Raw genomic sequence first — 55,292 nt, 5'->3', positions numbered from 1 at the left:
TGAACACATATTAGGGGTATTTGGTTTGCATTCTATTCGGCTTGAAATTTCTGGAATCCAATCAATTATAGCTCTAAAAAACAGTTGACTAATCGTAAGAAAGACACCCAAGAGCTATCAAAGATTTTAATTCGCCTGTTCAACCTCCTACAGCAAAACGGGAGAAAATCTCATCGATATGAGAAGAAAACAGTCTTTGATATATTAGGTGTCATTTACAATTGTACCATGTTTGATAATCAAGCGGCTTAAATCAAAAAATTGAAACCCATTAGGGTTTATTTCGTATGCAAATCTTTAAATTCCCTACACGTAGCTTTTAAAAAAAAGAAACAACCTCTATTATAATTAACGTTTTATGGTCTTAGCTTGATAGCGATGGGGTAGTGCCATATCCCTATCAAGTTAAAGTTTTGATGTCCCCGCAATGATAAAAATTGTGAATATTTATATGAAAGATTAGAGCTCTCCTTCTTGTAGGAGGGCTCTAATCTTTGTTTAAAAACTATAGCATATACATGGGCAGACTCAATATGTGAACTTTGTCCGGATTCAATTTAGAATATAAAAAAGGAGAACTTGCGTTAGAATACAAGCTCTCTTTAAAAGAAATAACGTAATTGAGATACTTATATATTAACAATTTTTTCTTCTAGTTCCATATTTCTTATGTTGAGAAATAAATGATAAGGGGCTTAATAAAACTAAAATGAATTATTGACATAATATTTCGACGATAATATAATAAATCTCGAATTCAAGATAACTTGTAAAGGATTGGTAATTATGAGTGTGATTAATGATGAGAGCTTATCTTTAAAGTTATTTGTTACATTATCAAGGGCAGCACAGGCAATTACTAAGCGTATTGAAGAGGATATAAAAAGTTATGGACTTAATCCAACTGAATTTGCAGTGCTTGAGCTACTATATAGTAAAGGCGATCAGCCTATACAAAAAATTGGAGGGAAAATATTACTTGCAAGTAGTAGTATCACGTATGTAGTGGATAAGTTGGAAAAGAAGAGGTTCTTAATACGAAAACCATGTCCAAAAGACCGCCGTGTCACGTATGCGTCAATTACTTCAGATGGTATTCAGTTAATGGATAGTATTTTTCCTCAGCATAAAGAGGCGATTCGGCATATATTTGGTGGTTTGGACTATATTGAGAAAAAAATGATAATCGAAAAGTTGAAAAAATTAGGGTATTATGCACTCGAACTATAAATTTTTAGAAATATATCTCGAATTAGTAATGTCCTAATTAAATCTAATTTAAATAAATAGGAGGAAAAATTAATAAATGGTAGTAAATTTATTATAATACAAAATGAATAAACCATGTAATTTCAATTGGTATAGCATGAAATAAAGTTGTTATGTTAACGTATACATATCGTCCTTTAAATTATAAATCTTTCATAAAGCGGAGAGTGGGTATCAAGAATGGAATTACGTCATTTAGAGTATTTTATTCAAGTTTGTAATAATAATAGTTTCACTAAAGCTGCGGAAGTTCTAGGTATTTCACAGCCGACTTTAAGTCAACAAATCCGTGTTTTAGAAGGGGAACTTGATACACCCTTGTTTCATCGAGTTGGAAGAGGTATCAAAATGACAGAAGCGGGTAAGCTGCTATTTGATAAAGGAAAATTTATCATGCAACAATTTGATGACGTGTATAATGAAATTTTTGAATTAAAGGGTGTAAAAAGAGGTGTGATTACTATAGGAGGTTTATTAGAGGATCTCACTTATTTAACACCTTATATTATGAAGTTTCAACAACATTATCCCAACATTGTAGTAAAGATTATAGAATCCGAAGTTGCTGTAAATCAAATCGTTGACAAAAATATTGATTTCGGGATTACACGTAGTGCTCAAATTCCAGACATATTAACAAGCACCCTTTTGTATAGTGAAGAGCTCGTCCTTGTAATTCCAAAAAATCATCCTTTGAATGAAAAATCATTTGTTTCTTTTCGAGAATTAGTAGGGCTGAGTAGAATAATGGTTTCATGTAGTTGTCGTGAATCTATTAAGATATATTGTGAGAGTTTAGGGTTATCTTTATCTGAAGCAAATATAGAAACAAAATCTTCTATTTCTCTATTGAGCCTTGTATACAATGGACATGGGGTTGCCATAATACCTCTTTCACTGGTTAACTTTGTTAATAATGATACTTTGAGCATAGTTCGTATTACTGATCCAACACCAAGCCAAGATATTAATCTTATTCACTTTGATGATAAATTTTTAAGTTTTGCAGCACGTATCTTTATGCAGAAGTTAAATGATTCGCAAAAAGTATCAGTGTAATAGAAATAATAATGATTCTAGTGTAACAATTGAAAAATTAAGATCTATATTAAAGTCAAAGGGCAGTGGATTTATATGTGTGGTGTAGTCGATCAAGAGGGGGATACCATTGACTTTTAATTAAGGAAAAAAGGACAGACTTTGCAAGGAGAGAAGGCTATCAAAAACAAGTTAAGTTAATCAATCAATTCTTCGGTCTTATCGCATAGTAACACATTCCATGTAGGGATATACAATGCTATTTCGAATCTACATACCCTTATTGCAGAAAGAAAACCACCGGCATTATACCGGTGGTTTTGACTTAGAAAGCAAAGCAAGTACAACCGATACCCCATGTAGTTCCATCTTTTCCTATTACGGTATGAGTGTGTTGATGGAGAGGGTTACTGCAACTATGTAACTTGTTATCATGGGAATCGTGGGAAAGTATAGTGTTGGCTAGGTTAGCACCACCATAACCATAAACGCCCGTCGGTGACCAATCAGGTGATGCTGGCGGCAATTCAGGTGATAAATTTTTAAATTCATCATTTCCATAAACAACCTGCCCACCCATAATGGTGAGTAATGATTCAAGGTTTTTGATTTCTTCTTCTGGCACAGTAAAGTAGTCAGCAGACAATACAGCAAGATCAGCAAACTGACCTACTGCCAGGGTTCCCTTTTTACCTTCATCATCAGAGAACCACGCACTTCCTTTTGAATATAATTCCAGGGCTACTTTTCTATCAAGTTTATTTTTTTCATCGTATATGGAAAGCCCACCAATGGTTTTTCCGGCAACCATCCAGTAAAGGGCAACCCAAGGGTTATAGCTGGAAACCCTAGTTGCATCACTACCGGCGCCAACAGGTATACCAAGGTCTAACATACGATAAATCGGAGGAGTACGCTTTGCAGCTTCCTTTCCGTATAAATCAACAAAGTATTCACCTTGAAAAGCCATGCGGTCTTGGATGGCAATACCGCCATTTAAAGCCTTAACACGTTCCATACTACGATCTGAGATTGTTTCTGCATGGTCAAACCACCATCGTAGACCATTAAAAGGAATTTCACTGTTAACTTCCTCAAATACATTTAAGAAACGTGTGATTGACTCATCATAAGTTGCATGTAAACGGAAGGGCCAACGGTTTTCCACCAATAGAGAAATTACTTTCTTTAAGTCAGCTTCCATCATCGTAGCTAGTTCAGGCCGTGGCATTTGAAATTTTTCAAAATCGGCTGCTGAGAATACTAACATCTCTCCGGCACCATTCATTTTATACTTATCACTTCCTTGACCTGGAGAAACAATTTTTGCCCATGAAGCAAAGTCTTCATATTCATGATTTGGATTTTGCGTAAATAGATTATAAGCAATACGCAAAGTTAATTGTTCCTTCTCGGCTAAATGTTCAACAACTTTGTAATCATCCGGATAATTTTGGAATCCACCACCTGCGTCAATAGCACTTGTAATACCTAATCTATTTAATTCGCGCATAAAATGGCGAGTTGAGTTAATCTGGTCGTCAAAATTAAGTACTGGTGCTTTACCCAAACTTGAATAAAGAATAGAAGCGTTAGGATTCGCAATTAAAAGGCCTGTTGGATTACCTCGTTTATCCCGCTCAATTAAGCAGCCTGGAGGGTCTGGTGTATCTTTCGTATATCCCAGTGCATGCAGCCCTGCACGATTTACAAGTGCTCTATCGTAAAGATGTAGCACAAAGACAGGAGTGTGTTCAGAAACGGCATTAATTTCTTCCAAAGTTGGCAACCGTCTCTCTTTAAATTGAAATTCAGACCAACCTCCAACTACTCTTACCCACTGAGGAGCAGGTGTACGCCTTGCCTGTTCTTTGAGCATTTCTAGAGCAATAAAAAGTGATGGCACGCCTTCCCAACGTAATTCCATATTATAATGTAGACCACCACGAATAACGTGTATATGAGAGTCATTCAGGCCTGGAATAGCTCTCTTTCTTTTAAGGTCTATTTTCTTTGTTTTTTCCGTGGCACTATTAAGAAGCTCATCTCCACCTACTGCAGTGACTAAACCATCAGTTATGGCGATAGCAGATACCTCAGGTTGAGAAGGGTCAAGGGTAGTAATTTTTCCGTTATATAAGATCATATCCGGTAAAGTCATGTTCACACCTCGTCTACTTTCTATTATTTTGTAACCATGGATGAAATAATTTACCGAAAATCGGCATGACTACCCATGATAGCAAGGACACTATACATACAGAAACAAAAAAAGCTGACATAATAGGATTCATATGTTTTATAATAGGTCCTATCAATTTAGGAACTAACATGCTAAGAGGCCATACACCCAAAAGGGTAACGATAGACATTTTCCATTTTGGCGGTGGAACTGGCGTTTTCGGAGTAACAAACCAATAAGCCAAACTGCTTTCAGTTTTGTAAGTTGGATTAGTGGCTTGAAATTGCTCGGCCGTTTTTAACAAATCCCGGCGAACATCTGATTCTTGCCAAGCACGTAGATGCTCATACGTATCAAAGCGAAAAATAACAGTATACTCTCTGGATTCGTTACTTGGGACTATTAGATTTACACCTAAATGTCCTGGGAATTTAGTAGCCGCAGCCTCAATTTCATGTCTCCATGTTTCAAACTGTTTTTCTTTACCCTGTTGAATTTCCCATGTAACAATCGTTGTTACTGGATTAGCAGCATCCATTGTGTTCTCTGTATGAGTCTCTTCGACAGCTACTCCTTCTAGTTTCATATTTTTCTGCTTGGAAGCGCGCCGTGAACCATAGTATATGCGTATTCTACACCTTGACCATAAGCGCCAGTGTGTTCTTTTACAATCTCCATTACAGCATCATAAGTGTCTTTGTGTGCCCAATCACGTTGGTATTCAAGTAAAACTTGAATTGCTGTCACTGGAATTGCACCAGCTTGTTCTACACGACGCATAGCAGCGTTATGTGCTGTCAAACTAGTACCACCTGAAGCATCATCAACTGCATACACCTCATAGCCAGCTTTAATTGCTTCAAGCACAGGGAATGCAAGGCAAACTTCAGTCCAAAGTGCTGCAAATATTAATTTCTTTCTACCTGTTGCTTTAACTGCTTCAACAAATTTTGGATCTTCCCAAGAATTCATTGAACTGCGTTCTATAATTTCATGGTTTGGGAATATGTCAAGAATTTGCGGCCAAAAATAACCAGAAAAGCTGCGTGTTTCAACTGTAGTAAGAATAGTAGGTACGTTAAAAGTTTTTGCTGATTTAGCAAGCAGCATAACGTTATTAATCAATGTTTGTCTATCAATACTTGCAACTCCAAAAGTCATTTGAGGCTGAAAATCAATCAAAATTAAGGCACTGTTCTCCGGATTTAACAATTCTAAATTACTCATAATAAAACGCTCCTTTTTTAATTGTTTAAAATCAATATTATTGAAAATAATGTTTTTTCTGTTAATTAAAAAGAGAGTGCTGATTTAATCAGCACTAAATGTATACTATCCATTTTTTAAAAAGTGATTTAAAGCTATTTCCTTGAAATACATTTATGCATTTTGTTTACTAAGATCTCGCTGTGCGCCCATATAGCTTCCAATTATATTTTGATAGCCTGGAAGATTGCTAGCAAGCAAATTGCCAAAACCTTCGACATCGTTGCGCCAATCGCGTTGTAATTCGCAAGCTACGCTAAACCAGTTCATAAGTTGCACACCACTATGTGCCATACGAGTATTTGCAGCATCTGCAACATGTTTATTGAAAGTACCTGAAGCATCAGTAACAGCAAATACTTCATATCCAGCTTTTATAGCGGAAAGTGCAGGGAAAGCAACACAAACGTCCGTAACTACGCCGGCGATGATAATTTGCTTTTTTCCAGTTTCTTCGATTGCTTTTACAAAATCATCATTATCCCATGCGTTAATTTGTCCAGGTCGAGCTATTTTTGGTGCATGAGGAAAGAGATCAACCAATTCTTGCATTAAAGGTCCGTTAGGTCCGTTTTCAAAACTTGTTGTTAAAATAACTGGTAAATCAAAAAACTTAGCAGTATGAGCAAGAGCTAAAACATTGTTCTTGAATTCATCAACACCATAGTCACGTACTAGTCCGGACATAAGACCAGTTTGATGATCTACTAAAAGCACGACAGCATCATCTTTGTTAATACGAGAATAGAGATCAGTCATTATGTATTCCTCCTAAAAATTAAGTAATCGAAGAAAGTTTAAATAGTCGAATACTATCATAAGTTTCTTCGTTTATAACTAAGCTGACCAATAATATTGGTTATAGCAGCATTCACAGAACATGAAGTGCTATACAAATTTATAGTATTTGAAAACTGATTCATTAATCAATTCTAAATTATCTATAATTTGTATAGGTCGTAACTATAGTTGTTTTCACTATAAAATAGATTGGTTTTACCTATACATCCTATAGATAGAACAATATTGATAGTCACCTATTTTTGTTATTACAATTGAATATGAGTAATGTTCAGTAATTATTTTATGATGAAAAAGGTATTAGAGGGGGGATTGTTCCAAACGGAGAAAAAATGCATTGGAACAATAGAGTTTCATACTTAGAGTTCACAACATAAACGTGCATGAATAGCTTATGAGATTCATCCGAATTATTGAAGAAAAGGATACATATTAAAGGAGGTAGGAGAATGGCAAAAATTACTGTAGGAACCGAAAATCAAGCACCAATTGAGATATATTATGAGGATCATGGTATAGGAAAACCAGTTGTACTCATTCATGGTTGGCCGTTAAGTGGTCGATCTTGGGAATATCAAGTTCCCGCTCTTGTTGAGGCTGGATACAGAGTTATAACATATGATCGTCGAGGCTTTGGAAAATCATCTCAGCCGTGGGAAGGGTATGAATATGATACCTTTACTTCTGATTTACATCAACTATTAGAACATTTAGAGCTTCAAAATGTCACACTTGTTGGTTTTTCTATGGGGGGAGGCGAAGTAGCCCGGTATATTGGGAAATATGGAACCCATAGAATAGAGAAGGCTGTATTTGCCGGAGCTGTACCACCATTCCTTTACAAGTCAGCAGATCATCCTGAGGGTGTATTAGATGATGTAGCAATTCAAGGATTTGAAAATGGAGTGAAAAGTGATCGCATAGCATTCCTTGATGAGTTTACGAAAGGTTTTTTTGCTGCTGGAGATCGAACTGACTTAGTTAGTGAACCATTTCGACTTTACAATAGGGATATCGCTGCGGGTGCATCACCTAAAGGAACATTAGATTGTATCGCTGCTTTCAGCAAAACAGACTTCAGAAGCGATTTAGCCAAGATTAATATACCTACCCTTGTCATTCATGGTGATTCAGATGCAACTGTACCATATGAATATAGTGGGAAATTAACACATGAAGCAATTCCTAATTCTAAAGTAGCATTAATAAAGGGTGGTCCACATGGGCTCAATGCAACGCATGCTAAAGAATTTAATGAAGCACTCCTATCATTTTTAAAGGACTGATTACAACTATATAATTGTTAATTGAGACATTATAAATAAGTTAAAATAAAGCTTTATAAAAGATGCTCTTGGATAAATCCAGGAGCATCTTTTTAAATATTGATATTGAGATGTTAGGTTAATAAATCGCCATTAGTTTTGGATTGAATATTCTTCTTAACAGCTAAAATGTATTGATTAGAGTTTTTTAGATTTCTTAGAAGTATTGTTATATTACTATCAAGATAATATTTCTTCCTCAAAACAAAGAAATATACATTTTTTTGAGGAAAAAATATCTTGTCAGAAAACAATAAAATCTTATTAATTTTTATAATTGGTAGAATTTTTATGGAAATAATTCTCTTAATATATTAAAATAACATCGTATTATGTCAGATTTTAATTAGGGGAGAGAAATTTTATGTTGAAAAAAATCATTCCAGTTGCTTTAGCATTAAGTACAGTTACTTTTACTAGTGTATTTGCTGCGCCTTCAATCCAAGCGAGTACAGAACCAAACCGCTACATAGATGTGCAAATGCTCGGTATTAACGATTTTCATGGGCAACTAGACACTGTAAAAAAAATTAACAATAAAGATGCAGGGGGAATTGAGTACTTAGGGGCTTATTTACGTGATCGTGAAAAACAAAATCCGAATACATTAAAGGTACATGCTGGCGATGTTGTTGGAGCAAGTACTCCTGTTTCAGCATTATTACAAGACGAACCTACGATTGAATTTCTAAATGATTTGAAATTCGATGTTGGAACTATAGGAAATCATGAATTTGATGAAGGTGTTGCGGAAATGAACCGCCTTATTTATGGTGGATATCATGAGAAAACAGGGAATTTTAAAGGAGCAAAATTCCCATATGTTGCTGCAAATTTCTATAATAAATCCACCGGTCGTTTATTTTTACCACCATTCACTATAAAAAAGGTACAAGGAGTTCCTGTTGGATTTATCGGAGTTGTAACAACGGATGTTCCTAACCTTGTTATGCCTACTATGCTAAAGAATGTGGAAATTACAGATGAAGTTGAAGCTATTAACAAATCCGTAAAGCAATTAAAAAAACTAGGCGTTAAATCTATCGTTGTTCTTGCACATAACGGAGGTACAACAGATGGGAACGGCGTAACAAATGGTGATATCGTCCGATTAGCAAATGAGACTGATCCAGAAGTCGATGTTATTTTTGGTGGGCATAGCCACACGTATGTAAATGGAACTGTTAATAATAAACTTGTCGTACAAGCAAATTCTTATGGTATGGCTTTTGCTGATGTTGATGTAAAGATTGACCGTAAGACACAAGATATTGTTGAGAAAAAAGCAGAAATTGTTACAACTTACCATGAAGGCATGGAGCCTGATAAAAAAATAAAGAAGAAGATGGAGAAATATCAAGCAAAAATCGCACCTCTTGTTAATGAAGTTGTAGGTAAGTCTATTGCTCCACTAGATCGCAAACTCAATACGGCTGGTGAATCTACTCTTGGAAATTTAGTTGCTGATGCCCAGCGTACAACAATGCAATCCCAAATTGCACTTATGAATCCTGGTGGTATTCGTAATGACTTAGATGCTGGTGATATTACATGGGGCGAGATATATGGTATTCAACCATTCGGAAATCAATTAATAAAAGTAAATTTAACAGGCCAAGACATTCGTGATATTTTAAATCAACAATGGCAAAAAGACATAACAAGAATGCTTCAAATTTCAGGGATCCAATACACTTGGGATGCGAACAAGCCTAATGGAGAAAAAGTAACAAGTATTCGCTTAACAAATGGAGAAGAAATTATTCCTTCGAAAACTTACAGCGTCGTTGCTAACGCATTTCTAGCTTCAGGTGGAGATGGATTTGTATCTTTTAAAAACGGTAAAGATGCTGAAACAGGACCAACTGATTTTGAAGCATTAGTAGATTATATAAAAAAATCAAAAGAACCAATTCAGTCTATTATTGATGGAAGAATTCAAAAAATAAATTAGGTTTTTATTAATCTCAAAAAAAAATAGATTACCTATACTTTTTATTGTACAGGTAATCTATTTTTTGTGGGTTTGAAATAAAGTCTTACTGTGGCCAATTAATAGTGACGGTGAATTTGGCCCCTATGGAACATTAAAATTGGATGATCCAAACAGTTATAACTACATTTTTGGACAGGTCAAAAAAGATCAATTTTTTATTGATTTACGTAAGGCGAACGGCGTGACAAAAACTTGGTTACACGAACAACATCCAATTTTCGCTGGAATAACTACCGAAGGGCCTGATATACCAAAAACTGTTGATATATCATTAGGTAAAGCGTTTGATATACTTGTTCAAATTCAAAAAGTGAGTCCATCTCAAGTACATCAATAAATTTAGAATAATATGCCTTAATGACAAATTTCATAGTGTTTCATATAACACAATGAAATTTGTTTTATATAGCAAGAAGAATAATCGCATTAGAAAAAATTAGCAGTTTAACCTGTTAAGAGTAAAACGAATCTTCAATATGTAAAGCGCAAAAACACTGAAGCGAAAAGCATCGGTGTTTTTTGCGCTTTCGGGCACAGATGCTACTTCAACCCTAGTGTACAAGTGATTTTGTATGTAAGGAATTTGTAAGGAATAGGTAAGAAAAAAGAGATTTTCATTGTGTAGGATAAAAATATAAGGAGTCGTGAGGGGGGGATAAGTACGGCCTATATATAACAATCAGTAACAAGAGTGTTTTGTGAAAATAATGAGTACAATGATTGCAAATGCATTGTTGCCTTTTCATCATTGGGAGAATGGATAGCTGTGTGGTTCGTATATGACACTGCTATCAACTATCTATACAATTTTAATAGAAGAGAGGAATTCTTTATGAAAACACGCAGTAAAATTACATGTGCAAGTCTAGCACTTTTAATAGCTGGAAGTTCCCTGTTATACATAACACCAACATCAATTGTAAAAGCAGAACCTACGCAAAATGTATCTAGTTCGTTACAAACAAGTACGAAAAGCGATCGTACTTCCGTTAAGAAAGCAATGCGAGATGAACTGCAACTTGGATACCCGGGAATACTCGCTCAAATTTCTAAGGGGGGTAAAACTTGGAGTTATAGTGCTGGGATAGCGGATTTGAGAACTAAGAAACCAATGAAAGCAGATTTTCGCTTTCGCATTGGCAGTGTGACGAAAACGTTCATTGCAACAGTTCTACTTCAATTATCTGGAGAGAACCGTTTGAATCTAGACGACTCAATTGAAAAATGGTTACCTGGTGTGATTCAAGGAAACGGATATGATGGTAACCAGATTACTATCCGGCAAATATTGAATCATACAAGTGGTATTGCTGACTATATAAATTCAAAAGACTTTGATATTACGGATATAAAAAAATCGTATACGGCTGAAGAATTTGTAAAGATGGGGATTTCACTTCCCCCAGACTTTGCCCCAGGAAAGGGTTGGTCTTATTCAAACACAGGATACGTATTACTGGGGATCCTTATTGAAAAAGTAACTGGCAACAGTTATGCCGAAGAGGTTGAAAATCGGATTATTGAACCGCTTGATTTGTCAAATACATTCCTACCTGGCAATTCAAGCGTGATTCCAGGGACTAAGCATGCCCGTGGCTATTTGCAACTAGACGGAGCGAGTGAGCTAAAAGACGTTACTTATATTAACCCAGGTAGCTCGGATGGAGATATGATTTCTACTGCTGACGACTTAAGCAAATTCTTCTCTTACTTACTAGGTGGCAAATTACTGAAGGAACAGCAGTTAAAACAAATGCTTACTACAGTTCCTACAAATAGAGAGGGAACCGGATATGGTCTTGGAATCCTTGAAATTAAGCTTCCGAACGGTGTCTCGGTATGGGGACACAGGGGGGCCGTTCCAGGGTTTTCCACTTTTGTTGGTGGAACACTTGGAGGTAAACATATACTCGCTATCAATTCGAACAGTTTAAACATTAATAACCCGGAATTTTTTAAAAACATTTTACTTGCTGAATTTAGCAAGTAGGAAAAACGGATAAATTTTGTCATTTGTAATTTCCATCGGAATGGATTACCGCTTGAAATGAGTATAGAGGGATTAAGTATCTAGAAACAATCAAGCCAATCATGAAGGATGGCTAAGTAAAAGGATTTGTTTATACATTGGCCAATTAAAAGAGCAACACATATAATGAGTGATTATGTATATAGTATTGCATTTGTGTTGGTATCGTCACGGATTGTAAATTTGTATAAGGTGCGAAGTCTAATTTAAGACTTCGCACTTTTGCTGTTTAACAGCTTTTATTACGAAGCTATTAACAATAGAAAAAGGAGAATGTAACTAGTTATGTGGATACTACTGTATGATTGGTGCAACAAATTGTGACTCTAACGTATTTGAAAGGTTTGATAAATTCACCGTTTATCGTCCTGACATTGATATTAAAAAGGCATTTAGTGGTACTGCAAGACATCTTGCTTTTGGATCAAGTATCTATAATTGTGTAGGAGCAGCATTTGCAAAATTAGAAATTGAAATAGATTCAACGATCAAAGATAATATTAGCGGAAAAAAATTGAGGGACATTAAAGATTTTGTGAAGAGGACTTCAAAAATGAAATAACATTGTAATAAGTTATATTTCTATTATTAATTGAAAGTTATTACCCTATAAATTCAGTCATTTATTATATAACTGAGTGCATAAAAAATGAACCGAACTCTATTAAATAATGTAAAAGCTAAAAGGTTTTCGCTTTGGGAACATCTCAAAATATTAAATTGATGGTAACTTTGTTGTAGCTCTTTAAACATACCTATATTAAAACCCAAATTTCTCAATTTAATGCTGAGAAATTTGGGTTTTAATATAGGAATCAATTTTTTAAAAAATTTTTAGAAATTTAAAGATAAAGTATTGTATACATGTAAGTATGATTAAAAATGAAAAGTTGTAAATGCTAAATTTAATTAAATATGCCTTACTCTCTTTAACATTGGCCTGAATGAATAGTTTATAGGAGATTACACTGGCTAAAGATGCGATAATTGTTCCAAGCCCTCCAATATTTACTCCTAGTAATAAAGCTTTCCAATCAGAAGTAAAGTTTGATAGAAGAATTGAAGTAGGAAAATTGCTAATCAATTGACTCAAAAATATGGAACTAAAGAAGACTGAAGTATCTCCTCTTAAATTAGCGCGAGCAAATGTCCCCAGTGCATCGGAATGGGAAATGTTTCCGATAAAAATAAAAAAACAGACAAAGGTTATTAGAAGAAAGTAATCGATCTTAAATAGTAAGTTTCTATCTAACGTAAATGCTGCTATCAGTGTGACTATTAGCGCGATGTAATAATTAATAACACCAAAAATAGATGCAATGATAGTAATAAGTATCAAAATCCAGACGGTAGCTTTTTTTCGATTTTTCACGGTAATAACAGGTAGTTCTATTTTCAAATCTGTTTTTTGAAGTTTTTGAGTAAATATAAATAATAAACTAATTCCAAGTACAGCTAAAAGCAGAATTGAACCTAAAAATGGGATGAGCTTAATTCCATAGTAAGAATATAGGTATAAATTTTGTGGGTTTCCCATAGGCATCAAGCTACTACCGATGTTTGCTGCAATTGTCTGCAGGATGATTGTATCCATCATGTTCATTTGTGTTTTTTTACTAATGACAAGTGTTATTGGTACAAAAGTGAGGAGAGCAACATCATTTGTTACAAACATGGAGCAAATAAAGCATAACAAAATTAGAATAATAGATATTGACCTGCTGTTATTGCATTTATTTAAAATCGCAACGGCAAGTTTGTCTAATATCTTTAGCTGTTCCAAGGCCTTAATGGCTACCATCAGATTAAATAAGCTAATTAACACTTCAAAGTTAATATATTCGATCTTTGGCGAATGTATTAAGCAGCTTACAATTGCTAGTATCAGTGAAATGGTAAGCACTAAATCCTTTTTTAAAAATTCGAATTTCATAAGGAGTCTTTTTTTATTTTGAACGAATACTATTTCTTTCACAATACACCACCTGTAATCTATGTTAGTAAATATACGTTTTTTGGGATAACTCGATATTGCTAGAAAAGAGGATGTCATAAGGTCCTAAATAAGAGTTTTGTAATGTTTCATCCCTTCAACAAAATCTTTTTTTCTTAGTGTCTTTCATGTTGTAAATATGTGCAATATAGACGAATCCAACTAGGGGGATTAATTGAGAAAACAAATGTTTTTTGTATGATAACATAAATAAATTAAATGTTTTATTTTTTTAATATTCTTATAATATTCCATTGATTCTTGATTTCAAATACTTTATATGAACTTCTAAAAGAGAAAAAATATGCATGTTTTTATGAAGAAAATAGAGGCTTGTCAGAGGTTAGGTAGAACAGCATCCGCGACGTTTGGATACTGTATAAAATTCACAAAATCTCACTGTTTTTTTAGATGAAAAATCTTAAAATATTTTTTTGTTTTTATAAAAATCTGTACTTTTTCGTAACATTCTGTACTTTTAATTATAAATTAAAGACAAGCTTCTCTTAGTTGAAGATTGAAAGCGCTTCATAGTTTTTCTATAAATTTTTTATCTAGCCTATTTTTGAGATTAGTAGTGAGAAAGGAGATATTTCCATGTTCTTGAGAAAATTAACAAATAACCAGTTAATCACTATTGATTTTATGATTTAAATCACCGGTAAACGAAACAAACATAATAGTACAACAATGTTAGTGGATAAAAATATTAGTTTGCAGAAAGGGGTAGAGCATCCGTTTGTATAAGCGTTAAGTACTTCAAAATTTCAGTTTTACGGTTACATGTTGTGCTGTTTGCTTAAACAGGCCAATCCGATTAATATAGAAAATTTTTATCCTTGTTGTATTTGAATATGAAAGAGGTATTTATACCAGGAAATATAGGTGATTTTATATAAATTATAATATATAAATTTTGGCGTGGAGTGATGATATGGAAAGGTTTTTTGTAGAGTTAGTCGGATCAACAAATGATTTTTTATGGTCTAAATTGTTAATTATTATGCTTGTTATTTGCGGAATTTATTTTACATTTAAATTGAATTTTGTACAGTTTCGAATGTTAAAAGAGATGGTCCGTGTATTAATGGAGGGGAAAAGTGGTTCTAAAGATCAAATCTCTCCTTTTCAAGCGTTTTGTATTGGTATGGCAGCCCGCGTTGGGACAGGGAATATTACAGGAATTGCGATTGCAATTGCATTAGGTGGTCCTGGAGCTGTATTTTGGATGTGGATTATTTCTATTATTAGCTCGGCATCTAGTTTTGTCGAAAGCACATTAGCACAGATATATAAAGTAAAAGATAAAACTGGTTTCCGCGGTGGCCCATCCTATTATATGGAAAAAGGGTTGAATAAACGTTGGATGGGAGTATTATTCTCTATTTTAATCACAATTACTTTTGGACTTGTATTCAATTCAGTACAATCAAATACAGTTACAATTGCTTTTCAAAACTCATTTGGTACAGATCGTCTAACAGTTGGGATAATCATGGCCATTGCTTTCGCTGCGATTATTTTTGGTGGTGTACAACGTATTGCAAAAATGGCTGAATACAAGGTGGTATTTTTAGCGGTATTATACATTGGAGTTGCATTATTTGTTGTAGTTACCAACATATCAAAAATGCCGGAAGTTCTTTCTCTTATTGTTCAAAACGCATTTGGTTTTAAACAAATAGCAGGCGGTTCAATTGGTGCAGCACTTATGAATGGAGTTAAACGCGGTTTATTCTCAAATGAAGCTGGTATGGGAAGTGCACCAAACGTTGCTGCAACAGCAACAACAAGTCATCCGGTGAAACAAGGACTGATTCAAGCATTTGGTGTATTAACGGATACACTAATCATTTGTACTAGCACCGCCTTTATTATTTTGCTGTCTGATGCATATAAACAACCGGGGTTAAATGGTATTGCACTTACACAAGCAGCATTAAGTGAACACATAGGCCCTTGGGCATCGGGTTGTCTTGCTATCTTTGTTTTTTTATTTGGATTTGGTGCGTTAATTGGCAACTATTATTATGGTGAAACAAACATTCGCTTCTTACATACAAGTAAAGTGTGGTTAATGATATACAGAATAAGTGTGTTGGCTATGATTGTATTTGGTTCTGTTGCAAAGATTCAAATTGTATGGGATTTAGCGGACTTATTTATGGGCTTTATGGTTATTATTAATTTAATTGCTATTACCTTACTTTCAAAAGTAGCATTTGCGGCGTTACAAGATTATATAAACCAGAAAAAAGCTGGTAAAGATCCTATTTTTTATAAAGAAAACATTAAAGGACTTGAAAATATTGAATGTTGGGATAGTTATGAGAAAACTTCAAAAAAGAAAAGTGTGTAATAAGAAGGATATTCAGACTGCAATATGTCTGAATATTTTTCTTGGTTCTAGTGCAAATATTATTGATTATAGTAAAGAAAAAATCATTCTATATAAAGTTAATAGTACGGGGGAATATTATTAAATGATAAAGGATTCTAGCGTTCAAGTTGAGGGGCAAGAAAAAGTTTGCTTAGATCAATGGGTAGCTCATTATCGAGCGTATGCAGCTAAGGGACGAAGCGCCAGTTATATTCCCGCTCTGGGGGAAATAAATGTATCGCAGTTAGGTATTTGTATAGTAAAGCCAGATGGAACAATGATAAAATCAGGAGATTGGGAGATACCTTTCACATTACAAAGTATATCAAAAGTAATCGGTTTTATAGCCGCTTGTTTAAGTCGCGGTATTTCTTATGTATTAGAACGAGTTGACGTAGAGCCAACTGGAGATGCCTTTAATTCAATTATTCGTTTAGAGATACATAAACCAGGAAAACCTTTTAATCCTATGATCAATGCTGGAGCGATTACGATAGCTTCACTTTTGCCAGGGACATCGGTGCAAGAAAAATTAGAATCTCTATACGTATTAATTGAAAAAATGATAGAGAAGCGTCCCGCTATTAATGAAATAGTATTTCAATCAGAATGGGAAACGGCTCATCGTAATAGAGCATTAGCATACTATTTAAAGGAGAATGGTTTTCTAGAATCAGATGTGGAGGAGACACTAGAGGTTTACTTAAAACAATGTTCGATTGAAATAAATACAGAAGATATTGCCTTAATAGGGCTTATACTAGCACATGATGGATATCATCCTATTCGCAAAGAACAAGTGCTCCCTAAAGAAGTAGCTAGGTTAACAAAAGCTTTAATGCTTACTTGTGGAATGTACAACGCTTCTGGAAAATTTGCTGCTTTCATTGGATTACCAGCTAAGAGTGGGGTATCCGGCGGAATTATGACACTTGTTCCCTCAAAATCTAGGAAGGATTTATCGTTTCAAGATGGATGTGGTATTGGTATTTACGGACCAGCCATTGATGAGTATGGGAATAGTTTACCAGGAATTATGTTGTTAGAACATATTGCAAAAGAATGGGATTTAAGTATATTTTAAAAAGGAGCACAGATATTTTGGTGTTAGAGCGAGTCCAAAAGTGTTCAGACCTTATATTGTGTCTGAACATTTTTGAGTTATAAAGTATCTTTCTAAAGTAGAAGAGTGTAATGAATACTCACAATCTATAATGCTTTCGTTTATAACTTATTTATCAGTTTTTGAAAAAAATAGAGTAAGTATTGTATTAATGCAAATAGGTTTGTATACTGACTGTTAGGCGAAAGTGAGAAGTGATTATTTTGAATCTTAGTAATTTAGTAAAAAAAGACATCTATATTCTCGTTTTAATGATACTTACAGTACCCTTAGTAGGTGAAATAAAGTCATTTCCCTTAAATGAAACATTTAGAATGAGCTTTGGTGCACCAACATTTTTCTTTTTTTTATTATTGTTTCGACGAGTTCCAGCATTTTTACCGGGTTTTTTAACAGCGATAGTCGTGGTAGTATTTCGTATCTCAATGGATGTCATTATAAAGGAAAATATGGATTGGCTAGCCGCTTTTCATACTCACTATCCTAGTTTTTTCTTTTATTTTACTTATTCGTATCTCTTTCATTTAGCAAAAATCAAACGTTTTTATCATCAACCACTAATGATTGGTTTTATTGGTTGCATGATTGAAATACTGTCAGACTGTGTGGAATTAATGATTCAATATTTCGTATTAAAAACATCGATCACATCCGAGGCAATAAATGAGATCATTGTTATCGCATGTTCCCATAGTTTTATAGTTCTAAGCTTTTTCAATATGATGAAATTGTATGAAGCACAATCAAGGGAGCGACATATAAAGAAACAAAATGAACATATGCTCATGCTCATCTCTAATTTATATGAAGATGCTGTTCATTTAAAAAAAACATTACAAGATGCTGAGAATATAACAAAAAAATCCTATGATTTATATAAAACTTTAGACTCTTTTGAGCATAAACAGATGGATTTTCAGTTTGAGGATTTAAGGCAACAGGCATTACAAATTGCTGGTGAGGTCCATGACGTTAAAAAGGATAACCAACGTATTTTTGCGGGACTTTCAAAACTAATTTCTGATGAAAGTTTTACAGATTATATGTCTGTACATGAACTAGTAAATATCATTATACGGGCAAATACGAAATATGCACAGTTGTTAGAGAAAGATATCCAATTTGTGTATAAAATTGATGGTGTGCATCCTCATTATCATATTTATACAATCTTATCTATTATAAATAATATCGTTACAAACGCTGTAGAAGCTATCCAAGGTATGGGAACCATCACAATTGTCATTAATAAAGACCACCATTTTGTTGAATTTCAAATAGGCGATAATGGTCCTGGTATTTCTTCAAAATATAAAGATTCAATTTTTGAGCCTGGGTTTACTTCTAAATATGATGATTTAGGCAATCCATCGACAGGTATCGGATTATCGTATGTTAAAGAAATGGTCGCACAACTTGAAGGTGATGTTACGCTTGAGGACAGAACCGAAGGAAAAGGATCAATTTTTATAATTAGATTAGGGATTGATCATATAATTTCGAAAGGGTGATTCTATGTATTTTTATATAGTAGATGATGAAAAAGCGGTTCGCTCAATGTTGGCTCAAATTATCGAGGATGAAGATCTTGGGGAGGTTATAGGAGAAGCTGAGGATGGTTTATCTTTAGAGCAACAAATGGTAATCCTTAAAAATATAGACATTTTATTTATCGATTTGTTAATGCCGAATCAAGATGGAATAAAAACAATTCGTCAAATAAAGCCTTCGTTTAAAGGGAAAATCATCATGGCCTCTCAAGTAGAATCAAAAGAATTAATTGCTGAAGCTTATTCGCTTGGTGTTGAATACTATATTATTAAGCCAATTAACCGGATTGAAGTATTAACAGTTGTTCGGAAAGTCATTGAACGAATTCGTTTGGAAAAATCAATAAAAAACATTCAAGAATCGCTTAATATGGTACTAAAATTGGATAGTAATTCAAGTGTGCAAGAAAAATACCGTAATGAAAAACATTTAAATACTTTCAATCATTTTCAAAATTCCATTCATTTTCTTTTGTCTGAATTAGGAATAGCCAGTGAAAGTGGAAGTAAAGATTTAATGGATATGCTAGATTATTTATATAAATATGAACAAGATAACACGTTGGAACAAGGCTTTCCCTCACTAAAAGAGATTTTTATGAATTTGGCTCAAAAAAAACTTGGGGATTCAGCTGAAGATGCCGAATTAAAAAGGTTCATAGAAGCTTCCAAACAACGGATTCGGAGAGCTATTTGTCAATCATTAAACCATTTAGCATCCCTTGGACTTACTGATTTTTTAAACCCGAAGTTCGAAAATTATGCTTCTAGATTTTTTGATTTTACTACCGTAAGGAGAAAGATGACAGAATTGAATAATGAACCAACATTACCTGCTCGTATTGATACGAAAAAATTTATTCAAGTTCTTTATTTTGAAGCAAAACGAATACACCTGGAGTTAAGATGATAAACTCTTGCTAATTATTATTTTCAATTGCTAGATTGATAATTGTTTTCATGTTATTTGTTTTATATAGTTTTTCTAAGAGAGTATTTTCCTTTATTTCATATTGATTTTAAAATCAGAAAATTCCGTATCGATTTGGTAGAAGTGTATGAACTTAGAACAAAAGAATATGTATTTTTTATTTTTTTAAACATTAATATTCATTAAAAAAAACGAGTATTTTCACAATAAAATATAAATACATAGTAAGTTGAATTTAAAAAAAGATGCTATCTTCTAGCATCTTTTTTTCTTTAAGAGGAAATATCATTGATCCTTATATTATTTGAAATTCAAATGCGGGCATATAAATAACGGAAAAGGAGATAATATTTAACAAATTATAATTGGAAATGGTATTTTAGGTCAGAAATGTTTTTATACTAATTAGGTTATTGGTACTAAATAAGCATAATGTCTCGCTTTTCTGCTCTTTAATCTTATCGTTATTTTTTATTAAGTACATATCGTTTTTTAGAAATCTCAATCCTAGCAGAGTATATAAATTGGGTGATAAAAATGTGGAACATAATTACTTCTTATCTTCCAGATTGGAAAGTCTTTGTACAAGCTTTTATCTTGTTTTTAATTCCGTATACTATCTCAAGAGTTTTTCATTGGGTTCGTATGTCAGAGAAAGAGTGGGAAGAATGAGTTGGTGGAAGTCAAGAGACAAACAAGTGAAAAAAAATAATATTCAAAGTAAAACGAAACAAGAGCATAAACCTTCTCAAAATGCAATCGTTCATTTCACAAATGATTTTGCCTCTAACTTAGAACTTATAAAGCAACAAATCGGACATAATTCTGATGTTCGCTTTCGGAAGTTTAATATTGGACGCACAGATATTCAGGCTGGGATCGTTTTTGTTGATGGCCTATCAGATAAAGAGATAATTGACAAACATATTATGAAATTACTAATGGATGATTTTTCTGATGAATATAAAAATGAAACTTCTTATGTGGAGGGGACTGTTTCAAAAGAATATATTAAAAATAAAGTTCTTACAATTAGTGAAGTAGCAGAAGTCCATTACATAAAAGATTTAATACCCAAAGTATTGATAGGTTCAACAGCTCTTTTAATTGATGGTTTAGCAGATGTGTTTATTCTTGGTACAACAAAAGCAAATAAACGAAACATTGAAGAACCAGTATCGGAGGCATTAGTCAGAGGGCCACGGGTCGGTTTTACTGAAGTATTAAGTGATAATACCTCACTTTTGCGACGACATTGTGCGGATGAGAGCTTATCATTAGTAAAGCTACCAGTAGGAGAACGTGCAAAGAAAGAGTTAGTTGTCGCATTTATTAGAGATCTTGCTAGTACAGAATTGGTGGATGAAGTAAAAAACAGAATTCAGAAAATTGACATAGACAGTGTACTCGAATCTGGTTATATAGAGCAACTCATTGAAGATAATTATCTAAGTCCTTTTCCACAGATTCAAAATACAGAACGACCTGATCGTGTTATTAGTGCTTTAATGGAAGGTCGAGTAGCTATTTTGTTAGATGGAACACCATTTGTTTTAATTGCTCCAGTTACATTTAGTATGCTGCTGCAATCACCAGAAGATTATTATGAAAGGTGGCTTCCTGGTACGCTTCTCCGCTTATTACGCTTCATGACAGCTTTTGTTTCATTATTTGCTCCAGCACTGTATATTTCTTTTATTTCATTTCATCCAGGATTAATTCCCACTAAGCTCGCTATTTCTATTATCGGATCGCGAGAAGGAGTTCCTTTTCCCGCTTTAATAGAAGCGTTAATTATGGAAGTAGCTATCGAAGTTTTGCGAGAAGCAGGTTTACGTCTGCCTAAACCGATTGGACCTGCAATGGGAATTGTGGGCGGTTTAATAATTGGTCAAGCTGCCGTAGAAGCAGGAATTGTTAGTCCAATAATGGTTATCGTTGTTGCGGTAACAGCTATTTCTTCTTTTACTATTCCACAATATAGTGTAGGAATTACGTTACGCATTCTTCGTTTTGTAGCTATGTTTTGTGCTGCGATATTTGGTTTGTATGGAGTTATTCTCTTCTTTCTTTTACTTTGCAGTCATTTAGTGAAACTGAAAAGTTTTGGCGTTCCTTATACCAGTCCTGCTGTTCCATATCGATTCAGTGACTGGAAAGATTTTATGGTTCGCATGCCATTAAAAATAATGAGACGTCGACCAAAAATAATGCATACCCAAAAAAATATCCGCAAAAGGTAGCTGATGACGAAAGGAAGTGGCCTTCAGTGATTACTAAACTTAAAGACCGAATAACAACTTCACAGGCAGTTGTTATTATTGTAAATTACATACTTGGGACAGGAATTCTCACTCTGCCTAGAGCATCTGTGGAAAAAGTGAAAACACCAGATGTATGGATAAGTGTGATATTAGGTGGAATACTGGCAATGGTTTCAGGAGTAATTATGGTCAAATTAAGTCAGCAGTTTCCAGAAAAAACATTTTACCAATACAGTCAAGATATTGTAGGGAAATGGATAGGCAGGTTGCTTAGTTTTCTTATTATAGGGTATTTTCTTACAACTTCAGCATTTCAAATTCGTTCAATGGCAGAAGTAATAAGCTTTTTTTTGCTCGAAGGAACCCCCACATGGGCTATTGTTATGCCTTTTATGTGGATAGGTCTCTATTTGATTATGAGTGGTATTAATTCAATTGCACGGATGTTTGAAATAATATTTCCTATTACTGTTTTTATTTTTTTAATCATTTCCTTTATGAGCATCGGAATATTCGAGATAGATAATCTCCGTCCCGTATTAGGTTTGGGAATTAAACCAGTATTAGATGGGATAAAAACAACGTCTCTCGCATATACAGGTCCTGAAATTATGTTAATTCTTTTGGTATTTATGGAACAACGAAATAAAGCAGTAAAAGCTATTTTAGTTGGAATTTCTATTCCGTTAATCTTTTATGTAATAACTGTTGTAATGGTCATTGGTGCATTATCAATTGATGGGGTTGTAACAAGAACATGGCCGACAATTGACCTTATGCGCAGTTTTGAAATTTCTGGATTGATATTTGAACGTTTTGAATCTTTACTGCTTGTAATATGGATTATGCAAATATTTGCTACCTATACGATTAGTTATTATGCAGCTGCATTAGGATTAGCGCAACTCTTTAAAAAGAGTATTCATCCGTTTATTTTTGCTTTGATTCCAATCATTTACATCATTGCTATGACTTCGAAAAATATAAATGACTTGCTTAAATTGGGGGATATGCTCGGTAATGCTGCTTTATTTTTATTTGGTTTACTGCCACTGCTTCTTCTTATTATTACGCGATTAAAAGGAGGAGTAGTGTGAAAAATAAATTTAATTATATGCGGCTCTATTTTGCTTTGTTATGGACGCTTTTGCTTCTATTTTTAACAGGATGTTGGAGCAGTAAAGAAGTAGAAGAGTTGAGTTTAACTGCAGGTATAGCACTAGATAAAGGGAAGAATTCAACAATTGAGAAAGAAGATGAGGAAGGAGGTTATCCTAAAAGAAATCTTATAACAGCTACTTATCAAATTGTTAGTTCGCAAGCACAAAGTAAAGGAAATGGACAACAAAAACGTTATATTAATGTTTCTGAGACAGGTGATTCCATTCATCAAATTGTTCGTGAGTTTTCATTGAAAAGAGAGAGCACAATGTTCAGCCCACATTTAAAAAACATTGTTATTAGTGATAGTCTTGTACGTACATACAGTTTAGAACAATTACTTGAACAGTATCTCCGTGACAATGAAGTTCGGCTTAGCTGTATGCTCTTAATTAGCAAGGGGCTAGCGAAGGAGGTACTGGAATCAAACAAAAAAGGAGAAATTCCAGCATTTCGTTTGTCTGGAATTGCAGATAATAGAAATAGAACAACAAGGATTTTACCTCCTGTATCGCTCGCTAAATTGGAAGGAAAGATGCGGTCAGGATCCAGTTTTCTTTTGCAAAATGTAATCTCGATAAAAGGGGAAACAAAATTTGCAGGAGCTGCTGTAATTAAAGGGAAGACAAAAAAGTTGATGGGCTTTTTAAATGAACAGGAATTGGAAGGAGTAGTATGGATAAACGGAAAAAGGAATGGTGGTGTGGTAAAAACTTTTGATAAAGAATCAAAGAAACTCATTATATACGAAATAAAGTCAATAAAAAGCAAAATCATACCACATGTTAACGGAAATAATATTTCCTTTGATGTAAACATTGAATCAGAAGGGCGTTTGTCTGAAAATTGGATGCAATCAGGAAAAGATTTTGAAAATGAATTTTTAAAAAAGGAAGAAAAAGCTATTGAAAAAGAAGTAAAGCACTTAGTACATCATGTTACAAAAAAAATACAAAAAGAATATCAAGTCGATATTGCGGGTTTTGGCAACCAATTAAGAATTAAACACCCGAGAACATGGGAGAAAGTCAAAAAAGATTGGGATCAAACATTTAGTAAAGTACCGATTAAATATCATATAAATGTAACTATACAAGATTATGGAGCGTCAAGTTTAAAACGATGAGATACCTTAATTGAAATTATATTTGAATCAAAACAAAAAGTTATAAAAGTTTTAATTTGAAAATTTTTGTAACTTTTTGTTTTTTTATGTCCTTCTTATTATAGATTAAAGAAATGATTTTATCCCGCTATTTGCCGGGCAGTAAGACTCACACCTCAAAATTCAGCGAAAGCAAAGAAGTTATTAGAGGTATATGTAAGCTCTATATAGGAAGGAGAATTTTGAAATTCTATTGATAAATCAAGTAATTGTAATAGCCCTTATTTAGAATAATAATTTCAAAATCAATAAAATTTAGAGTAGAAGGAGCAAGAGCAAATTATTATGAATAAACAAATAGGTTTTATCGGATGTGGAAACATGGGTATTGCTATGATAGGTGGGATGATTAAAAAAAATATAGTTTCTCCAGATCAAATAATTTGTTCAGATTTAAATGTCATTAATTTAAAAAATGCTAGTAATGAATATGGCATAACTATAACTACTAACAACAATGAAGTCGCTAACAGCGCTGACATTTTAATTTTATCAATCAAACCAGATTTATACTCATCGGTAATTAACCAAATAAAAGATCAAATAAAAAATGATGTAATCGTTGTAACTATTGCTGCAGGAAAAAGTATTAAGAGCACTGAGAATGAATTTGGTAGAAAGTTGAAAGTTGTTAGAGTAATGCCTAATACACCGGCACTTGTTGGAGAAGGAATGTCTGCGTTATGTTTTAATGAAATGGTTACAGAAAAAGATATAAAAGAGGTACTGAACATATTTAATATTTTCGGCCAGACGGAGGTCATAAATGAAAAACTAATGGATGTTGTTACATCTATTAGTGGTTCTTCTCCAGCATATGTGTATATGTTTATAGAAGCCATGGCAGATGCTGCTGTACTTGGCGGTATGCCGAGAAAACAAGCTTATAAATTTGCGGCTCAGGCTGTATTAGGTTCTGCAAAAATGGTATTGGAAACAGGAATACATCCAGGTGAATTGAAGGATATGGTTTGTTCTCCAGGTGGAACGACGATAGAAGCTGTAGTAACGCTAGAAGAAAAAGGTTTAAGAACAGCTATCATTTCAGCTATGAAACGTTGTACGCAAAAATCTATGGAAATGTCTAGTTTAACTAGTAAGTGAGAAGCGAATTTATATAATATTTCAAATCTATTTAATGTAAAAGAAATATTATGAGGCTAGTTAATAACTAAGTAAATTTATATACAACACTAACGAGAAGAATAAACCTTATTTTAAAGGGGATACAGAAAATATGAGTAATTTACTAAAAAAGAAATCCGTTACACAATTGTTAGAGCATAATCAAAGCAAGACTTTAACGAAAACATTAGGAGCATTTGATTTAATTATGTTAGGGGTAGGCTCGATAGTTGGAACGGGTGTTCTTGTGTTAACTGGATTAGTAGCAGCAAGAAATGCTGGTCCAGCAGTTGTTTTTTCATTTATACTTGCAGCAATTATATGTGGATTTATAGCATTATGTTACGCGGAAATTGCTTCTACACTCCCGGCGTCTGGTAGTGTATATACGTACTCATATGCAACAATTGGTGAGTTTGTTGCTCATCTAGTAGGTTGGTCATTGCTGTTAATATATATCGTGGCAACAGCGGCTGTCGCTGCTGGATGGACAGGCTATTTCCACAATTTAATAAAGGGATTTGGATTAGAGATACCTAAAGCTCTAGTAACGATTCCTTCGCATGGTGGTATTGTGAATCTACCAGCAGTAATCATTACATTGATATTAGCATGGATGTTATCCCGTGGTACGAGGGAAAGTAAACGAATCAATAATACAATGGTATTGATTAAAATTGGAATGATTTTGTTGTTTATTACGGTTGGTATATTCTATGTAAAACCAATGAACTGGATACCAATTGCACCATACGGTTTAAGTGGAGTTTTTACGGGTGGAGCAGCTATTTTATTCGCTTTTACGGGTTTTGATATATTAGCAACTTCAGCAGAAGAAGTAAAAGACCCGAAACGTAATCTTCCGATCGGTATTATTGCATCAGTAATCATATGTACAATTATTTATGTTATGGTATGCCTTGTTATGACAGGAATGGTTTCCTATAAAGAATTAAATGTCCCTGAGGCAATGGCTTATGTAATGGAAGTTGTAGGACAAGGAAAAGTCGCTGGTGCAATTGCTGCAGGTGCTGTAATTGGCCTTATGGCTGTTATTTTTTCCAATATGTATGCGGCAACACGAGTATTCTTTGCAATGAGTCGTGATGGATTGTTACCGAAATCATTTGCGAAAGTTAATAAGAAAACTGGAGCACCCACTTTTATAACTGGATTGGCAGGAATAGGGAGCTCTATAATAGCTGGGTTTATTGATTTAAAAGAATTGGTTAATTTAGTTAATATCGGTAGTTTGGTGACGTTTGCGTTAGTTTGTCTATCAGTTATTATTCTACGTAAATCACACCCAAATTTAAAACGTGGATTTATGGTACCTTTTGTACCTGTATTACCAAGCGTTTCAATTGTATGTTGTTTGTTTTTAATGCTAAATTTACCGTTAAGGACATGGATGTACTTTAGTATTTGGATTACTATTGGGGCAGTCATATATTTCTTTTATTCGATAAAACACAGTAATTTAAATGAGGAAACGATCTCGAAATTACATAATAAAATTGCGAGATAATAACGATAGAAAATTTTATTAATAATCATATTGATAGTTGAGCAACATAGAAACAGTTTTTTGATATTTAGCAAGAAATAAAATGAAAAATCCTAGGACAGCTGAGTGCCTTTTTTAGAAACCTTGCCTGTTTTTCATGATTTAAAACTAATAAGGAGAGGAAAGTATGAGTGAATTGCATTTTATGAGTCTAGAAGAACTGGATAATGAATTAGAAAAAGATGACAGTGGTATTTATTTTATTAAAGATTATAATGACAATATTATTTATATAGGCAAGGCTTTTAGTATAAAAAGTAGAGTATTAGCTCATTTTAATAGTTATTCCAATATTAAGGAATATGTACATTTATTTAATAAAGTAGCGTATCTCATTGAAGATAGTTTGTTAAAACGCTCATTGTTACAAGTTACTTATATGATTAAATATAAACCAGTATTAAACAAAGAAGTCCAAAAAGAATTCCCAGAGTTATATACTCAATACATTAAGCAAACAAATAAAAAATCCATGTTGTTAGAAATTGAGGAAGCTAAAGAAAAAAGGGATGAGTTAAAGAATAGATTGGTAAAATTAGTAGGCGGAAAAACTATGTTTTATGACATAATTTCTCTGTTAAACAATGGATATAACTATCATGTTCTCGCAAAAGTATTGAGCATAGAACTTCAAACTTTAATTATAATGAAAGAACACCGAAACAAATTCCCGATGCCACATAATTATAAGAGGACAATAAAGCATCAAGATATAATGTATGCTTTATCTGGAAAAAAGAATTTAAGTATTTCAAGGTTAAACACTTAACTTTAAAGTAGTAAATTCGTTGCTTTTGTAGCTTTTATTGTTATATTGAACTGCAATGTACATTTGTGTTTCAAATTTAATTGGTGGAATAAGGGGAGGGAAAGGGTTCCTATAAAAATGCTGGAAGAAATTAGGTTACTTATGCATAAATAGCATAAGTAGGCACATGTTATTTATAAATATATTGGAAGTGCAATTATAAATATTCAAAGATACGAAAGTAATACAAATGAAATTCTTATTTCTGCTACTACAAGTACTATTGAGCAAATAAAGTATGAAATTGCTTTTGAACTAGGAGTCACACTGGGACCTGATACATCACATCATCTGCAAATGGTTCGGATCGGTGGAGAGATTACAAAACGCTTAGTTCGAATGGCTGATAAACAGTTAACAGGTCAATACAGATTACACTAAGAAAATAATCCGTATATATATGGATTATTTTTCCTTTAATTTACAAAAAAATAAATTTCGGAATTGAAAAAACCTCTCAGATTCCTTTGTGATAATCTTTTTTAGTTGTGTTAATGACATAGGTATCTAAAGGTGGTAAATTCGATACGAACGATGTATGAGCTCTTAAAATAGTTTTGGTGTTATTTGTAATTTTAATTCCATAATACTTAAGCTGATATAATATAATGTTTTATGTCTAAATCGATATAAAATAATAATTGTTAAGTGATATTTCTTTTTTTATAGAATAAGTAAAAACTGATACTGTAGTAATTACTGTTTTGAGATCAATTTACTGTGTACCTTAATTATTGAAGTTTTTTGTTGATTAACAACTATTGTGTTTGGAAATTAATAATAAGTTTATCCCGCTATTTGCCGGGCAGTAAGACCCCCACCTCAAAATTCAGCGGAAGCAAAGAAGTTAGGTGGGGGATCAACTGTCTGTAAAAGCCCGATTTGTGTGGGCTAATAATCAGTGGGGGATGAACAAAACCCCCACTGATTAAAGTTTCACTTTATGTGATGCGGTAATAAAACTAGCTATTTTGCTATTCTTAGTATTTGTAAAGTCTATATATTTTTCCCTCTTTTGTGGAAAGTAAAACTAATGTTACGACCAGTAATATAGTGTCATTTTTTGAATATTCCATTCGTTTTTTATTTTTATTTTTAGTTGATGAAAAGACCTTTCTCTCAATTAAATGTTTAATTGAGCACTTGAATTTCCTCCACCTTGTACTTTTCAAAACATAGTGTTTCAAAAATAGCCGTATCGCTTTCCTCTTTTTCCGATTTCACGACTTCTTTATTATCTTTTTCTAAAATTTGGAGCAAAATAGTTTTTCAGTTTCATATTTAAATTAGCAGTATTTATTTTTTGAATTCAATTTGTATAAATGATTGAATTGGAACTTTGACTGTTATTTCTTGCGGTGGTACAGTATCTCCTGTTACTTTCGTTTTATTTGTAATATTTTTCTATCTCGGTCCTCGCATTGACTACCACTGTATTTTGTAGTGCTTCACTGTTTTCTCAAGTTCAATAATTATATCTTGTAGAATTAAGAAAAGAACTTAGCTTATTTCGTTTACTTATCTACTCTGATATTTAGATGCTAACTACAATTAAATAATATATGATTTTTATAAAAAAGATATAGTAATATTTTGTTGTGAATTGTACTAATTTGATATTTTATAGTATTATTTGTCGTGAATTATATCTAACAGAATATATTTTATGGATCTATAAAGGAGAATGTAATGAATACTTCTATCGATATACAACACTTGTGTGATCTTGCACATAAAGCATTTAATGCCCCTGTACATATTTTATCTGCAGACAGAAAAATTTTATATCATTCTACATCTGATAATGTTTGTAGTCCTTTTTATTCTTCAAAAGAAGAACATCTTAGTGATATTTATCAAGAAAACGATCCCTTTAACTTGCCACTTTTCCGAAGTAACAACTATCTTGAAAATTTTGTTCTAATTCATATAGAAAATCATGATGATATTAAAGGGACTATTATAATCGGTCCTACTATACATCCAAAAGATTCAGATGATATGATCATAAAATTTCAGAAAGAATTTAAATCAAATGATAACATTCAAGAAAGACTTGCCTATTATCAGTGTTTATCTGAGATTAAAAAAACTACATTAATTGATATGGGAATTCTATTACATTACATGATTTTCAATGAAAAGTTAGATGTAGATATTGTCTTGGAAAAAAATAAAGTACTAGAGGAAATTCCTAATAAAAATGTGAAACCTGATTTATATATTTTAAAACGTCGACAAAACAAACCTAAAACGCACAATATGTCATTAGTAAATGATTTCTTTTCGACTATTAAAGAAGGGAATAAAAAAAAGTTAATACAGTATATGTATGCGGTTTCGCAAGAAGATGTTGAACTTATGCTAATAGAGGATCCGCTCAGGAATCAAAAAAACCTTGGAATTATTGCGATTACCTTAGCCACTCGATATGCAATAGAAGGAAACCTGCCACCAGATATTGCTTTTGCTCATAGTATTTTATATATACAAACCCTGGAACAATTAGATAATGTAGAATCTGTAAAGCGATTGTCAGGGGATGCTTTACGTACTTTTGCAGATCGTGTGAAAGAATACAATGCAAAAAAGTATTCTTACGCGGTTACTACATGTATAAAACATATTAATAAAAATGTTTACGATGGAATATCTCTGAATGAACTTGCTAATCATTTAGAAATTACGCCTACTTATCTGTCTAAACTATTTAAAAAAGAAATGGGAATTACTTTAAGCGAATATATTCAAAGGGAACGAGTGGAAGAAGCAAAGAAATTATTAACACTCACTACTTATTCGTTATCAGATATCTGTGCTTGGCTTAACTTTAATGACCAAAGTTATTTTATAAGAGTTTTCAAAAAAATCACTAGCATGACCCCTAGGCAGTACCGTGAAAAATATACAATAATATAAGTTTGTTATCTACTGTCTCCAATGTAAAGACTTAAACATGGGTGTAAGTATCCCAAAAAATGAAAATTCACTAACCATTATTTTGCTAAAGGAAACAAAAAGATAGAAGGCTGCAAAGTGTTCCAAGGAAGCTTTGTAGCTTTTTTGTAATTTAAAACCTATGTTTATAACGATGATAAGTTTATAGACTAATATCTTCATATTAGATATTTATTAATAATGATATTGGGATATTTCGTGAAAAAATCAATAATATAACATATATTACTAAATATATCTACATTTTATGCAATTATACATAACTAAATAAAGGTAAAAAAGTATAAAAAAACCTATTATATTATTCTATAAGTATTTTTTCTAAAATAAAATTTCTTGGTTGAGCTAAAATAGTTATTTTTAACCGTATACACATTAATTTGTAATCATTACAATTACAGAAATGAAATTTACGAATAACTATATTTATATAATTTTTTTCGGTTCATATTTTTATTTAACAGTAAATTATCGAGCATAATCGACAAAATTTTTCTATTTACGCATTAAAAATTTAATGTTTTAATGAACAACATAACTGGTATGACCAGACAGAAAGGAGAAGGTTACGCTAATAGGAATTATAGTGAAGTTATAAGTAACATTATGTCTTTAATAATTTTCTAAATAGTCAATTTATTTACAAGAGGTCAAGAATCAAATTGGTAATAAACGTGTTCTAAGTTTCTGCATAACAAAAGTGAAGTTATTCCGCAATAAAAGTATAAGTAATGTACAGTATAATTTCACCTTTTGTTGTCTACTAAGGAGTTTGCTGACAAAACTAAGAGGGATATTATCAAATTGAAATTAAACAATGTTATGACAAGATTAACTGTAAGCATTGGTTTATTGATCCTCACGATTCTGTAAGTTAAACCGCAACTTTAGGAAAGAATTAATAATTTACTACTCATAAGGTGCCTGATTCAAATATAGTTAATAAATTTTTGTTATTTATATTTAAAAAAATAGAGTATCGAAATGAGAGATAAATAAAATCCTTACATCCTATTAGAAGTAAAAAACAACGATATTAACGTATCTGAAAGATTTCTCCTTCTTATCCAGTTTACAAAGAGAGCGGTCGTACAAGTTATATGAATTAAGTTATAAAAACAATGGTAAAGGAGTGTACGGAATGAAAACTAAAATAATGACAGGATTATTAGTCACATCCATTGTAACTGGAGCAACTATTCCTATCAATACTCTCGCAACACCAATCGTTCAAGCGGAAACTCAACAGGAAGGCATGGATATTTCCTCTTCATTACGAAAATTAGGTGCGCAATCTAAATTAATCCAAACGTATATTGATCAATCTTTAATGAGTCCTAATGTACAGCTAGAGGAAGTCCCAGCTTTAAATACCAATCAATTCCTAATCAAACAAGATATGAAGGAATGGTCATCGGAACTCTATCCACAGTTAATTCTATTAAATTCAAAAAGTAAAGGATTTGTAACAAAATTTAATAGTTATTACCCGACATTAAAATCGTTTGTAGACAATAAAGAAGATAGAGAAGGGTTTTCGGATAGACTTGAAGTACTTCAAGAAATGGCTATGACGAATCAAGAAAATGCGCAACGACAAATCAATGAATTAACAGATCTTAAATTACAGCTTGATAAAAAATTAAAAGATTTTGATACTAATGTGGCAACTGCGCAAGGCATACTAAGTACAGATGGAACAGGAAAAATAGATCAGTTAAAAAATGAAATATTAAATACCAAAAAAGCAATTCAAAATGATTTACAGCAAATTGCATTAATACCAGGAGTTTTAAATGAGCAGGGATTTGCTATATTCAAAGAAGTTTATAGTCTTTCAAAAGAAATTATTGAACCAGCTGCTCAAGCAGGGGTGGCAGCGTATAACAAAGGAAAAGAAATTAACAACTCTATTCTAGAAGCGGAGAAAAAAGCGGCGCAAGAAGCGACAGAACAAGGTAAAACTGCTCTAGAGATTGAATCAGCAAAAAAAGCAGCTCGTGAAGCAATTGAGAAAAGCAAACAAGGTGAAATAGCAGCCGCAGCCGCAGCAAAAACACAAGAGTATGACCTGATGAAGGTCATTGATACCGAAAAGATTAAGAAAACATTTGGCGTTTTTGCTGAAGTAAATAAATTAACAGCAGAACAGCGAGCATATTTAGATGATTTAGAGAAACAAAATCAAAAAATATATGATTTAACAACGAAACTATCAATAGCTGATTTACAAAAATCAATGCTTCTTCTTACACAAAATGATTTGCATACGTTTGCAAATCAAGTAGATGTAGAACTGGATCTACTAAAGCGCTATAAAGAAGATTTAAATCTAATAAAAAATAGCATTACAAAATTATCTACTAATGTTGATACAACTAACGAGCAGTCTCAAAAAGATACATTAAGACAATTAAAAAATGTAATAAGTTACCTTGAAGAACAAGTATATAAATTTTAATATTGCGTTTTTAGGGAATTCATACAGATTATAAGCATTTAGCGAAAGAAGGAGAATAGTCATGAAAAAATTTCCATTCAAAGTACTAACTTTAGCTACATTAGCAACTGTTATAACTGCTACTACCGGTAACACTATTCATGCATTTGCACAAGAAACGACCGCTCAAGAACAAAAAGTAGGCAATTATGCATTAGGCCCCGAAGGACTGAAGAAAGCATTAGCTGAAACAGGGTCTCATATTCTAGTAATGGATTTATACGCAAAAACAATGATTAAGCAACCAAATGTAAATTTATCTAATATCGATTTAGGCTCAGAGGGGGGAGAGTTGCTCAAAAATATTCACCTTAATCAAGAGCTGTCACGAATCAATGCGAATTACTGGTTAGATACAGCGAAGCCACAGATTCAAAAAACTGCTCGTAATATTGTAAATTACGATGAACAATTTCAAAATTATTACGACACATTAGTAGAAACTGTACAAAAGAAAGATAAGGCAGGTCTAAAAGAGGGTATAAATGATTTAATTACTACAATCAATACAAATTCAAAAGAAGTTACAGATGTGATTAAGATGCTACAAGACTTCAAAGGGAAACTATATCAAAATTCTACAGATTTTAAAAATAATGTTGGTGGTCCAGATGGGAAAGGTGGATTAACTGCAATATTAGCAGGTCAACAGGCAACGATTCCACAACTTCAAGCTGAAATTGAGCAACTTCGTTCTACACAGAAAAAACATTTTGATGATGTATTAGCATGGTCAATTGGTGGTGGATTGGGAGCAGCTATTTTAGTTATTGCAGCTATTGGAGGAGCGGTAGTTATTGTTGTAACTGGCGGTACAGCAACACCGGCTGTTGTTGGTGGACTCTCGGCTCTTGGTGCAGCTGGTATCGGTCTAGGAACTGCGGCTGGTGTCACAGCATCTAAGCATATGGACTCCTATAATGAAATTTCTAACAAAATCGGAGAATTAAGTATGAAAGCAGATCGTGCTAATCAAGCAGTTCTTTCGCTTACTAACGCGAAAGAAACATTGGCATATTTATATCAGACTGTAGATCAAGCGATATTGTCTCTAACAAATATTCAAAAGCAATGGAATACAATGGGCGCAAATTATACAGATTTACTGGATAATATCGATTCTATGCAAGACCACAAATTCTCTTTAATACCAGATGATTTAAAAGCCGCTAAAGAAAGTTGGAATGATATTCATAAAGATGCAGAATTCATTTCAAAAGATATTGCTTTTAAACAGGAGTAGAACTGAAATTTAAAACCTAAATTGGAGGAAAATGAAATGATAAAAAAAATCCCTTATAAATTACTCGCTGTATCGACGCTATTAACTATTACAACTGCTAATGTAGTTTCACCAGTAACAACTTTTGCAAGTGAAATTGAACAAACGAACAATGGAGATACGACTCTTTCTGCAAATGAAGCGAGAATGAAAGAGACCTTGCAAAAGGCTGGATTATTTGCAAAATCTATGAATGCCTATTCTTATATGTTAATTAAGAATCCTGATGTGAATTTTGAGGGAATTACCATTAATGGATATGTAGATTTACCTGGTAGAATCGTACAAGATCAAAAGAATGCAAGGGCACATGCTGTTACTTGGGATACGAAAGTAAAAAAACAGCTTTTAGATACATTGAATGGTATTGTTGAATACGATACAACATTTGACAATTATTATGAAACAATGGTAGAAGCGATTAATACAGGGGATGGAGAAACTTTAAAAGAAGGGATTACAGATTTGCGAGGTGAAATTCAACAAAATCAAAAGTATGCACAACAACTAATAGAAGAATTAACTAAATTAAGAGACTCTATTGGACATGATGTTAGAGCTTTTGGAAGTAATAAAGAGCTCTTGCAGTCAATTTTAAAAAATCAAGGTGCAGATGTTGATGCCGATCAAAAGCGTCTAGAAGAAGTATTAGGATCAGTAAACTATTATAAACAATTAGAATCTGATGGGTTTAATGTAATGAAGGGTGCTATTTTGGGTCTACCAATAATTGGCGGTATTATAGTGGGAGTAGCAAGGGATAATTTAGGTAAGTTAGAGCCTTTATTAGCAGAATTACGTCAGACTGTGGATTATAAAGTAACCTTAAATCGTGTAGTTGGAGTTGCTTACAGTAATATTAATGAAATGCACAAGGCGCTTGATGATGCTATTAACGCTCTTACTTATATGTCCACGCAGTGGCATGATTTAGATTCTCAATATTCGGGCGTTCTAGGGCATATTGAGAATGCAGCTCAAAAAGCCGATCAAAATAAATTTAAATTCTTAAAACCTAATTTAAATGCAGCGAAAGACAGTTGGAAAACATTACGAACAGATGCTGTTACATTAAAAGAAGGAATAAAGGAATTAAAAGTGGAAACTGTTACTCCACAAAAATAGGGAAATATTAATTCTGCGTAAAGTGAACTAAAACATAGAAAGTCTATGATTACACTGTTAAACAGAAAAGTAATAATTAATAAATCCTTATATAACAGAAAGGCGGAGTCTCATTAAAGACTTCGCCTTTCAATTATATATAAGTATGATTCGAATAAAAAATAACCTTGTAGTTTAATTGCTTTTTTAAAATTTGCAACAGAATCGGTTAATTTGAAGCGGATTATATACATTTTCTTTAATACTTAATGATTTGAAGGCTGCTAAAGAAAGTTCAAACGATACTGATAAAAGATGTAGAACTCATTTTGAAAGACATCGCTTTTTAATAAGATTAGAACTTGAAACCATACCTTATATAGGAGGAATACGAAATGATGAAAAAAATCCCTAATAAACTACTCTCTGTATCAGCGTTTTTAACTATAACAACTACTTATGCAGTCATACCACTAGAAACTTTTGCGATTGAAATTGAACAAACGAACACTGAAAATATATCTCTTTCAGCAAATGAAGAACAGATGAAAAAAGCTTTGCAAGATGCTGGTTTATTTGCAAAAGCTATGAATGAATATTCTTATTTGCTAATTAATAATCCAGATGTGAGTTTTGAAGGAATAACTATTAATGGAAATGCAGATTTACCTAGTAAAATTGTACAAGATCAAAAGAATGCAAGAGCACATGCTGTTACATGGAATACACAAGTAAAAAAACAGCTTTTTGATACATTGACAGGCATTATAGAATACGATACAAAATTTGAAAATTATTATGAAACATTAGTAGAGGCGATTAATACTGGAAATGGAGATACTTTAAAAAAAGGGATTACAGATTTACAGGGAGGAATTCAACAAAATCAAAAGTCTGCAAAAGCATTAATAGAAGAATTAATTCAATTAAAAAATGCTATTGGAGAAGATGTTAGAACATTTGGAAGTCATAAAGAGACATTGCAATCGATTTTAAAAAACCAAGGTGCTGATGTGGAGGCTGACCAAAAGCGTCTAGAGGACCTTTTAGGACAAGTAAAATATCAGAAAGACATAGAATCTAAGGGGTTAGACATGGTGAAAATCCCCTTTATTCCAACCTTGATTGCTGGTGGCATAATGATAGGTGATGCAAGAGGTAAGTTAGGTTGGCTAGAACCTGAATTAGCAAAATTGCGTCAGACTGTAGATTATAAAATAACATTGAATCGTGTAGTTGGAGTTGCATTTCATAATATTAGTGATATGCATAGTATGCTTGATAGTGCTATCACTGCTCTTACTTATATGTCTACGCAATGGGAGGATTTAGATTCTCAATATTCGGGTGTAATGGGACATATTGATAAAGCTGATCAAAAAGCTGATCAAAATAAATATAAATTCTTAACCCCTAGCTTGAATGCAGCGAAAAACAGTTGGAAAACATTAAAAACAGATGTTGTCACTTTGCAAGAAGGGATAAAAATTGCAGAGAAAAAAGAACAGGATTTTTTGAATCAGCTTCGTCCATCAAACGTTTTCTACTTTTATAAAAAAATTCATAACGCATACACTTTTGAAATAAAGACTGGAACAAATGCGCCAAATGCGTCTTATAAAGTTATGAATTTAACTAAAAACACTGTTCATAATATGTGGAGTGGAGGGGCTAATACTAACATGTGGGCTGATTGGCTTTCATTCAATCCAAATGATGAATTTGCGGTAGTAGCAGTAGTGGATGGTAAAGAATATGTTGTGTATAAAGACAAAATACAAAATATAATGAACTGAATCTGAAAGTAACGAAGTAATTGGAGCTGGAGAATAAACTAGACACCAAGTTAATTGAAAAATCTCCTTATATCCTAGAATATTTTGCTCAAGAAAAAGAATTTGTTCAGCGAAAAAGTAAATATTGAACCAAGGAGTTAGTTGTATTATGTGTATGGTTTTACCGAAAGGTTTCAAGTACATTACTCATACAATTATGTAGTTATCCTGAAGCATCTACAGGTGTTCTTATCGACCTTGAAGAACTACTTAGCTTCCTAAGTGGAGTGACTTTATGCAAAATTAAGTGAACGTTTTTGTACATAGATTAGTTGACATTTATATAGATTTTTTTCCATTTTCAAAGATAGTTTTGTTTTTTATGTTATTTTTCAAAAATTACTGTTGAAGTTTCTATATTCATGACTCAGCATATAATCATTGTTTGATGAAATGACATACCACGTCCCTTAGAGTTTCATACGTATTACGATAACTTAAAGAAAAAAGATAATAGTAGTCAACGGTTACTATTATTATCTTTTTTGAACTATTTTTCATTAAAATATCTCATCTGCTGTGCTCCTTATTTACTTTTCCAGATTTTATCCTAGTTTAAAATTTATGCATTTGAACTGTTTATACAATTTGTAGGATTTTTAGCTTTTTTGTCGAATACACTTAATGCAAGGAGGGACATTACATGATTATTAAAGATTATTTCATCAACCTTTCTATTTTTTCTTTATTAGTTAGCGCAGCAATATTTATTCAAGTGTTTACAATTAATTCTAGTCGATATTTCGAAAAGCTCTATGGAGGGATTATTGCAGTTACGTTAATGTTCTTTTCTTTTCCATACATGGGATTTTCTTACGATCTTCGAGTTGTTCCTCTTATTCTATCTTTTATTTACTTTGGTCGTATTGCTGGTTGGATTACGTTAATTAGCATAATTGTAATGCGTATCTTTTACACTGGAGGGTATTGGGAACCTCCTGTGATTGCTTATTTAGGTATGGGGATTCTATTTTCTACTTTTAAAACTTATTTTAAAAAACTACATCCTTTTAAAAGTGCATCGTTATATTTTTCTGTTTTTATTGGAATAAAGTGGTTAGTTGGCGTATTATTTAATACTACATTACTTTACACAGGAGGCCTATTATATATAGCGTTAGGACTTTTAATTGGGCTATTCCTTATGGAAGCCTACCAGAGATTGTATTATTTAACACAGGACTTATCTAAAATGAATCGAGAATTAAAAAAATCGGAGCAAGAACTTGCAGATACCGTACATGAGCTTCAAGGAGGAATTTTTAAATTTAAAAAAGTGGATAAGCACTTTATACACACTTTATGTGATGGACAGTTTTATTATCAAAACGGATTTTATTCTGAACAGGTGGTAGGAAAAAGCTTACGTACTATTGATGCTTCTATTGTTCCTCCACATTTAGTTCCACAATTGATGAAGTACTATCTTCAGGCATGGGAAGGAAAAGAAATTATATTTGAATTACCTTGGCCAAATGATAAAACTATTATTCTTATTGCGCTTAGGCCGATTAAACGAAATGGACAAGTTATTGAAGTTGTTGGTTCTACAGTTGATATAACCGAAAGGAAAAAGGTAGAATCAGAATTAAGCGCTACCAAAGAATTATTGGAATCATTTATAAAGCACAATCTAGATGCTATTACCATTTCTGATCGAGAAGGGCATATTTTACAAGCCAATAAAGCTTATGAAAAGATATTTGGGTGGTCATCACAAGAAATCATAGGTAAGAGATTACCTTGTGTACCAGATTTTTTAATGGAAGAATCGCTCGAAAATATTCAGAAAATTCTAACAGGTGAATCTGTGGTTACTAGATTAGAAACTGTTAGACAAAGGAGCGATGGGAGTCTTCTTGATGTTAGTCTGACAGTTTCTCCTATACTAGATGTAAGAGGAAATGTGATAGCTTTATCAGCAATATGTAGAGACATCTCTGAAAGAAAACAAGCAGAAAGAGAACGGCATCGATTACACCGGCAATTAAGAGATAGTGAAATGAAGTACCGTGCACTAATCGAACAAGCAACTGATGCGGTATATGTAGTAGAGCTGAATGAAGATAATGCTCCAAGTCGATTTATTGAGGTGAACCCTGTTGGGTGTAGAAGATTTGGATATAGTAGAGAAGAGTTGCTCTCATTATCATTTTCAAATATAGTACCACAAGATTCTCAAATGATCGTAAGGCTATTAGAAAAAATTAAAAAGGGACAAACTTCCTTCACTTTGCAAGATGAATATGTTTTTCCAACAGGAAAAGTAATAACAGCTGAGTTTAGTGTTCGTGTTTTTAACTTAAATGGTAAAAAGGTTTTCCTAAGTATTTCTCGTGATATCACTGAACGGCTAAAAACAGAAGAATTATTACGAAAATCTGAAAAACTTGCTGTTGTAGGACAATTAGCGACTGCAATGGCTCATGAGATTAATAATCCATTAACTGCAATGAAAGGGTTCATGCAATTACTAAAATCAACAGAAAATGAGAATAATCAGGGTTATATTAATATAGTATCATCAGAGATTGAGCGTATAGAGAGCATAACAACTGAATTTATGGCGGTAGCCAAACCACAGGTGGTAAAAATACAACCTAATGATATTAGTGTGCTAATGGATCAAGTTTTAATGCTACTACAACCTCAAGCAATGATGCATAATATAAAATTTAGAATCGATCTTAACCCTGGTATTCCATTGATTTCATGTGAAGGAAATCAATTAAAACAAGTATTTGTTAATATATTAAAAAATGCAATTGAATCTATGCCGATGGGAGGGGAAATTCTGATTCAAATAAATATACTTGATAATAATCAAGTAAGAATTCGTTTTATCGATCAAGGGTGTGGGATTCCAAAAGAACGTATACCATACCTTGGAGAACCTTTTTATAGTATTAAAGAAGAGGGGGTTGGCTTAGGGTTAATGATCTGTTATAAAATCATTGAAACACATCAGGGAAAGGTATTTATTGAGAGTGAAGTGAATAAGGGGACTACAGTTGAAGTCACTCTCCCTATTTGTACACTTCAAAATTAATATATTCTTTTACTGAAATTTTTAAAGAAACCATACAGAATGTAATGCTAATGTTACTTAATGAAATAATAAAGAGAAGAACACTGGTAAATTTACCCTATAGAATAGACAATTGAAAAAGCTTGTTATAAAAACGTCCTTTCTTTAGAACTAAAAGAAAGGATGTTTTTAATATTGTAATTATGCTCGAAAACATTTCTTATTTTTACTTTTAATACATTTTTTAACTAATTTTGGTTAAGTTATTTTCAAAGGCGTTATTATTAATTCAATAAGTATATTTACATATCACCATCCCTAATTTTAAAAATAGCCATTTCCTGAAAACTATATATAGTTTCTTTCTGAAAGAAAGGGTATTATCAATTGAAACCACATGAAAGAATATCTGTTTACTCTATAGAATCTTTGCAGGATTTAATGAAATTACTAAAAAAATCTAAAGATTTTATAACGTTGGAAATTGCTTCTAATAATTCCTCTATAGTCATTTCATATTTTAGAACATTAATCGATGTAAATATATTTCATGAAGAGGTTTTGACTTATATAAAAGAGAAGAGCTTCGATTCGTTACAAGATATTCACTCTGTCTTACCTTTTGAGAATTCAAAAATAACAAATCAAATGGAAGATATTCAGGATAGTATTTTAAATGGCTATATACTGATTCAGTTCGATACAGATAAATTAAATTGTTTGTTAGTAAATGTGTCAAAGAAAGAAAAAAGGGATATTACAAAAGCCGAAATTGAATACAATATTGTGGGTCCGCAAATCGCATTTGTCGAAGATTTAGATGTAAATTTAAATTTAGTACGTAGAAAGCTTCCAACACCTTATTTACAAATGAAAGAATTGAAAGTAGGATCTCTCTCTAACACAACTGTTGCGATTGTATTTATTGAGGGAATTGTAAATGATCAAAATCTACAAGAAATTATAAAAAGGGTAAGTCAAATAAAAACAGACCATGTTTTGGATAGTACTTATTTGATGCAGTTAATTGCAGACAACCCGAATTCTATATTCCCTCAATTTTTGAATACAGAACGTCCGGACCGTGTGGCAGCTGTATTAGCAGAAGGGAAAATTGCACTTTTTGTAGATGGCTCGCCTTATGCTATCACTCTTCCAACAACATTAATTGACTTTTTTTCTACGACAGAAGATTACACCATGCCTTGGATTATTTCCTCCTTTTTTCGACTGCTAAGGCTTTTTGCTTTTATTTTTTCTGTCTTAACAACTCCATTATATGTTGCAATTTTAACATATCATTACGAGCTAATTCCGAGAGAACTTCTTGAAACGTTAATCATATCGAGAAGTAAAGTACCTTTTCCTCCAGTTATTGAAGCACTTTTTTTAGAAATAACGATTGAATTACTGAGAGAAGCGGGGGCACGTTTACCAACTAAAGTGGGTCTAACTGTCGGTATAGTAGGTGGTATTGTAATTGGACAGGCATCGGTAGAGGCAAGTCTTACAAGTAATGTACTTATTATCATTGTTGCACTTTCAGCCCTTAGCTCATTTACAGCACCAATATATCGAATTGGTAATACAATTCGAGTAATTCGTTTTCCTTTTATAATCGCCGCACACCTGTTGGGTTTATTAGGAATTGTTTTAACAAGCTCTTTGCTTTTAGCACGTTTATTACGTACAGAATCATTAAGACGTCCTTATTTGTTTCCTTTTTATCCTACACGCCTTACAGATTGGAAAGACAGTATTGTACGTATGCCGATTTCAGCGATGTTTCGACGTCCTATTTTTTCAAGGTCTAAACAGCGTTTTCGCTTTAATCCAGAAGAGGTAGAGAAAAATAAAATACTATCAAGAAATGATTTTGATGATTGAATTTAACAGGGAGGAGCATTATGAAACAGATCCCAATTGAGTATCAAGTCTCTCCATATATGGTATTTTTTTTAATTATTACTATACAGATGGGGGTTGGTATGCTTGGTTTTGAAAGGATTAGTGCAAAATTAGTTGGAAATGATGCGTGGATTAGCACGCTACTTTTTGGAATATCTGTTAATCTTATGATTTGGATCATATATCAGATTTTAAATCAGGGTAATGGAGACATCATTGCAATCAATCAAAACGTACTTGGAAAATGGATTGGTGGAATATTCAACTTCATTTTTTTATCCTATATTGTATTGTTAGGTGCAACAACACTACATACTTATATCGAAGTAGTACATGTTTGGATGTTTCCTTCTATTTCATCTTGGGTTATAGCTGGGGCTTTTTTGGGTTTATGCTATTACATTGTTACTGGAGGATTTCGTGTAGTTGCCGGAATCGGTTTCTTTGGAATCGTTATCCCAAGCATTCTAATCTTCACATTTTTTTATCCTTTGCAGTATGCAGATTTCCGAAATTTATTTCCAATTGCACAGCATTCATTCCTAGAAATTATGAAAGGAATGAAAGGAAATATGTTTAGTTTTTTTGGATTTGAAATGTTATTGCTGTACTACCCATTTATTAAAAAGGCAAAAACGTCTCAAAAATATGCGCACTATGCAAATTTAGTAACGACTATTGTCTACACATACCTTATGATTTTAACTCTTGCGTTTTTTAGTGAAAAACAACTAGCGAGTGCGATATGGGCATATTTAAGCATGATTAAAATTATACAATTTCCCTTTATAGAGCGGTTTGAATACATTATTGTTTCTGTTTGGGCTTTTTTTATATTACCCAATGTTTCCTTTACATTATGGGGAGTAAGTCGTGGTATAAAAGAGGCACTGGGAATAAAGCAAAAATATGTTTTGCCAGTTATCATCCTATTCATCTTTGTTTTATCATTTTTCTTGAATAACCGTAATAAAATTAACTTATTAAATACTTGGACAGGTCAAATGGGCTTTATATATATATATGTATACCTACCTGTACTATGGCTAATTCAAACCGCCAAAATAAAGTTAAGGAGATAAACATGAAGCGATGGATACTTTTCCTTATAGTAAGTGTCTTCTTAATAGGTTGTGCTAAAACGAAAATTGTGGATGACATTGACTTAGTTCAAGTTGCGGCATATGATACCGAAGCAAAAGGTAAGCTAAAAGGAACCTTTGCGATTTCAGCTTATAAAGGAGGCGGGGAAGGTGAAACGAAAATCTATTCAGCATCAGGCCAGACTGGTAGAGAAGTTCTTGCAAGAGCATCCGAAAAATCTTCTGGACCTCTAGAGTTGGGGCAATTGCGTGTTATTATATTTAATGAAAAAATAATTGAAAAGGGAATGCAGGAAATTTTAGAGACTTTGAATCGAAATCCTAGTGTAGGAAATGCAATTTATTTAGCAATTACAAATGTAAAAGGGGAATCACTATTAAAGGGGAACTATTCTGAAGAAAAAGAAATTGCTTCCTATCTATCCTCTTTACTGGAGCAAAATATAGATAATGGAACGCAGCCAAAAACAAATTTTTTTATGTTTTTAAACCAACTTAATGATGATGCGAGAGATTCATATTTACCGATAATATCTAAAAAAGGTAATGTGTTGGAGTTAGATGGAATAGCACTTTTTAAAAGATGTAAAATGGTTGATAAAGTAAACCCTAAAGATTTATTTGTATTTAAATTGTTGACAGATAATTTTAAACAAGGTACATACCAATTCAAACTACCTGGTTCCCCAAATACTTACGCCACGATAGAGAATATAAAAGCTAGAACAAAATATAAGATGGAGGGGAATAGTAAGCATCCATTCGTAAATGCTCATATTCAAGTTAAAGCTGAAATTCAAGAATTTACAAAAACAAAAAATCTAGATAATCCTAAAGAAATAAAAAAATTAGAAAAAATTATGGAAAAAGAAATAGAGAAAAAAGCAACTACATTGATAAAGAGATTTATTAAAAAAGACACAGATCCTATAGGACTTAGAAAGCTTGGTAGAACTCACGTAAGAAAATGGAACAGTCAAGAATGGGAAGAATCCTATAAACAATTACGTTTTCGTGTAACAGCTGATGTAAAAGTAACCCAATCTGGTGTTACAGAATAAATCAAATAAGATATGGGGAATTTTAATGAAAAAATATAGTCTCGCAGGAGATTAGGGAGAAGAGAAACGATTAACAAAGAATTTCATAAACATTAAGATGCTTTGTTAATCGTTTTTATACCTGTAGCTTTATCACTTATAGTAATCATAATTATAATAAAAGAACACCGAAACAAATTCCCGATACCACATAATTATAAGAGGACAATAAAGCATCAAGATATAATGTATGCTTTGTCTGGAAAAAAGAATTAAGTACTTCAAAGTTAAACACTTAACTTTAAAGTAGTTGTAGCACTTCAACTAGACTGTGCCCCCGAAAGTTAGAAAGGTCGGTTTATTAAGTAGTCTCTAGGGAATGAGCCTAGTACAATACTGGATTCATTTCCTTTTATTTTTCCTTGATTCTTTCATGATTATAGTACTTTATCTACTTTGCTAATTCTTGTTTGAATTCTGTTATACTTTCAAATTCTTTCGATACAGAAATAGACATACAAAAACGCCATTCTTTCTTATAAATCTACAGAAAGAATGGCGTATTCTTCAAAAGTGAGTTCCTTTATTGAAAAGCTTTAGTTCTATATGACAGATAAAAGGGCAAGCAACGCTAAAATAGCGAGAAATCCTTGTTTCATGATAATTGATTTATTGGATGTGAAACCTCCGAAAATAGCTGCTACCACTACACAAATGATGAAAAATAATTGAATCATATAACCAATGGGATTATTTCCAAGTATAAGTCCCCGAATGAGGCCAGCTGCTAAGAATTCATTATATAAACCGTTTGCAAATTAATTGTCTAAGTATTTCTAAGTTTAAAGAGTACAGTGTCTTCGTTTTTTATTGAATCAACTTTTACATGTTGGTTCAATATTTTCTATTCTCTTGGAACTTAGTTCTCGTTTACTTCTCACAAAAGCAATAAAATCTATTATCTCTTCTGTTGACAGTGCTTCTCCATCTATTAAAAGTGTTGGATCTGGATCGTTTAGGAGTCTTGTAATATCAATTACATCTTTGTTTTGATGTGAATGTTCAATTCGACCTAATATATAATCTACAGATGTATCAAATAAATCGGCTATTTTTGATAAAGATTGTAATGAAGGTAATCTATAACCATTTTCATACCCGGCATAGGTGCTTTTCGCAATCCCAAGTCGATCTGCTGTCTCTTGTAAGGACCATTTTTGATTTTTTCTTAATTTAGATAAACGTTCCAGCATTCGTCTCATACCCCATCTAATTTTATTAAATTAATTATAACATAGAAAAAGAATCAAGAATAGAAAAAAAGTACGCGTATTGAATACAAAATCTTGATTAATTCAAATTAAGTTCTATAATGATAAATATAAATACGCATTACGCGAACGATATATCGTTGTTTATTTTATGGAGGGGTTGTGTATGAAGAAAATTTTATTACTTGCAACTGGTGGGACAATTGCATCTGTGGAGGGGAATGAGGGGCTTGTTCCAGGATTGTCCGCTGAGGAATTATTGAATTATTTTTCGAAGTCTTCTCGAAACTTAGAAATAGATTGCAAAATCTTAATGAATATTGATAGTACCAATATGCAACCTGAGCACTGGAAAGAAATAGCTAATGCTGTTTTTAATCACTATGATGACTATGACGGGTTTGTGATTACACATGGAACGGATACGTTAGCTTATACATCTTCCGCGTTATCTTATATGCTTCAAGGTTTAAGAAAACCAGTTGTTTTAACAGGTTCACAAGTACCTATTAGTTTTAAAAAGACAGACGCAAAGAAAAATGTAGCTGATGCTCTTAGATTTGCCTGTGAGGATGTTGGCGGTGTGTTTATTGTTTTTGATAGTAGGGTGATTATTGGGACGAGAGCAGTTAAAATGCGAACAAAAAGTTATGATGCATTTGAAAGTGTGAATTATCCATATGTTGCTGAGGTAAATGAAGATGAACTGAAATATCATTGGAAGCCAAAGTCCTCCCATAATGAACTTTCAATAAATACTAATTTATGTACGGATGTTTTTCTTATGAAATTGTATCCAGGTACAAAATCAGAGATATTTGATTGTTTAAAAGATTTGTACAAAGGGATTATTATTGAAAGTTTTGGTAACGGTGGATTACCTTTTGAAGGAAGGAACTTGCTTTCGAAAATTCAAGAGTTGACTGAAATGGGGATTGCTGTAGTGATTACTACTCAATGCCTGGAAGAAGGAGAAGACATACTTCTCTATGAAGTAGGACGGAAAGTGGCACAACATCAAGTAATATTATCTGGAGATATGAATACGGAAGCCATCATAGCAAAATTGATGTGGGCGCTTGGGAAAACTAATAAATTAGAAGAGATTAAAAAAATTATTGAAGAGCCTTTAGCCTACGATTTAACAATAAAATCTGATAAGGATTGGTAATGACTTCATATGATTTATTTAGGTTTTACATTTAATATGGGGGAGAAATTAAAATGGAAATGACAAACAAGAACGTGCGAGTGGAGAATGATTTTTTGGGAGGAAAGGAATTACCTATTGAGGCATATTACGGAATTCAAACTTTACGCGCTGTTGAAAATTTCCCGATTACAGGGTATAAAATTCATGAAAGTTTAATTAAAGCGTTCGCAGTTGTAAAAAAAGCTGCAGCGCTTGCCAATACAGATGTAGGAAGATTGGAATTAAACAAGGGCGGTGCCATCGCAGAAGCTGCTCAAGAAATTCTTGATGGAAAATGGCATGATCATTTCATCGTAGATCCAATCCAAGGCGGAGCGGGTACTTCAATGAACATGAATGCAAATGAAGTCATTGCCAATCGTGCCCTTGAATTATTAGGGATGGAAAAGGGAGACTATCATTATATTAGTCCAAATAGTCATGTAAACATGGCGCAATCAACAAATGATGCATTCCCAACGGCGATTCATATCGCAACATTAAACGCATTAGAAGGCTTATTACAAACGATGGGTTATATGCACGATATATTTGAATTAAAAGCAGAACAGTTCGACCATGTGATTAAAATGGGTCGTACACATTTACAAGACGCTGTGCCAATTCGTCTTGGACAAGAATTTAAAGCATATTCTCGCGTACTTGAACGTGATATGAAACGTATTCAACAATCGCGTCAACACTTATATGAAGTAAATATGGGGGCAACTGCAGTTGGTACAGGCTTAAATGCAGATCCAGAATATATTGAAGCAGTTGTAAAACATTTAGCTGCAATTAGTGAACTCCCGCTTGTCGGTGCAGAAGATTTAGTAGATGCGACGCAAAATACGGATGCGTATACTGAAGTATCTGCAGCACTGAAAGTATGTATGATGAATATGTCTAAAATTGCGAATGACCTTCGCTTAATGGCATCAGGTCCTCGTGTTGGTTTAGCTGAAATTATGTTACCAGCTCGCCAACCAGGTTCTTCTATTATGCCAGGGAAAGTAAACCCTGTTATGCCAGAAGTAATTAATCAAATTGCGTTCCAAGTAATTGGTAATGACCATACAATTTGCCTTGCTTCAGAAGCAGGACAATTAGAATTAAACGTTATGGAACCAGTACTTGTTTTCAACTTACTGCAATCGATTAGCATTATGAATAACGGTTTCCGTGCCTTTACAGATAATTGCTTAAAAGGAATTGAAGCGAATGAAGATCGCTTAAAAGAGTATGTTGAGAAAAGTGTAGGAATTATTACAGCCGTGAACCCTCATATCGGTTATGAAGCAGCAGCTCGCGTTGCGAAAGAAGCAATCGCGACAGGGCAATCCGTTCGAGAACTTTGTGTGAAAAATGGTGTACTGTCACAAGAAGACTTAGAATTAATTCTAGATCCATTCGAAATGACACACCCAGGGATTGCAGGAGCAACTCTTTTAAAGAAAAATTAAAAGAAGAGGGGGGAGAAGTCCCTCCTCTTTGTTTACAATATAAGGATGTTATACGTGAATAGAGGTAGGGAGATTATAAGTAAGTATACAGTGGCGTTTAATGGTTCATAGAAACAAAATTAAGAGGAGCAGCAATATAATCAACATCACTTTTAAATAAAGAGGATTTATTAAAACATCCTATCATGTTAACAACAAGTTTACATGAATCTTTATAAATAACTATGACCAACCATGAATCAATAGTTGGCCATAATGATCTTAAAGACCCATATCTTTTAATCCAGGACTATGCTCATTTGGCATTTCAGGAAGTTCTGGTACAGGAAAACCTTTTGGCGGGTCAGTTACTGCTAATGTTCCTTTGTTTCTACTTGGTGATTCACCTTGGAATATTTCTCCCATTCTTGTTGGATCTAAGCTAAAATTAAATTGTGCGTTATGGAATCCCATGTCTACATACTTTCTGCACTCTGGGTATTTATTAATATCATAGTTCGGCACAGGGAAGAGTTTTCCCCATTCAACACCCAATGTCTCTAAAGCTTTTGCGAAAGCATTTTGATGTGCATTATCACGTACAATTAAAAATGCAAGAGTTTCTCTAAATGTTTGATTAGAACTCATTTCATAAATTCTAGTCTTTTGAAGTACGCCTGTAGATTCAAGTACGACATTATCTAGTAAATCGCTAATTAAGTTTCCATGACTATATACCCAAGATCCATTCCACGGATTTCCAGCTGCATCAACAGGTAATGAACTTTGAGCACCTACAATAAAGTGGTGAGGGTTTGCATGTTTAACCGCTTCATCAAGCGGTGCGTTGTCAATACCAGCATTTCCTGGCGTAGGTTCACCAGATCCAGTTAGTAGCTGATTAATTGTATGTTGTACAAGTTCTACATGGCTTATTTCCTCTAAAAAAACACCTCGAAGTAAATCGCGATATTGCTTCTCTTTACCTCTAAAATTTGAGCTTTGGAAGAAGTATTGCATCATTGTACGCATTTCGCCATAATGCCCACCTAATATTTCTTGTAAAACTTTTGCGGCAGCTGGATCTGGCTTGTCCGGCTTGATAATATTAATCAGTTCTTCTTTATAATAAAACATGAAGTACACCTCTTTTAAGTTAGTTAACATTGTTATCGTGTCCGCTAATTGGTTACTTAATACTCAAATTCATTTTTTTACCAATAAATCATGATCTCAAAATGCAAATTCTTTTGGAAATAACTATTTTCGATATGAGATGAAAATGGGGGAATAGCTACTTACAATTTAATAAAAAAGATAAGATTACGGAGTGTAATCTTATCTTTTTATTAAGAATAATAAATTGTATCTTCAAGGTTTTAAAATGACTTTTATACAATCATCTTCACGATTATTAAAAATTTGATAACCATAGCTCGCTTCTTCAAGGGGGATTTTGTGTGTAATAATCTCTTTTGGATCGAATTCTTTGTTTATTATTTTTTCAAATAGTTCCGGCATAAAATGAATAACAGGTGCTTGTCCCATTTTAAGGTTAATATTTCTAACCCAAAATGCTCCGAGTGGAAATGCATTATAATTGCCACCATAAACGCCAGTCATTTGAACCGTTCCATATTTTCTTACGGCTTTCGTAGCGATTTGAATAGGGCCGAGAGTTCCGCCTTGTAATTTTAATTTTTGTTCTAGAAATTCTAGTGGCGATTTTTTTCCATCCATGCCCACGCAATCAATGACTACATCGGCACCGCCATGTGTGATTTCCTTTAAATGTTCTCCCATATCGGGGGATTTTGTAAACTCAAATACCTCAACATTGTTAATCTTTTTTGCATAATTTATACGATAATCTAAGTAATCGACTGCGATTACACGCTTAGCACCTTGCATCCAAGCAAATTTTTGTGTCATTAATCCAACAGGCCCGCAACCAAGGACGATAACAGTATCACCTGGCTTAACACCAGCGTTTATTACACTCCAATAGGCTGTTGGCAAAACATCGGATAAAAACAGTAAAGATTCATCTTCAAGTTCGCATGATTCTGGTATAACAAATGGAGTGAAATTTCCAAAAGGAACTTTTAAATATTCTGCTTGTCCACCTGGATGGTTACCAAATTTCTCTGTATAACCAAAGTATCCACCAGAATCATAATGAGGATTGGAGTTATCACATTGGCTTTCCATTTCATGTTGGCAATAAAAACAATGTCCACAAGAAACGTTGAAGGGGATGACAACACGATCTCCTTTTTTCACTTTAGTAACATCTGGACCAACTTCTTCAACAATGCCCATTGGCTCATGACCAATAATGTAACCTGGAGGTAAAGGCATGTTGCCCTGATATAAATGTAAATCAGAACCGCAAATAGCAGTTGAAGTAATTTTTACTATAATATCATCTTTTTTCTCTAACTTTGCATCATCAACCTGTTTAACTTGTACTTGGTTTGGTCCTTGATAGGTTACAGCTTTCATCTCATATCTCCTTAGGAATCATTTTTCATAATTTATCTCGCTATTTGCCGGCTGCCCGTAAAAGCCCGATTGATGAGGGCTGATAATCACCCGGGGATGAACAAAACCCCACTGATTAAAATTTCACTTTATATGTATCTCTTGATAAAATATAAATTTTTAGTAAAGAGAAACCTGTACATAGTGTTGTTATGAAAGTATGTTATAGCAACTCTTCTTTCTTATATCTTTTGCCCTATTTTAAGAAGAAACTCAATAATTATTCATAATCTAATTTCCATAAAAAGGATAATTATTATTTCATAATTTGTCGCATATTAAAAACATCGGAGGTGAAATAATATGGCAAACAATAATAGTGGAAATCGTAATGAATTATTAGTTCGAGGTGCTGAACAGGCTCTTGATCAAATGAAATATGAAATTGCACAAGAGTTTGGTGTACAACTTGGTGCAGATACAACAGCTCGTTCAAACGGATCTGTTGGTGGTGAAATTACAAAACGTTTAGTTGCAATGGCTGAACAACAACTTGGTGGTAGAGCTAACCGCTAAGAGAATTCGTATAAAATATAGCGAATATGTAAATCAATTTCTTTTGTATATGTATAAAAATAAAAACCCTTATAGTAAATGGATTCTCACTCAAAGATTATTGATAATCTTCTTTCATAATCTTTGGGTATTTAATTTGTAAACGACTTTCCTAAACAATAAACACGCAGTGTTGGAAAGGTGTTTTCCATGCATAGTAGAAAAGCTTTTGCAGGAAAAAGCATACTTAAAAATTTGATTTCAATATTGAAATCAATATTGATTATGATATTTTCGAAAGGGAGGAATTTAAAAATGGGTATTTTAAGTGGAAACCCTCAAAATGAACCGTTACATTACGGAGAAGTATTTGATATTTGGAGTTATCTTCTAGCCGCACAAGGTGGAATCGCAAGCCATCAAGTATTTATGAATCATACAGGTGACGAAGATTTGAAGAAGTTTTTAGAAAGCTTAATTGAAAATGATATGAATTCAGAAATAGAAGAGTTAAAAACTCTTTTAAAAGTTAATGGCGTAGCTTTACCGCCAGCTCCGCCAGAACGACCAGTTGCATCTATTGAAGACATTCCTCCTGGAGCACGTATTAATGATGCAGAAATTGCAGCAGCGGTTTCTACAGGATTAGCAGCTGGACTTGTGACATGTAGTCAAGTGATGGGAAAATGTCTTCGAGAAGATGTCGGAATGCTATTTGGACAATTTCATATGAAAAAAGCGCAAGCAGGTGTAACGTTACTGCGTTTAAGTAAGAAAAAAGGGTGGGTAGTTCCACCTCCATTACATGTGAAAAACTCTGATCAAGCTTAATAAACAAAAATAAAAAAGTGGCATTGGCCACTTTTTTATTTTTTAGATGTATCCTCAACTTTAGATTTATTTATTGTAGAAGAATCCATATATTCATCTGACATTTCCATAGCATATTTATCATGATGAATATGATTGTGATTTCTTAATTCATCGTCGTTACGCAGTACTAACCTCTTCATATAAATGTGGAAGAAAACCTCTATTCCGCCAATAATTAAAGCGGCTAAGAATGAAGAAAGTCCAATATTACGAGTAGCATCTAAATTAGTAAACAAGTATGTTAAAAGCCAAATTCCGAAGAAGCTTAAGCCGAAATCTGCCATTGTAGCAATCGTATTTCCGTATTTAGGTAAAATGAAGAGATCGCCGATTAAATAGGCAGCTCCTGTTAAGAAAAGAGAAATGAGTAATACTCTAGGAATGGAAATGCCTTGAAAGATACTGAGTACGATAAGTAATACTGCAGTTATCGCTGTGTATTTAATTAATAAAGCAATAATATGTTTCATCATTTTCCTCCATTGTTTAAACGTATATGGAATAAAATATTTCATTAGAAACGGGTTATGCTTTTATATAGCGTAACCCGTTTCATTTTCTGATGGAGGCCTATTTATAATATCCCATGGCACGTATATTGTATTTCGTTCTCCTATACACTATTATGTTGGGCTTAAAGGGCATCAATTATACCTTTGAATTCACGGTCGTAATTACCAATTAATTAGCTATATATTTTAGCATGTAATTTAACATATTAAAGAAAGAAGGAGGTGAATGAACATGTCAAACAATAACAGTGGAAGTAGCAATCAATTATTAGTACGTGGCGCTGAACAAGCTCTTGATCAAATGAAATATGAAATTGCTCAAGAATTTGGCGTACAACTTGGAGCAGATGCAACAGCTCGTGCAAACGGATCTGTTGGTGGTGAAATTACGAAACGTCTTGTATCACTAGCTGAGCAACAACTTGGCGGTGGCGTTACTCGTTAATTTTATATATGAAATGGATATAAAGGAGAGGCATGCCGTCTCTCCTTTCTCATACATTTTTATTTGTTTAACTTTTAGACTCTCGAGGTTTTAAATACATAATGAATTTTTGTGAAATAAAAGGATAAAAGATAAGAGGTTATATTTGATGCGAAAGGGGCAGAAAAAATGAAATATGAAGCGTTATTTACAGTTGAGATTTCTGTAGGAAGTGAGAGAGTAGCAAACCATAAAATAAAGGCACATGATGTCGTTGATGTTGTTGAAAAGCTTGCTGAAAAGTACTTAAGTAATCATGAGGGACATTCTCAAAATGAATAAAGGAGAATCGTAATATGACCTGTCATGATGTTAAGAACGAAACGAAAGAAAAAAAAGATTTAAAATGGTGGCAACTCTCACTTATTGGAATTGGTTGTACGATAGGAACGGGCTTTTTTTTAGGATCCAGTATAGGGATTAAAATAGGTGGATCTTCAATTATTCTTATTTTGATTTTAACTGGATTCACTACATATATTGTATTTGAAGCATTGGCAAAAATGGCTGTGGAAGATCCGCAAAAAGGATCGTTTCGCATTTATTCAAGAAAAGCTTTTGGAAATTGGGCGGGTTTTAGTCACGGATGGACATATTGGTGTTCGGAGTTGCTTATTATGGGCAGCCAGTTAAGTGCGTTAGGAATCTTTTCACGTTACTGGTTCCCTAAAATACCACTATGGATATTTGCTGCTGTATATGGAGTAGCGGCTATATTAATTATTTTTATAGGGGTAAAAATATTCGAACGTTTAGAAAAATGGATGGCTATTATAAAAATCGCGGCTATTATAGGGTTCATTGTGATTGCTATTTTGGTTATTTTAGGATTTATAAAGGGTGGTTTATATAAGGCGCAAATTCCACGGAATTTTAAAGATTGGTTCCCAAATGGATTAAAAGGCACTTGGTCCTCTCTGATTTATGCATTTTATGCATTTGGAGGAATCGAAATTATGGGGTTAATGACAATAAGACTGAAAGACCCTAAAGATGCACAAAAATCAGGGAGAGTAATGTTAATGATTTTAACGATTATTTACGTAGTCTCTTTAGGGTTGGCAATTATGATGGTTCCGTTAAATCAGTTTAATACGAAAGAAAGTCCTTTTGTAATAGCATTACAAGACTATAATTTGCCGTATGTGCCATTTATTTTAAATGTAGTATTAATTTTAGCGGGTTTTTCAACGTTAGTTGGTTCATTATTTGCAGTGACAAGTGTATTAATGAACTTAGCTGAAGAAGGTGATGCACCTGCGATGTTTGCGAAAAAAAACAAGAAAAATATCTCGTTTCCAGCTTTAATTCTTATTATAATGGGGCTTGGTGCTTCTATCCTTAGTGCTTTATTACTACCAAAAAATATATATGAATATGTAACAACTGCAGCTGGATTAATGTTGTTATATACATGGAGTTTAATCCTTCTTTCCTTTTGGAGACTAATGAATCCAAAAGGGTGGATGCAGATAAAAAGTATTATTGGTCTTATTATGATTGCACTAGCTGTTAGTGGAACACTATTACAAAAAACAACGCGTTTTGGTTTCTTAGTGAGCTTGTTGTTTTTAGGAATAGTTATTATTGTTACTATAATTGTTCATTTTGTCTCACGAAAAAGGAATCCAGCTATATAATCTGTACCCTTTGTAAAGGACATTTTGAAAAAAGTTAGGCAACATCAAGAAGATGATTTCTGTATCCAACAGGAGTCATCTTTTTTAAATTCCATTGATATCTATAGT

General features: G+C 33.1%; 44 protein-coding genes and 4 pseudogenes. 36 read left to right on the top strand and 12 right to left on the bottom strand.

What is annotated here, in order from left to right; all coding sequences use genetic code 11:
- Positions 1-96: 96 nt before the first annotated feature.
- The 3 genes and pseudogenes from MR167_RS33680 to MR167_RS13635 form a co-directional block, all read left to right on the top strand.
- A pseudogene (locus MR167_RS33680) lies at positions 97-252 on the top strand (IS4 family transposase); the annotation flags it as partial.
- Positions 253-786: 534 nt separating this feature from the next.
- Entirely contained in the window at positions 787-1,230 is a 444-nt protein-coding gene (locus tag MR167_RS13640; RefSeq protein ID WP_000111431.1) for a MarR family winged helix-turn-helix transcriptional regulator, read from the top strand.
- A gap of 219 nt (positions 1,231-1,449) precedes the next feature.
- Entirely contained in the window at positions 1,450-2,328 is an 879-nt protein-coding gene (locus MR167_RS13635) for a LysR family transcriptional regulator (RefSeq protein ID WP_000423185.1), read from the top strand.
- A gap of 304 nt (positions 2,329-2,632) precedes the next feature.
- Here MR167_RS13635 and MR167_RS13630 read toward each other — a convergent pair whose 3' ends face one another.
- The 4 genes from MR167_RS13630 to ycaC form a co-directional block, all read right to left on the bottom strand.
- Positions 2,633-4,468: an amidohydrolase gene (locus MR167_RS13630; RefSeq protein WP_000174494.1), complete on the bottom strand. Its 1,836-nt coding sequence runs from the start codon at positions 4,466-4,468 to the stop codon at positions 2,633-2,635.
- A 13-nt stretch (positions 4,469-4,481) separates the two neighbouring features.
- Positions 4,482-5,075 (bottom strand): antibiotic biosynthesis monooxygenase, encoded by a 594-nt coding sequence (locus MR167_RS13625; RefSeq protein WP_000763041.1) that lies wholly within the window; start codon positions 5,073-5,075, stop codon positions 4,482-4,484.
- Positions 5,072-5,716 (bottom strand): hydrolase, encoded by a 645-nt coding sequence (locus MR167_RS13620; RefSeq protein ID WP_000067162.1) that lies wholly within the window; start codon positions 5,714-5,716, stop codon positions 5,072-5,074. Before MR167_RS13620 ends, MR167_RS13625 begins: the two co-directional genes overlap by 4 nt.
- A 153-nt stretch (positions 5,717-5,869) precedes the next feature.
- The gene (gene ycaC, locus MR167_RS13615; protein ID WP_242314824.1) at positions 5,870-6,514 is read right to left on the bottom strand and encodes an isochorismate family cysteine hydrolase YcaC; all 645 of its coding nucleotides are present in this window, start codon (positions 6,512-6,514) and stop codon (positions 5,870-5,872) included.
- Positions 6,515-7,005: 491 nt separating this feature from the next.
- Here ycaC and MR167_RS13610 point away from each other — a divergent pair, with 491 nt between their 5' ends.
- The 5 genes and pseudogenes from MR167_RS13610 (at position 7,006) to MR167_RS13590 (ending at position 12,468) form a co-directional block, all read left to right on the top strand.
- The gene (locus MR167_RS13610; protein ID WP_001074304.1) at positions 7,006-7,842 is read left to right on the top strand and encodes an alpha/beta fold hydrolase; all 837 of its coding nucleotides are present in this window, start codon (positions 7,006-7,008) and stop codon (positions 7,840-7,842) included.
- 403 nt (positions 7,843-8,245) lie between these two features.
- On the top strand, positions 8,246-9,835 hold the full coding sequence (locus MR167_RS13605; RefSeq protein ID WP_000913771.1) for a bifunctional metallophosphatase/5'-nucleotidase: 1,590 nt from the start codon (positions 8,246-8,248) through the stop codon (positions 9,833-9,835).
- 100 nt (positions 9,836-9,935) lie between these two features.
- A pseudogene (locus MR167_RS13600) lies at positions 9,936-10,214 on the top strand (erythromycin esterase family protein); the annotation flags it as partial.
- Positions 10,215-10,643: 429 nt separating this feature from the next.
- Entirely contained in the window at positions 10,644-11,867 is a 1,224-nt protein-coding gene (locus MR167_RS13595; RefSeq protein ID WP_015945838.1) for a serine hydrolase domain-containing protein, read from the top strand.
- A gap of 340 nt (positions 11,868-12,207) precedes the next feature.
- Positions 12,208-12,468, top strand: a complete 261-nt coding sequence (locus tag MR167_RS13590; RefSeq protein ID WP_000578627.1) for a hypothetical protein — start codon at positions 12,208-12,210, stop codon at positions 12,466-12,468.
- Between the two features lie 261 nt (positions 12,469-12,729).
- Here the strand turns inward: MR167_RS13590 and MR167_RS13585 are convergent, their stop codons facing one another.
- Positions 12,730-13,881 carry an anion transporter gene (locus tag MR167_RS13585; RefSeq protein ID WP_000659287.1) on the bottom strand — a complete coding sequence of 384 codons (1,152 nt, stop codon included), beginning with the start codon at positions 13,879-13,881 and terminating at the stop codon, positions 12,730-12,732.
- Between the two features lie 952 nt (positions 13,882-14,833).
- Between MR167_RS13585 and MR167_RS13580 the strand changes: the two genes are divergently transcribed.
- The 11 genes from MR167_RS13580 (at position 14,834) to MR167_RS13530 (ending at position 28,354) form a co-directional block, all read left to right on the top strand.
- Positions 14,834-16,258 (top strand): alanine/glycine:cation symporter family protein, encoded by a 1,425-nt coding sequence (locus tag MR167_RS13580; RefSeq protein ID WP_000439283.1) that lies wholly within the window; start codon positions 14,834-14,836, stop codon positions 16,256-16,258.
- Positions 16,259-16,382: 124 nt separating this feature from the next.
- A complete protein-coding gene (glsA, locus tag MR167_RS13575; protein ID WP_000588648.1) occupies positions 16,383-17,363 on the top strand; it encodes a glutaminase GlsA in 981 nt (326 codons plus the stop codon).
- Positions 17,364-17,596: 233 nt separating this feature from the next.
- On the top strand, positions 17,597-18,913 hold the full coding sequence (locus tag MR167_RS13570) for a sensor histidine kinase (RefSeq protein WP_242314822.1): 1,317 nt from the start codon (positions 17,597-17,599) through the stop codon (positions 18,911-18,913).
- Positions 18,914-18,917: 4 nt separating this feature from the next.
- The gene (locus tag MR167_RS13565) at positions 18,918-19,862 is read left to right on the top strand and encodes a response regulator (protein WP_242314821.1); all 945 of its coding nucleotides are present in this window, start codon (positions 18,918-18,920) and stop codon (positions 19,860-19,862) included.
- A 689-nt stretch (positions 19,863-20,551) separates the two neighbouring features.
- On the top strand, positions 20,552-22,126 hold the full coding sequence (locus MR167_RS13560; protein ID WP_000119224.1) for a spore germination protein: 1,575 nt from the start codon (positions 20,552-20,554) through the stop codon (positions 22,124-22,126).
- Between the two features lie 26 nt (positions 22,127-22,152).
- Positions 22,153-23,244, top strand: a complete 1,092-nt coding sequence (locus MR167_RS13555) for a spore germination protein (RefSeq protein ID WP_000628928.1) — start codon at positions 22,153-22,155, stop codon at positions 23,242-23,244.
- Positions 23,241-24,434: a Ger(x)C family spore germination protein gene (locus MR167_RS13550; RefSeq protein ID WP_242314819.1), complete on the top strand. Its 1,194-nt coding sequence runs from the start codon at positions 23,241-23,243 to the stop codon at positions 24,432-24,434. The genes MR167_RS13555 and MR167_RS13550 overlap by 4 nt, the downstream gene beginning before the upstream one ends.
- Positions 24,435-24,758: 324 nt before the next feature.
- The gene (gene proC / locus MR167_RS13545; RefSeq protein ID WP_001041290.1) at positions 24,759-25,577 is read left to right on the top strand and encodes a pyrroline-5-carboxylate reductase; all 819 of its coding nucleotides are present in this window, start codon (positions 24,759-24,761) and stop codon (positions 25,575-25,577) included.
- 133 nt (positions 25,578-25,710) lie between these two features.
- Positions 25,711-27,126 (top strand): amino acid permease, encoded by a 1,416-nt coding sequence (locus MR167_RS13540; RefSeq protein ID WP_242314817.1) that lies wholly within the window; start codon positions 25,711-25,713, stop codon positions 27,124-27,126.
- Between the two features lie 166 nt (positions 27,127-27,292).
- Entirely contained in the window at positions 27,293-27,934 is a 642-nt protein-coding gene (locus MR167_RS13535) for a nucleotide excision repair endonuclease (RefSeq protein ID WP_088298401.1), read from the top strand.
- A 198-nt stretch (positions 27,935-28,132) separates the two neighbouring features.
- Positions 28,133-28,354 carry an alpha/beta-type small acid-soluble spore protein gene (locus tag MR167_RS13530; protein ID WP_044783651.1) on the top strand — a complete coding sequence of 74 codons (222 nt, stop codon included), beginning with the start codon at positions 28,133-28,135 and terminating at the stop codon, positions 28,352-28,354.
- Positions 28,355-29,104: 750 nt separating this feature from the next.
- Here the strand turns inward: MR167_RS13530 and MR167_RS13525 are convergent.
- A complete protein-coding gene (locus MR167_RS13525; protein WP_003281887.1) occupies positions 29,105-29,233 on the bottom strand; it encodes a hypothetical protein in 129 nt (42 codons plus the stop codon).
- Positions 29,234-29,662: 429 nt separating this feature from the next.
- Between MR167_RS13525 and MR167_RS13520 the strand changes: the two genes are divergently transcribed.
- The 10 genes and pseudogenes from MR167_RS13520 to MR167_RS13475 all read left to right on the top strand — a co-directional run bounded on the left by MR167_RS13520 (position 29,663) and on the right by MR167_RS13475 (position 44,752).
- Complete coding sequence (locus MR167_RS13520) at positions 29,663-30,892, top strand: helix-turn-helix domain-containing protein (protein WP_001097907.1); 1,230 nt, start codon at positions 29,663-29,665, stop codon at positions 30,890-30,892.
- A gap of 1,180 nt (positions 30,893-32,072) precedes the next feature.
- Positions 32,073-33,392: a hemolytic enterotoxin HBL lytic component L2 gene (hblC, locus tag MR167_RS13515; RefSeq protein ID WP_242314815.1), complete on the top strand. Its 1,320-nt coding sequence runs from the start codon at positions 32,073-32,075 to the stop codon at positions 33,390-33,392.
- A 61-nt stretch (positions 33,393-33,453) separates the two neighbouring features.
- Positions 33,454-34,674, top strand: coding sequence for a hemolytic enterotoxin HBL lytic component L1 (hblD, locus tag MR167_RS13510; protein ID WP_000714435.1), 1,221 nt, complete (start codon positions 33,454-33,456; stop codon positions 34,672-34,674).
- A gap of 36 nt (positions 34,675-34,710) precedes the next feature.
- Positions 34,711-35,838: a hemolysin BL binding component B gene (hblA, locus tag MR167_RS13505; protein WP_000591978.1), complete on the top strand. Its 1,128-nt coding sequence runs from the start codon at positions 34,711-34,713 to the stop codon at positions 35,836-35,838.
- A 374-nt stretch (positions 35,839-36,212) separates the two neighbouring features.
- On the top strand, positions 36,213-37,613 hold the full coding sequence (gene hblB / locus MR167_RS13500; RefSeq protein WP_242314813.1) for a hemolysin BL regulatory component HblB: 1,401 nt from the start codon (positions 36,213-36,215) through the stop codon (positions 37,611-37,613).
- A 20-nt stretch (positions 37,614-37,633) separates the two neighbouring features.
- Positions 37,634-37,861 (top strand): annotated as a pseudogene (locus MR167_RS13495) (hypothetical protein); the annotation flags it as partial.
- A 434-nt stretch (positions 37,862-38,295) separates the two neighbouring features.
- Positions 38,296-40,701: a PAS domain S-box protein gene (locus MR167_RS13490; protein WP_000584294.1), complete on the top strand. Its 2,406-nt coding sequence runs from the start codon at positions 38,296-38,298 to the stop codon at positions 40,699-40,701.
- Between the two features lie 366 nt (positions 40,702-41,067).
- The gene (locus MR167_RS13485) at positions 41,068-42,567 is read left to right on the top strand and encodes a spore germination protein (RefSeq protein WP_000802307.1); all 1,500 of its coding nucleotides are present in this window, start codon (positions 41,068-41,070) and stop codon (positions 42,565-42,567) included.
- A 20-nt stretch (positions 42,568-42,587) separates the two neighbouring features.
- Positions 42,588-43,670, top strand: coding sequence for a GerAB/ArcD/ProY family transporter (locus MR167_RS13480; RefSeq protein ID WP_000809703.1), 1,083 nt, complete (start codon positions 42,588-42,590; stop codon positions 43,668-43,670).
- Between the two features lie 2 nt (positions 43,671-43,672).
- Positions 43,673-44,752, top strand: a complete 1,080-nt coding sequence (locus MR167_RS13475) for a Ger(x)C family spore germination protein (RefSeq protein ID WP_000832875.1) — start codon at positions 43,673-43,675, stop codon at positions 44,750-44,752.
- A gap of 581 nt (positions 44,753-45,333) precedes the next feature.
- Here the strand turns inward: MR167_RS13475 and MR167_RS13470 are convergent.
- Positions 45,334-45,549: pseudogene (locus MR167_RS13470) on the bottom strand (DUF1304 domain-containing protein); the annotation flags it as partial.
- Between the two features lie 57 nt (positions 45,550-45,606).
- The gene (gene ansR, locus MR167_RS13465; protein ID WP_000893569.1) at positions 45,607-45,984 is read right to left on the bottom strand and encodes an HTH-type transcriptional regulator AnsR; all 378 of its coding nucleotides are present in this window, start codon (positions 45,982-45,984) and stop codon (positions 45,607-45,609) included.
- Positions 45,985-46,168: 184 nt separating this feature from the next.
- Between ansR and ansA the strand changes: the two genes are divergently transcribed.
- Positions 46,169-47,173, top strand: a complete 1,005-nt coding sequence (gene ansA, locus MR167_RS13460) for an asparaginase (RefSeq protein WP_242314811.1) — start codon at positions 46,169-46,171, stop codon at positions 47,171-47,173.
- A gap of 53 nt (positions 47,174-47,226) precedes the next feature.
- Positions 47,227-48,657 carry an aspartate ammonia-lyase gene (aspA, locus tag MR167_RS13455; protein WP_042598234.1) on the top strand — a complete coding sequence of 477 codons (1,431 nt, stop codon included), beginning with the start codon at positions 47,227-47,229 and terminating at the stop codon, positions 48,655-48,657.
- Positions 48,658-48,918: 261 nt separating this feature from the next.
- Here the strand turns inward: aspA and MR167_RS13450 are convergent, their stop codons facing one another.
- Both MR167_RS13450 and MR167_RS13445 read right to left on the bottom strand, forming a co-directional pair.
- Positions 48,919-49,773 carry a manganese catalase family protein gene (locus MR167_RS13450; RefSeq protein WP_000500352.1) on the bottom strand — a complete coding sequence of 285 codons (855 nt, stop codon included), beginning with the start codon at positions 49,771-49,773 and terminating at the stop codon, positions 48,919-48,921.
- 234 nt (positions 49,774-50,007) lie between these two features.
- Positions 50,008-51,141 carry a zinc-dependent alcohol dehydrogenase gene (locus MR167_RS13445; protein WP_242314809.1) on the bottom strand — a complete coding sequence of 378 codons (1,134 nt, stop codon included), beginning with the start codon at positions 51,139-51,141 and terminating at the stop codon, positions 50,008-50,010.
- 342 nt (positions 51,142-51,483) lie between these two features.
- On the opposite strand from MR167_RS13445, the gene sasP reads away from it, so the two are divergent.
- Positions 51,484-51,696 (top strand): small acid-soluble spore protein, SasP family, encoded by a 213-nt coding sequence (sasP, locus tag MR167_RS13440; protein ID WP_000002833.1) that lies wholly within the window; start codon positions 51,484-51,486, stop codon positions 51,694-51,696.
- 294 nt (positions 51,697-51,990) lie between these two features.
- Positions 51,991-52,506: a DUF3231 family protein gene (locus MR167_RS13435; protein WP_000512139.1), complete on the top strand. Its 516-nt coding sequence runs from the start codon at positions 51,991-51,993 to the stop codon at positions 52,504-52,506.
- A gap of 35 nt (positions 52,507-52,541) precedes the next feature.
- Here MR167_RS13435 and MR167_RS13430 read toward each other — a convergent pair whose 3' ends face one another.
- Positions 52,542-53,018: a YndM family protein gene (locus MR167_RS13430; RefSeq protein WP_000680463.1), complete on the bottom strand. Its 477-nt coding sequence runs from the start codon at positions 53,016-53,018 to the stop codon at positions 52,542-52,544.
- Positions 53,019-53,292: 274 nt separating this feature from the next.
- Between MR167_RS13430 and MR167_RS13425 the strand changes: the two genes are divergently transcribed.
- From MR167_RS13425 to MR167_RS13415, 3 genes are all read left to right on the top strand, one after another.
- Positions 53,293-53,505 carry an alpha/beta-type small acid-soluble spore protein gene (locus MR167_RS13425; RefSeq protein WP_000069660.1) on the top strand — a complete coding sequence of 71 codons (213 nt, stop codon included), beginning with the start codon at positions 53,293-53,295 and terminating at the stop codon, positions 53,503-53,505.
- 168 nt (positions 53,506-53,673) lie between these two features.
- Positions 53,674-53,826, top strand: coding sequence for a hypothetical protein (locus MR167_RS13420; RefSeq protein ID WP_000872954.1), 153 nt, complete (start codon positions 53,674-53,676; stop codon positions 53,824-53,826).
- A 14-nt stretch (positions 53,827-53,840) separates the two neighbouring features.
- Positions 53,841-55,184, top strand: a complete 1,344-nt coding sequence (locus MR167_RS13415) for an amino acid permease (protein WP_000128224.1) — start codon at positions 53,841-53,843, stop codon at positions 55,182-55,184.
- Between the two features lie 34 nt (positions 55,185-55,218).
- Here the strand turns inward: MR167_RS13415 and MR167_RS33350 are convergent.
- Positions 55,219-55,292: IS3 family transposase (locus MR167_RS33350; RefSeq protein WP_325782561.1), on the bottom strand; the 74-nt coding region annotated here is incomplete at its 5' end.

This window comes from Bacillus cereus group sp. BfR-BA-01355 (assembly GCF_022663675.1).
In the GTDB taxonomy this organism is placed as follows: Bacteria; Bacillota; Bacilli; order Bacillales; family Bacillaceae_G; genus Bacillus_A; species Bacillus_A thuringiensis_S.
The sequence above is the reverse complement of the archived record's forward strand: the minus strand, read 5'-3'. Positions and strand labels throughout refer to the sequence as shown.

Excerpts from the sequence above, each read along its gene's own strand:
- MR167_RS13430 (WP_000680463.1), bottom strand. The coding sequence starts at position 53,018 with ATGAAACATATTATTGCTTTATTAATTAAATACACAGCGATAACTGCA.
- MR167_RS13605 (WP_000913771.1), top strand. The coding sequence starts at position 8,246 with ATGTTGAAAAAAATCATTCCAGTTGCTTTAGCATTAAGTACAGTTACT.
- aspA (WP_042598234.1), top strand. The coding sequence starts at position 47,227 with ATGGAAATGACAAACAAGAACGTGCGAGTGGAGAATGATTTTTTGGGA.
- ansA (WP_242314811.1), top strand. The coding sequence starts at position 46,169 with ATGAAGAAAATTTTATTACTTGCAACTGGTGGGACAATTGCATCTGTG.
- sasP (WP_000002833.1), top strand. The coding sequence starts at position 51,484 with ATGGCAAACAATAATAGTGGAAATCGTAATGAATTATTAGTTCGAGGT.
- hblB (WP_242314813.1), top strand. The coding sequence starts at position 36,213 with ATGATGAAAAAAATCCCTAATAAACTACTCTCTGTATCAGCGTTTTTA.
- MR167_RS13420 (WP_000872954.1), top strand. The coding sequence starts at position 53,674 with ATGAAATATGAAGCGTTATTTACAGTTGAGATTTCTGTAGGAAGTGAG.
- glsA (WP_000588648.1), top strand. The coding sequence starts at position 16,383 with ATGATAAAGGATTCTAGCGTTCAAGTTGAGGGGCAAGAAAAAGTTTGC.
- MR167_RS13425 (WP_000069660.1), top strand. The coding sequence starts at position 53,293 with ATGTCAAACAATAACAGTGGAAGTAGCAATCAATTATTAGTACGTGGC.
- MR167_RS13435 (WP_000512139.1), top strand. The coding sequence starts at position 51,991 with ATGGGTATTTTAAGTGGAAACCCTCAAAATGAACCGTTACATTACGGA.
- MR167_RS13490 (WP_000584294.1), top strand. The coding sequence starts at position 38,296 with ATGATTATTAAAGATTATTTCATCAACCTTTCTATTTTTTCTTTATTA.
- hblC (WP_242314815.1), top strand. The coding sequence starts at position 32,073 with ATGAAAACTAAAATAATGACAGGATTATTAGTCACATCCATTGTAACT.
- MR167_RS13630 (WP_000174494.1), bottom strand. The coding sequence starts at position 4,468 with ATGACTTTACCGGATATGATCTTATATAACGGAAAAATTACTACCCTT.
- ycaC (WP_242314824.1), bottom strand. The coding sequence starts at position 6,514 with ATGACTGATCTCTATTCTCGTATTAACAAAGATGATGCTGTCGTGCTT.
- proC (WP_001041290.1), top strand. The coding sequence starts at position 24,759 with ATGAATAAACAAATAGGTTTTATCGGATGTGGAAACATGGGTATTGCT.
- MR167_RS13590 (WP_000578627.1), top strand. The coding sequence starts at position 12,208 with ATGATTGGTGCAACAAATTGTGACTCTAACGTATTTGAAAGGTTTGAT.
- MR167_RS13540 (WP_242314817.1), top strand. The coding sequence starts at position 25,711 with ATGAGTAATTTACTAAAAAAGAAATCCGTTACACAATTGTTAGAGCAT.
- hblA (WP_000591978.1), top strand. The coding sequence starts at position 34,711 with ATGATAAAAAAAATCCCTTATAAATTACTCGCTGTATCGACGCTATTA.
- MR167_RS13620 (WP_000067162.1), bottom strand. The coding sequence starts at position 5,716 with ATGAGTAATTTAGAATTGTTAAATCCGGAGAACAGTGCCTTAATTTTG.
- hblD (WP_000714435.1), top strand. The coding sequence starts at position 33,454 with ATGAAAAAATTTCCATTCAAAGTACTAACTTTAGCTACATTAGCAACT.
- MR167_RS13635 (WP_000423185.1), top strand. The coding sequence starts at position 1,450 with ATGGAATTACGTCATTTAGAGTATTTTATTCAAGTTTGTAATAATAAT.
- MR167_RS13625 (WP_000763041.1), bottom strand. The coding sequence starts at position 5,075 with ATGAAACTAGAAGGAGTAGCTGTCGAAGAGACTCATACAGAGAACACA.
- MR167_RS13640 (WP_000111431.1), top strand. The coding sequence starts at position 787 with ATGAGTGTGATTAATGATGAGAGCTTATCTTTAAAGTTATTTGTTACA.
- MR167_RS13580 (WP_000439283.1), top strand. The coding sequence starts at position 14,834 with ATGGAAAGGTTTTTTGTAGAGTTAGTCGGATCAACAAATGATTTTTTA.
- MR167_RS13610 (WP_001074304.1), top strand. The coding sequence starts at position 7,006 with ATGGCAAAAATTACTGTAGGAACCGAAAATCAAGCACCAATTGAGATA.
- MR167_RS13415 (WP_000128224.1), top strand. The coding sequence starts at position 53,841 with ATGACCTGTCATGATGTTAAGAACGAAACGAAAGAAAAAAAAGATTTA.
- MR167_RS13475 (WP_000832875.1), top strand. The coding sequence starts at position 43,673 with ATGAAGCGATGGATACTTTTCCTTATAGTAAGTGTCTTCTTAATAGGT.
- MR167_RS13560 (WP_000119224.1), top strand. The coding sequence starts at position 20,552 with ATGAGTTGGTGGAAGTCAAGAGACAAACAAGTGAAAAAAAATAATATT.
- MR167_RS13480 (WP_000809703.1), top strand. The coding sequence starts at position 42,588 with ATGAAACAGATCCCAATTGAGTATCAAGTCTCTCCATATATGGTATTT.
- MR167_RS13565 (WP_242314821.1), top strand. The coding sequence starts at position 18,918 with ATGTATTTTTATATAGTAGATGATGAAAAAGCGGTTCGCTCAATGTTG.
- MR167_RS13445 (WP_242314809.1), bottom strand. The coding sequence starts at position 51,141 with ATGAAAGCTGTAACCTATCAAGGACCAAACCAAGTACAAGTTAAACAG.
- MR167_RS13535 (WP_088298401.1), top strand. The coding sequence starts at position 27,293 with ATGAGTGAATTGCATTTTATGAGTCTAGAAGAACTGGATAATGAATTA.
- ansR (WP_000893569.1), bottom strand. The coding sequence starts at position 45,984 with ATGCTGGAACGTTTATCTAAATTAAGAAAAAATCAAAAATGGTCCTTA.
- MR167_RS13520 (WP_001097907.1), top strand. The coding sequence starts at position 29,663 with ATGAATACTTCTATCGATATACAACACTTGTGTGATCTTGCACATAAA.
- MR167_RS13450 (WP_000500352.1), bottom strand. The coding sequence starts at position 49,773 with ATGTTTTATTATAAAGAAGAACTGATTAATATTATCAAGCCGGACAAG.